Origin of the sequence: Chitinophaga sp. CC14, assembly GCF_048957795.1 — a bacterium.
Lineage (GTDB): Bacteria > Bacteroidota > Bacteroidia > Chitinophagales > Chitinophagaceae > Chitinophaga > Chitinophaga ginsengisegetis.
The window spans coordinates 865,071-922,741 of record NZ_JARBFY010000005.1 but is presented as its reverse complement, the minus strand read 5'-3'; the positions used below and the strand labels follow the sequence as shown (position 1 = coordinate 922,741).

42 protein-coding genes (2 of these 42 cut by a window edge) are annotated in these 57,671 nt (G+C 45.3%); 33 read left to right on the top strand and 9 right to left on the bottom strand.

Annotation, left to right across the window (positions count from 1 at the left end):
• From PV783_RS23220 to PV783_RS23205, 4 genes are all read left to right on the top strand, one after another.
• On the top strand, window positions 1-153 hold the final stretch of the coding sequence (locus tag PV783_RS23220; RefSeq protein WP_420989770.1) for a dihydrofolate reductase family protein. 369 nt of this gene lie to the left of the window's left edge; 153 of the gene's 522 nt are visible here — the last part of the coding sequence; the start codon falls outside the window, past its left edge; the stop codon is at window positions 151-153.
• Window positions 154-1,237: 1,084 nt separating this feature from the next.
• Window positions 1,238-2,086, top strand: a complete 849-nt coding sequence (locus tag PV783_RS23215) for a CsgG/HfaB family protein (protein WP_420989769.1) — start codon at window positions 1,238-1,240, stop codon at window positions 2,084-2,086.
• A gap of 243 nt (window positions 2,087-2,329) precedes the next feature.
• Window positions 2,330-3,412 carry a serine hydrolase domain-containing protein gene (locus tag PV783_RS23210; protein ID WP_420989768.1) on the top strand — a complete coding sequence of 361 codons (1,083 nt, stop codon included), beginning with the start codon at window positions 2,330-2,332 and terminating at the stop codon, window positions 3,410-3,412.
• A gap of 388 nt (window positions 3,413-3,800) precedes the next feature.
• Window positions 3,801-4,934: a DUF4932 domain-containing protein gene (locus tag PV783_RS23205; RefSeq protein ID WP_420989767.1), complete on the top strand. Its 1,134-nt coding sequence runs from the start codon at window positions 3,801-3,803 to the stop codon at window positions 4,932-4,934.
• An 89-nt stretch (window positions 4,935-5,023) separates the two neighbouring features.
• Here PV783_RS23205 and PV783_RS23200 read toward each other — a convergent pair whose 3' ends face one another.
• Complete coding sequence (locus tag PV783_RS23200; protein WP_079473662.1) at window positions 5,024-5,380, bottom strand: winged helix-turn-helix transcriptional regulator; 357 nt, start codon at window positions 5,378-5,380, stop codon at window positions 5,024-5,026.
• Between the two features lie 151 nt (window positions 5,381-5,531).
• Here PV783_RS23200 and PV783_RS23195 point away from each other — a divergent pair, with 151 nt between their 5' ends.
• Window positions 5,532-6,527 carry an SDR family NAD(P)-dependent oxidoreductase gene (locus PV783_RS23195; protein ID WP_420989766.1) on the top strand — a complete coding sequence of 332 codons (996 nt, stop codon included), beginning with the start codon at window positions 5,532-5,534 and terminating at the stop codon, window positions 6,525-6,527.
• Here the strand turns inward: PV783_RS23195 and PV783_RS23190 are convergent.
• From PV783_RS23190 to PV783_RS23170, 5 genes are all read right to left on the bottom strand, one after another.
• Window positions 6,514-6,876, bottom strand: coding sequence for a hypothetical protein (locus PV783_RS23190; protein ID WP_420989765.1), 363 nt, complete (start codon window positions 6,874-6,876; stop codon window positions 6,514-6,516). The genes PV783_RS23195 and PV783_RS23190 overlap by 14 nt on opposite strands.
• Before the next feature lie 108 nt (window positions 6,877-6,984).
• On the bottom strand, window positions 6,985-9,633 hold the full coding sequence (locus PV783_RS23185) for an ABC transporter permease (protein WP_420989764.1): 2,649 nt from the start codon (window positions 9,631-9,633) through the stop codon (window positions 6,985-6,987).
• A 1-nt stretch (window position 9,634) separates the two neighbouring features.
• On the bottom strand, window positions 9,635-9,967 hold the full coding sequence (locus PV783_RS23180) for a PadR family transcriptional regulator (RefSeq protein WP_420989763.1): 333 nt from the start codon (window positions 9,965-9,967) through the stop codon (window positions 9,635-9,637).
• A gap of 200 nt (window positions 9,968-10,167) precedes the next feature.
• Complete coding sequence (gene bla / locus PV783_RS23175) at window positions 10,168-10,926, bottom strand: subclass B1 metallo-beta-lactamase (protein WP_420989762.1); 759 nt, start codon at window positions 10,924-10,926, stop codon at window positions 10,168-10,170.
• 111 nt (window positions 10,927-11,037) lie between these two features.
• On the bottom strand, window positions 11,038-11,490 hold the full coding sequence (locus tag PV783_RS23170) for a DUF1569 domain-containing protein (protein WP_420989761.1): 453 nt from the start codon (window positions 11,488-11,490) through the stop codon (window positions 11,038-11,040).
• A 124-nt stretch (window positions 11,491-11,614) separates the two neighbouring features.
• Here PV783_RS23170 and PV783_RS23165 point away from each other — a divergent pair, with 124 nt between their 5' ends.
• From PV783_RS23165 to PV783_RS23075, 19 genes are all read left to right on the top strand, one after another.
• Window positions 11,615-12,601, top strand: a complete 987-nt coding sequence (locus PV783_RS23165) for a GlxA family transcriptional regulator (protein ID WP_420989760.1) — start codon at window positions 11,615-11,617, stop codon at window positions 12,599-12,601.
• Between the two features lie 415 nt (window positions 12,602-13,016).
• The gene (locus PV783_RS23160; RefSeq protein ID WP_420989759.1) at window positions 13,017-14,456 is read left to right on the top strand and encodes a hypothetical protein; all 1,440 of its coding nucleotides are present in this window, start codon (window positions 13,017-13,019) and stop codon (window positions 14,454-14,456) included.
• An 88-nt stretch (window positions 14,457-14,544) separates the two neighbouring features.
• The gene (locus PV783_RS23155) at window positions 14,545-19,005 is read left to right on the top strand and encodes a DUF6443 domain-containing protein (protein WP_420989758.1); all 4,461 of its coding nucleotides are present in this window, start codon (window positions 14,545-14,547) and stop codon (window positions 19,003-19,005) included.
• A 3-nt stretch (window positions 19,006-19,008) separates the two neighbouring features.
• Window positions 19,009-19,692, top strand: a complete 684-nt coding sequence (locus tag PV783_RS23150) for a hypothetical protein (RefSeq protein WP_420989757.1) — start codon at window positions 19,009-19,011, stop codon at window positions 19,690-19,692.
• A 146-nt stretch (window positions 19,693-19,838) separates the two neighbouring features.
• Complete coding sequence (locus PV783_RS23145; RefSeq protein ID WP_420989756.1) at window positions 19,839-23,810, top strand: DUF5977 domain-containing protein; 3,972 nt, start codon at window positions 19,839-19,841, stop codon at window positions 23,808-23,810.
• Window positions 23,811-23,927: 117 nt separating this feature from the next.
• Window positions 23,928-24,899, top strand: coding sequence for a peptidoglycan DD-metalloendopeptidase family protein (locus PV783_RS23140; RefSeq protein WP_420989755.1), 972 nt, complete (start codon window positions 23,928-23,930; stop codon window positions 24,897-24,899).
• A 21-nt stretch (window positions 24,900-24,920) separates the two neighbouring features.
• Window positions 24,921-25,418, top strand: coding sequence for a DinB family protein (locus PV783_RS23135; RefSeq protein ID WP_420989754.1), 498 nt, complete (start codon window positions 24,921-24,923; stop codon window positions 25,416-25,418).
• A gap of 130 nt (window positions 25,419-25,548) precedes the next feature.
• On the top strand, window positions 25,549-26,040 hold the full coding sequence (locus PV783_RS23130; RefSeq protein WP_079473650.1) for a hypothetical protein: 492 nt from the start codon (window positions 25,549-25,551) through the stop codon (window positions 26,038-26,040).
• Window positions 26,041-26,516: 476 nt separating this feature from the next.
• The gene (locus PV783_RS23125) at window positions 26,517-27,035 is read left to right on the top strand and encodes a hypothetical protein (protein WP_420989753.1); all 519 of its coding nucleotides are present in this window, start codon (window positions 26,517-26,519) and stop codon (window positions 27,033-27,035) included.
• A 149-nt stretch (window positions 27,036-27,184) separates the two neighbouring features.
• Entirely contained in the window at window positions 27,185-27,958 is a 774-nt protein-coding gene (locus PV783_RS23120) for a hypothetical protein (protein ID WP_143313709.1), read from the top strand.
• Window positions 27,959-28,215: 257 nt separating this feature from the next.
• Entirely contained in the window at window positions 28,216-28,767 is a 552-nt protein-coding gene (locus PV783_RS23115) for an RNA polymerase sigma-70 factor (RefSeq protein ID WP_159454436.1), read from the top strand.
• 48 nt (window positions 28,768-28,815) lie between these two features.
• Window positions 28,816-29,925, top strand: a complete 1,110-nt coding sequence (locus PV783_RS23110) for a FecR family protein (RefSeq protein ID WP_420989752.1) — start codon at window positions 28,816-28,818, stop codon at window positions 29,923-29,925.
• A gap of 75 nt (window positions 29,926-30,000) precedes the next feature.
• Entirely contained in the window at window positions 30,001-33,645 is a 3,645-nt protein-coding gene (locus tag PV783_RS23105) for a SusC/RagA family TonB-linked outer membrane protein (protein WP_420989751.1), read from the top strand.
• A 24-nt stretch (window positions 33,646-33,669) separates the two neighbouring features.
• Window positions 33,670-35,160, top strand: a complete 1,491-nt coding sequence (locus PV783_RS23100) for a RagB/SusD family nutrient uptake outer membrane protein (RefSeq protein ID WP_363438558.1) — start codon at window positions 33,670-33,672, stop codon at window positions 35,158-35,160.
• Window positions 35,161-35,186: 26 nt separating this feature from the next.
• Window positions 35,187-36,002: a hypothetical protein gene (locus PV783_RS23095; RefSeq protein ID WP_363438555.1), complete on the top strand. Its 816-nt coding sequence runs from the start codon at window positions 35,187-35,189 to the stop codon at window positions 36,000-36,002.
• Between the two features lie 27 nt (window positions 36,003-36,029).
• Window positions 36,030-38,144: a carboxy terminal-processing peptidase gene (locus PV783_RS23090; RefSeq protein WP_420989750.1), complete on the top strand. Its 2,115-nt coding sequence runs from the start codon at window positions 36,030-36,032 to the stop codon at window positions 38,142-38,144.
• 70 nt (window positions 38,145-38,214) lie between these two features.
• Window positions 38,215-39,372 carry a redoxin domain-containing protein gene (locus tag PV783_RS23085; RefSeq protein ID WP_420989749.1) on the top strand — a complete coding sequence of 386 codons (1,158 nt, stop codon included), beginning with the start codon at window positions 38,215-38,217 and terminating at the stop codon, window positions 39,370-39,372.
• 88 nt (window positions 39,373-39,460) lie between these two features.
• A complete protein-coding gene (locus PV783_RS23080; protein WP_420989748.1) occupies window positions 39,461-40,441 on the top strand; it encodes a thioredoxin-like domain-containing protein in 981 nt (326 codons plus the stop codon).
• 13 nt (window positions 40,442-40,454) lie between these two features.
• Complete coding sequence (locus tag PV783_RS23075) at window positions 40,455-40,922, top strand: LEA type 2 family protein (RefSeq protein ID WP_420989747.1); 468 nt, start codon at window positions 40,455-40,457, stop codon at window positions 40,920-40,922.
• Between the two features lie 29 nt (window positions 40,923-40,951).
• Here PV783_RS23075 and PV783_RS23070 read toward each other — a convergent pair whose 3' ends face one another.
• Window positions 40,952-41,866: a terpene synthase family protein gene (locus PV783_RS23070; protein ID WP_420989746.1), complete on the bottom strand. Its 915-nt coding sequence runs from the start codon at window positions 41,864-41,866 to the stop codon at window positions 40,952-40,954.
• A gap of 147 nt (window positions 41,867-42,013) precedes the next feature.
• Window positions 42,014-43,198, bottom strand: a complete 1,185-nt coding sequence (locus PV783_RS23065) for a vWA domain-containing protein (protein ID WP_420989745.1) — start codon at window positions 43,196-43,198, stop codon at window positions 42,014-42,016.
• A 50-nt stretch (window positions 43,199-43,248) separates the two neighbouring features.
• On the opposite strand from PV783_RS23065, the gene PV783_RS23060 reads away from it, so the two are divergent.
• From PV783_RS23060 to PV783_RS23045, 4 genes are all read left to right on the top strand, one after another.
• Window positions 43,249-45,144 carry a tetratricopeptide repeat-containing sensor histidine kinase gene (locus PV783_RS23060; RefSeq protein WP_420989744.1) on the top strand — a complete coding sequence of 632 codons (1,896 nt, stop codon included), beginning with the start codon at window positions 43,249-43,251 and terminating at the stop codon, window positions 45,142-45,144.
• The gene (locus PV783_RS23055; RefSeq protein ID WP_420989743.1) at window positions 45,141-45,896 is read left to right on the top strand and encodes a LytR/AlgR family response regulator transcription factor; all 756 of its coding nucleotides are present in this window, start codon (window positions 45,141-45,143) and stop codon (window positions 45,894-45,896) included. Before PV783_RS23060 ends, PV783_RS23055 begins: the two co-directional genes overlap by 4 nt.
• Before the next feature lie 57 nt (window positions 45,897-45,953).
• Window positions 45,954-46,844, top strand: coding sequence for a helix-turn-helix domain-containing protein (locus PV783_RS23050; RefSeq protein WP_336388149.1), 891 nt, complete (start codon window positions 45,954-45,956; stop codon window positions 46,842-46,844).
• A 69-nt stretch (window positions 46,845-46,913) separates the two neighbouring features.
• On the top strand, window positions 46,914-47,663 hold the full coding sequence (locus PV783_RS23045; protein WP_420989742.1) for an SDR family oxidoreductase: 750 nt from the start codon (window positions 46,914-46,916) through the stop codon (window positions 47,661-47,663).
• A gap of 69 nt (window positions 47,664-47,732) precedes the next feature.
• Here the strand turns inward: PV783_RS23045 and PV783_RS23040 are convergent, their stop codons facing one another.
• Window positions 47,733-48,746 (bottom strand): LacI family DNA-binding transcriptional regulator, encoded by a 1,014-nt coding sequence (locus PV783_RS23040; RefSeq protein WP_079472518.1) that lies wholly within the window; start codon window positions 48,744-48,746, stop codon window positions 47,733-47,735.
• Between the two features lie 338 nt (window positions 48,747-49,084).
• Here PV783_RS23040 and PV783_RS23035 point away from each other — a divergent pair, with 338 nt between their 5' ends.
• The 5 genes in view from PV783_RS23035 to PV783_RS23015 are tightly spaced (at most 31 nt apart) and all read left to right on the top strand, a layout consistent with a single transcriptional unit that may run on beyond the window.
• Window positions 49,085-52,252 (top strand): SusC/RagA family TonB-linked outer membrane protein, encoded by a 3,168-nt coding sequence (locus PV783_RS23035; RefSeq protein WP_420989741.1) that lies wholly within the window; start codon window positions 49,085-49,087, stop codon window positions 52,250-52,252.
• 20 nt (window positions 52,253-52,272) lie between these two features.
• Entirely contained in the window at window positions 52,273-53,880 is a 1,608-nt protein-coding gene (locus PV783_RS23030; RefSeq protein WP_420989740.1) for a RagB/SusD family nutrient uptake outer membrane protein, read from the top strand.
• A 23-nt stretch (window positions 53,881-53,903) separates the two neighbouring features.
• Window positions 53,904-54,794, top strand: a complete 891-nt coding sequence (locus PV783_RS23025; protein ID WP_420989739.1) for a DUF5017 domain-containing protein — start codon at window positions 53,904-53,906, stop codon at window positions 54,792-54,794.
• A gap of 31 nt (window positions 54,795-54,825) precedes the next feature.
• Entirely contained in the window at window positions 54,826-56,544 is a 1,719-nt protein-coding gene (locus PV783_RS23020) for a sodium:solute symporter family protein (RefSeq protein WP_420989738.1), read from the top strand.
• Between the two features lie 12 nt (window positions 56,545-56,556).
• Window positions 56,557-57,671: the beginning of a glycerophosphoryl diester phosphodiesterase gene (locus PV783_RS23015; RefSeq protein WP_420989737.1), read on the top strand. It continues 1,465 nt past the right edge of the window; 1,115 of the gene's 2,580 nt are visible here — the first part of the coding sequence; it begins with the start codon at window positions 56,557-56,559; its stop codon lies off the right edge, out of view.

The window sequence follows — 57,671 nt, the reverse complement described above, 5'->3', positions numbered from 1 at the left end:
GATTTAATCGATGAGTATTATGTGCTTGCAAACCCTGCTGCATTAGGTAACGGACAACAAATCTTCAATCCTTTAAAAAACGAATTAGAGTTAAAACTTCTAGAGTGTAAAGCGTTTGCCTGCGGTGCAGTTTTAGTATATTACTCAAGATAGCAATAACATTAAAACAAGTATGCCAGCCGCTAACAGTGCCTTGGCAATATGGCGACGTCCCTACATACGACTGAGTTCAATTTCGCAAAAAATGAGGTCATTTTATTTCTTTTATATGCATTATGACCCGTTGTTACGCCCCTTTAGCCGGTTTTCCAGATAACCAGGATTTCCCAAGTACAAATCCTGGACAGGCAGTATTTTCCAGTAAATATTAGTCATAAAATATTTTTATAATGTATTTATTTCTTTTAATCAGCCAATTTCTTTAACTCTTGGATAAATTGGTTCGAGATTCGTACCATAGGGATCACTGGAAATTTTCAAAGCCTGCGCTAGTCGCAGGCTTTGTTGTTTTGGTCTATTTGTTAGTCTATCAAAGTGCGGATTCGCTGTTTCGCTTACTTAATTTTATTGGGGTTGACTTGCAAATACTAAGTTGAGAATTTAAGCAGCAGTAGATATATTGTTGTTTGACTTGCTGAAAAATACCTCTACCTGCCAGCGGCTCTTTTAGCAAGCATGAAAATACACGACACGGGTGTATTCTTTCTTTGGAATAGCATGCAGCAATTATTGTACTCCGAACCAAACAGCAAAGATTAAACGCTCTGCTTTGCTACCCGTTTGCGAAGACTGGCTTTAAAAATACATGCTCTTATTCCAATGGGTCTGAAGGCTGGTATTTTTCCCTGTTTAACTAAAGTTTTGTTTAAAGCTCCTTATAAATCAAAATATTTTATTTGAAACTTTTTTTGATTTAAATTTAAATTAGGCGTAATCTATTTTTCTGTATGCAAAAAAAAGAATTTTTCTCTACGGTAATCATGTCCTGTGGTTCCGGTGAAAATAAAAAGACCGATGATTCAGCAGATATTTCTGTAAGTGGCACCCGATTCAACAGTTGAACTTATCAGAAAGTTACTTGTTAATGACCTTATAAAAAAGATTTAATGCTCTTTACTGAAAAACTATAGAAGAACCTATCCATCCAACCCTTCTGTTCAACCAAAGATTGCAACAACTGAAAAAGTATTGGCCGGTAATGAAAATTGTTGATTTATATAACTTCAAAAAAAAGATAATGAAAAAAATAGTTAACTACGCCGTCATCTGTCTATTCCTTGTAATTACCTGCGCGGTTTTACCTTCCTTCTCGCAAGCCAAAGAAGATGTGATTACCATGAAAAATGGTGAAAAGAAAACAGGAAAGATTGCATCTGTTACAAAAACAACGGTTAAATTTTCCTACAGTCATGAAACAGCGGAGTATGAAATAGATAAGTCTGATATCAGTAAAATAGATTTCGCCAGTGGACGGACGGAAACATTTGATCAGGCATCCCCGGCTACCGCCAGTGCGGAGAGTAATGTGCCCGCTCCAGCCGTTTCCGCCGAACAGCGAAAGAACAAAGTTGCCGTATTGCCTTTTGAAATTGAAACCAATGATCAATCGCTGGCAACGCCAACAATGAGTAAGCAGGTACAGGAGTCATGTATCAACGCATTGAGGTCGCAATCCCCTTTTCAAACTATACAGGACCCGATGGTGACTAATAATATATTGACTAAAAAGAATCTCACTGCCGCTGATCTGTCTATGTACACACCAAAAGAATGGGCTGAAATATTAGGAGTTGAGTATGTGGTGATAGGAGCCTATTCTATCCAGAACAAAGGAACATCAACGTTCGGCAGCGGTTCGGCAAGTTACAACAGCAAAACCAACAACGATAAAACAAAGGGTACAGCATACAGCGCTTCTAATTCTTACACTACCGTTAATTACGATACACATGTGAATGTTGCCATTTACAATGATCATGGCGAACAGATTTTTTCCGACTCCAAAGCGCCTGCTTTTGGTGGCGTAGATACCTATAAAGGTGCCTTGAAAACTTTAATGAAAAGGTCTCCATTTGGTAGAAAATAAAAGGACTCCAATTGAAGTCGTTTCCATGCTCCGACTTCTGAAAGAATGAAAGTCTCCCGTCGTGTTCCCTCTATGGCGTCCGTGTACACGACTTTCATGGATTTATCTTGATATCTTGGAAACAGAAAGCCGCTTACCCTCCGGGATTTGAGCGGCTTTTTGTTTCTGGGATATTCTTGTATCTTCATAAAAGAGCGTTGTTTACAGAAGTATGGCTTACTGGTTTGAAAAGAACTTTCTTACATGAAAAAAATCGGCATCGTCATCGTCCTTTTTGCGGTATACGCCAACTGTTCAGCCCAGGTGTTGAATGACAATCCCTTGAAAACCCAGCTGGATTCTGCTGTGGATCGTTCGGCAAAATTATATTTAAATAAAACAGGGCGGGTGGGCATTTCCATCGGGGTAATATATAATCAGCATTATTATCGCTATAACTATGGGCAAACGGCTCCGGAATCGGGTGAGCTAACACGGTCCAACTCAATATATGAGATAGGATCGATTACTAAAACATTCACAGGTCTGCTGGTTGCGCAGGCAATAGGCGAAGGCAAAATGAAACTGGATGCGGACATCCGGAAGTATCTGCCGGGAAATTTTCCCGCACTTCATTATCCCTCCGGGGAACCGGTACGCGTAGGGTATTTGCTTAGTCATACCGCCATGTTCCCAAATAGTTTTGCAAGCGGTGATATATCCGCTCCAATGACTGAAGCCTATTTTCTGGATCACCTGCAGCAAATCAAACTGGATAGTTTGAAGACGTTGAAATATGCATATTCCAACGTTGGGTACCAGTTATTGGGATATGCACTGGAGCATATTTATCAATCGGACTATGAAACTTTGATCAAACGCCATATAACCGGCCCTCTGCATATGACAAATACATTTGTAAATCGCATTCCTGTAAAAAGCGCACAGGTACTTAATGGTTATACTGCCAGCGGCGAAAAAGCACAGCCGGTACCAACCTCTTTTCCAGCTGCCGGAGGGCTTCATTCCTGTATAGACGATATGCTGAAATATGCTGATTACCAACTTGCTGAAAAAGATGCGGCGGTAAAACTGACCCACCGGATTATTTATGGTAACGTGGAGCAAGACGCCGTTGGCTTCCAATGGGCAATTGGCAGGACAAGGAATTGGGATTATTATATCAGGATAGATGGAGGTACTAACGGATTCCGGAGTTTTTGTTCGCTATATCCAAATGAGCAGGCAGCTATTATCCTGCTTACTAATGAAAAGGACGATCAGGCAGGTGTTGATCTTTATCAATTGACAACTGCAATACTGAAAACGCTGAAGTCTTTTAAATAATTATTGAGCATTATATACTACAAGGGCGCCAAAATATATATCTCTCTGTTTATCCTGTTACACAACCTGGGCGTCGTGTCAGGTAACCCAAATGACAATGATTAGGTCACTTGATATGTTTACACCCGATTTTATAACTATCATGCTATTTTCTTTCCAGGATTGTGCGCCAGGGCTGATAATGCCGGCTTTGAGTTTGATGAAATTTCCGGATTTGTTTGTATTTTGTTGCCGGCTGCCGGACCGTGTTTTGTTGACCCGGTGTTGTAGTTTAAATCCGGTAATTTGCCGGTATCCCGTTTACCTGTAAGGCATGCTGCATGGCTTCTCATAGCCACCCAGGATGCCTGCCACCTATGTAGTAGAAAATCGAACAGACACAACTCATATGAAAAGAACAATTTTAGCTGCCCTGCTGGCGGTTATCCCTGCTTGTTTATTTGCACAAGACGGAGACGTGAATTTTTCCGCCGCTTTTAAAAAGGAAAATGATAGGAAATCCAGGATTGAAATCAACGAGGTAAAGGAACTGATTCACATCATGATAGCCATTACCCCAACAGGCCTGGGGAATGATGACATGATACAGTTAAAGGGGCCCTATTACCAGGATGTATTGAAACAATTTGCACCGTATGGAAAGGAACCGGTTATTGCCACTTTTGATTCCCTGCTTCAGAAAAGCCCTTTGCATTATGTTTTTTTAACCGGGAATGCCATTGCATATGATTTTGAGAAGGATCAGCTGCTGCCCAATAATGTTTTTTTGTTGCCCGCCGATGAAGTAGCCGGTACCAAAATCACGGTAAATCCCATCACAACGTATAAAACAAGCATTGAAGATTTTGCGAAAAAATCAGGGTTCCGTGAATTCTACGCTGCGCATGCGGCTTATTACCAGGGCATCGTGTCCGATTATGAGAAAAACGCCAACCTCGATAAACAATGGAAATGGCTGGAAGCTAATTTTAATACCCACATCAATAGTTACCAGATCCTTTGCTCGCCCCTGATAAATGGGCTTAACTACACACTGTCGTTTAAGAAAAACGACTTTGAGATGATACAGATGGTGTTGCCACCTATCGATCACAATGATGCATGGTCTGCAAAATATACCGAGGCATTTAACACCAGGGGCATGTTCACAGAAATAGACCACAATTATGTGCGGAAGCCAGGTGATCAATCCGAAAAAAAGATCAATGAAGCGCTGAAAAACAGGAGTAAGTGGGTGGATACTACTATGGAAGGCACTGCGTATTATCCAACTCCGGTAAAAGTATTCAATGAGTATATGACTTTCGGAGTTTTTATCTTGTATTGTGAAGAAGTGTATAAGAATGATCCTGCCATCTTGAAAGAAGTTTATACAGACGTGAATGAGGTGATGAGCAAACAGCGGGGATTTGTAAAAATGAAGGAATTTACAGACTGCCTGATAAGGTTACGTAAAGCACAACCCCGTAAAAAAATAGATGAATTGTATCCCGCATTATTGAATTGGTGCATGAAACAATAAAAGAAGAACCTCATAAAGGGATTACCCGAAAAAGCCTCCAAAGTCATTGAACTTTGGAGGCTTTTTTATTTAATTAATAAACGGACATCTTATTTTTTTGCAATAATTTTCTTCCGGTGTTCTTTTCCCCAGTCTGTCAGGTTGTTAATGATGGTCTGTAACGTTTTGCCGTGTTTAGTAAGTTCATACTGAACAGTTACAGGATGTGTGTCTAAAACGGTACGCTCAACCAATTGATTTATTTCCAGTTCCTTTAATTCTTTGCTCAACATTTTATTCGATATACCAACTACATCATTCAGGATGTCAGAAAACCTTCTTTTGTTGTAATGGCAAATAGAAGAGATGATATAGATCTTCCATTTACCGCTCAGCACGTCCATTGCATCATGAATGGCCATCATTTCTTTTTTGCGATCTATTTGAGATTCGGGTTTGCACTCCATAAGTTACTTTGTTACTTCAAGGTTACAGTTACTTTATGATACAAAGTTACTAAAATATATTCTATTGATATAACTTTACAGCCAGGATTCAATCAATAAAGAAAATGAGTAGATATACTCAGCCTTTACCCTAATCAAATAATAATCAAAAATGGCACAGAATAACTTTGGAGGAGCGTTGCAGAAGCCGATTGGTTCAACGTTTAACGCAACATCAACTACCAGTGATGTAATTAAAGGAATCGACCTTAAGGGAAAAATCGCTATCGTTACAGGGGGTAGCACAGGAATTGGTTTGGAAACCGTCAAAACCATTTCTGAAGCAGGGGCAACAGTTATTGTACCTGCAAGAGATGTTGAAAAAGCAAAGAAAAACCTGCAAGGGATTGCCAATGTTGAAATTGAGAAAATGGATCTGATAGATAACAATTCTATTGACAGTTTTGCCGGAAAGTTTTTGGCTTCGGGTAGGCCATTACATTTGCTCATTAACAATGCAGGAATTATGTTCGTGCCATTGCGCCGTGATGCAAACGGGAATGAATCGCAATTCGCAACCAATTATCTTGCGGTATTTCAGCTTACTGTAAGGTTATGGGAAGCGCTAAAGAAAGCGAAAGGCGCAAGAGTGATCAATGTTTCTTCTTTGGGGCACCATTTTGCACCTTTCAATTTTGATGATCCGAATTTTGAACATCGTGACTATGAAACATTGCAAGCCTATGGACAATCAAAAACCGCCGTCAATCTCTTTTCACTTGAATTGGACAACCGTGCCAAACCATATGGCGTAAGAGCATATTCATTGCATCCCGGTAATATCTGGGGAACTGAACTAACCAGGGAAGCGCCATTGGAAATATTGCAGCAATTTGGTTTTTACAACGATAAGGGAAATCCTGTACCAGAGGTTATTGCGTCACTAAAAACCATTCCGCAAGGCGCGGCTACAACCATATGGGCCGCTACAAGCCCGTTACTAAACGAAATAGGCGGTGTGTACCTCGAGGATGGTGACATAGCTGAATTAGCCATAAATTCGTCAACACCAAATGGGGTAAAACCGTATTCTTTAGATGAAGCCAGTGCAAAACAATTGTGGAAATTGACTGAAGAGTTAACAGGCGTTACATTTAACGTTGATTAAATTTCTCGCTTTTATTTACCTGATAGCCGCGTCTAACCTTCCCAATAAAATAATGAATTACCAGGGCCAGTATCGTCCAGTAAATAGCAAACCCGATAACCAAAAATGGCGGCGGAGGATCCGGCAAATTGAGAAGGGGAAGCATAGGGCCTGCCAAAACAATTTTGACAGGATATAGAATCGTGGCTACAATGCTCTTCCATCCTGTTAGTGATTCCGTGCTGAGGAAAGATGCCCCGCTTGCGGGAAGGAGACCCACGTCGGAGAGAAAAATTACGTTATAAAGAAAAAGAAAAACAAACCCGGCAAGAAGGAAGAGGAGAACAAATTTTTTTCTTGAAGTTTTCATGACCTTGTTTTTAGGATGAAGAAAAACTTTGAAATGTAAAGTAAATGAAAGTACTTTGTATTTCAAAGTGAATTAAGAAAAATTACCCGGAGTTGACGAAGAGTGATCCTATTCACTCTTCAAAACCGCCACCGGGTTGCTTCTCGCTGCCTTCAAAGTCTGCGACCCGATCATAATGAACGCGATCAGCAACACCGTCAGTAAGCCAACGAACAGTTCGGGGACTTGCACGGGGGTATGATAGGGGAAATTGCGGAGTACAACGATTTTAAAGAAGAAGTAAGTTACCGGTAAGGCAATGAGCGCCGATACCGACAGCAGCAATAGAAAACCGCGGCTCAGTAAGTATATAAGATTGCCGTCGCTGGCGCCCATTACCTTCCGGATGCCGATCTCCTTTAGTCTTGTTTCGGTGGTGAATACCACCATTCCAAATAATCCCATTGAAGCGATGGAAATAGCCAGAAAAGAGAGGAAGCCAATGATCTTGATCATAGTGGAAAATTCGCTGTATGCATCTTCTATGGCTTTGTCATAGAATTCAGCCATAAACGGATGAACACGATCGATCTTCTTCCATATAGACTCGATGCGGGCTACCGTGGCCGGCATGTCGGAACTTTGTATTTTGGCGCTGATGATGGCCCTGTCTTCAGGTGTCCAGAACGTGAATGCCACCGGCCCGATGAGGTTCTCCACCTTGCCATAGTGAAAGTCCTGCATCACGCCAACAATGGTCATTTTGCGCCCATTCAATGTAATCTGTTCACCGATTGCTTTCTCCGGGTTGTTGCCGCCTATGTTGAAGCGCTTTAAAACCTGTTGGTTAACGATCACTTCGCCCACAGCCTGGGCAGTGACGGGCCGGGCTACAAAATTTCCGCCGGCAAGGAGCTTATAGTCATGCAGCGGCAAATAGTTTTCGTCAATGTGATTGGTCATGACCAGGACAGAATCCCGCGAATCTTTATACTTCATATTGCCGCCCCAGGCGTTTCCCACGCCGGTGGTGATCAGGGACCGCGACAATGCAGTTACTTCCGGCATCTCACTGAGTTCCTTCATCAAAACGTCGGGTTTATTATCCTGCATGTTAATGTTCAGAATGTTTGCTGTCTTGAATCCCAGGTCGAATGCAAGTATGTTCTTATACTGCACATAGCCGACGGCGGTTGTTGTAATAAAGATCAGCGTAACCGTGTATTGAATCACCACCAGGGAGCGCCTGAGGGTCAGGTGTTTGAACATTTTTACCGATGAAACATTGCCGAACGCACTCATGGGGCTCACTTTTGAAAAGAATATAGCAGGCAGGAAACCGGCAATAATACCTACGGCGACGGAAAAAACGATAAATGCTGCAACCATCGATGGCGTAAGATTAAGCTTCACCGTGCGCTGCATCTCCGGCGCCATGTTGATCAGCACTGGCCGTAATACGAGGAACAGGAGAAAGGAGAGAAGAAGGGCTGCCAGGGAAATCATAACCGCCTCGGCCAGGAACTGTAGCCGTACCTGGCTTTTTCCTGCGCCGATAGCTTTGCGGAGGCCTATTTCCTTAATACGCCGCATAGCGCGTGCTATCGAAAGATTGGTATAATTGAAACAGGCGGACAATATCACAACAAATGCCAGTCCGCCGAGTATCCAAAGCACCACAGGGGGCATGTGAGGGCCAGTGAAACCAGGGCCACCCTCGGATTGACGCAGGCTCTCTCCAACCACAATGTTATATAAAGGAAGCAGCTCGAGTTGGATCTTCGTATTTTCTTCAGCGAGGTTTTCCTCTCTTGCCAAGGCATTGAGCTGCGAACGGATTGCAGCCATGTCGGCATTTTCCGAGGGGAGGATGTATACGGAGTTGGACCACATGTTTGTCCATGCGGCAAAATGGTTATCGCCTTTATTAATTTGTTCAGCCGTGGACAACGACACCAGCGCTTCGAAACTGATGTGCGAAAAGAAGGGAACGTCCTTCATGATACCGGTTACCTGGTAAGCGAGGGTATCTATTTTGACTGTCTTGCCAACCGCAGCCTGGTTGCCGAACAGCTTCCTTGCTGCTGTTTCCGTGAGCACAACAGAATAAGGATCTTTCAGCGCGGTTGCTGCATTGCCTTCCACCATCGGAAATGTAAAGATCCTGAAAAACGATGGCTCGGCCCAGAAGCCCTTGATAGGGAGAATATTGTCGCCCACCTTTGCATCACCCGAAAAGTCGTTGCGCATAATCGCCACTTCTTCAATGCCGGTTACCTTCTCTCGGATGAGCCTGCCCGTTTTTATGGATGTGGATGCAAACTTGCCGCCATCTTCGCTTTTGGAGGTCAATACATTGGTGATGCGATAAATTCTTTCGCCATTTTTGTGGAACCTGTCATACGAACGCAGGTCGAGTACAAACGCAATCAACAGTAATCCAACAGACATACTGATGGCAAGACCAAGGATATTAATGAATGAGAACAGCTTGTTGCGCATGATGTTGCGCCCTGATGTTTTAACGTAGCTTCCGATCATGATCCGGTTCGTAAAAAGGTTGACAAATAATGAGCTTCGTACCGTATAACTTCTGAAGAACTTGAAGGCATCAATGATGTAGATCAGCTTTGCACGGCGTGGCCCCATGGATTGTACATTCCGCTCAAAGCATTCGTGGAGATCCCCCGTAAGGTCCTCTACAAGCCCGGGCTTACAATACCATTCTACAAATCGCTGCGCCCAGGAGGGCGGATGGTGTTCCCGTTGTTCTTTCATGCTACATTTTTTTCCAGACAAGCGCCGGGATCCTTGCCCACAGTTCATCACGCATCGATTTGGCATTGACCAATGCTGCCTTTCCCTGCATAGTAAGCTGATAGAACCTTTTGCGTTTGCCGCCACGGGCCTTCGTTGCTTCACCCAGCTCACTTTTCACAAGCCCCTTTTCTTCAAGACGGTTGAGTACCGCATGCACTACGCCAAGTTTCACCGAACGGCCGGTATGACCCGAGAGCTCATCACATATTGCTACGCTATATGCCTCGTTTATTAACGCTGCAACGGTGAGTAGCACCAGTTCTTCGAATTCTCCGAGGTTTGTACCTTTCATTTCCGATATTAATTACGTAAATGTATGTAAAAACATTTGTATTATACATACAAAAGGTGAATAATTAATTGGAGCGATTTATAAGTCTCATTAATTGACGGGAGAGAGAAGATCTGGCATCATGGTCGCCCTGGTGAGAATTGTGCAACTCGGTTACCTGAAGAAGTTATGAGGATATTGCATGACCCGCACTCATGCTATTATTTAGTCTTAAACAGGTTAATGGTATAATCAAGTAATTTTTTGTTTCCATATTCTCCATGACCGGGAATAACAATTTTTACATTGGGATATTCCTGTTTAACTTTTTCAACGGTATTTGACCAGGCTGCAACATTGGCATCTCCCAAATATCCTTTATTGGCATCGGGTTCTTTTATTAAGCACCCCCCAAACATTATATTTTCGCTGGGGAAATAACCTACAACATTATCTTTTGTATGACCTTCCCCGAAAAATTTTGCAATGATATTTTTATTGCCCACCTTAAGAATCAGGGAATCTCTGAAACTGTTTTTGGGGACAGCAAAATTATTTTCTTTGGCGAGTTCTATTGTTTTGAAATACGCATAGGAAGGAATATTATTGTTATCAAATGCTTTTAGTCCACCTAAACAGTCGTTGTGAAAATGAGTAGGAATAATCGCATTTATTTTGCAATGAAGGGTCTCTTTTATCCACTTGATCAGCTCTTCTGAACTTTTGTCGTTGGTTGGCGTGTCAAAAACAATTGCCTCATTACTATTACTCACAATCAGACCGTTACAAGGCACGTTCCCAAAATCGTCCGTTTGTAAAAATGAAGTGTGTTCGAACGAGTTTTTTGAAATTTGCGTTACAATCAAATCATCAGATTTATAAACAACTTTGGGCTTAAACGGATTATTTTTTTGAGCGTAGCAATGCAGGATTGTTACGGAAAATACAATTATTAATAGTGTTTTTATGGCGACTTTCATTTGCTTTTACAGTTTTTATATATAGTTTCTGCTAACGCAGAATAAAAAGTGAATTTACAAAGTATTGTCCGGTTTGAGCCACAAAGCGGGGTGGATTTTGAAGTCCTGCCCCTACACATTAAACTGCCGCAAATGATGGTCAAAGTGTTTATAAGCAAGAATGCCAATTTCATCTACCTTCATTTTGCCAAAGAAGTCGTGAATAAAGCCTGGATTTGAGAAGTGCCCATATTCCGTCACCTGTTCTATCCAGATCTTTTTTTGAAGTTCTACATCTCCGTTCTTTTCTTTTATAAGAAAAGCCGATCCGGCGGGCATATTCCTTTTCATTGGTTTTTCATTTCCTACCAGGCCCTTCAGCGCCATTTTGCCAAATATCCACCCTAGTAACCCCTGTGTATAAACGGATTGATTTTTTCCTAACACCCAATTGTTCCATATCGTGCAATGCTTCGTCATTTGGTAAACGCTCATTTTACCCCACTGGGCAGTATGATTTTTAGTAAGTAAATTAATCCTGCTGATCAATTCTTCCCTGGTTGCGTTGTCGAATATTGTTTTCATAACTTCTGGTTTTGATGTAAAAGTAGGACGGAGCCGGAAGACGGTCACTGTGCAAACGTGACAATGAAAGGTGCATTTTGTGCCATTTTTTTGTATAGATTTGATGATGTAATGCCCCCTGGTTATGAAACATATTTCCATTATAATATATGACGATGTATTGCCAACGGCGGTAGCCAACACCACAGCCCTGTTGAGCAGCGCCAATGAAGCTGCTGTAAAGAAAGGTGAGCCCATTCCTTTTCAGATAGAACTGATCGGAACCCGTTTGAAGAGTGCAGCGTTAAATATGCCCCTACAGTTTTATTGCAGTAAAACCATATCAGACGAATTTGATACCGATATCGTGATCATCCCGCCAATGGGTACGGATCTGACGGACATAAATTCTTTGCTCTCCAAAAACAAGAAACTGCTTGGCTGGATAAAGGAAAAATATAATAGTAAAGCGGAGATCATCAGTCTTTGCACCGGCGCTTATTTCCTGGCAGAATGCGGCTTGCTGGATGGCATGCCGGCTACCTCCCATTGGGGCGCCATAGAAGATTTGCAGCAAAGGTACCCGTTAATAAAGTTTAAAGCCGATCATGTTGTTACCCATTCAAAAGCAATTATTACCGGCGGTGGCGGATTTTCGTCATTAAATGCCTTGTTATATTTTATAGAGAAGAACTGCGGCAAAGAGATTTCGGTAGAGTTAAGTAAATTCTATGCCCTGGATTACGGACGAACCTCGCAAAGTATCTTCACTGTTTTTTCAGGACGCCGCCAGCACAACGATGATGAAATTCATCAGGCGCAAAGTTATATCGAGAAGAAGTTTGAATCTGATATTTCAGTGGAGCAAATCGCCAGGCAGGTAAATATGAGCAAACGGAATTTTATCCGCCGGTTTAAAAGCGCTACATCATTGAGCCCGATAGAGTTTATCCAGAGAATAAAAGTAGAAGCGGCGAAAAAGGCGTTTGAAGCCGGTGAAACGAATATTGCAGCTATTACATATAGAGTAGGGTATAACGACTTAAAAACCTTCAGAACAGTATTTAAGAGAATTACCGGGTCTACGCCGGTAGAGTACAGGAATCAATATAAAACCCAAACGGTAGTTTAGTGTAATCCCGGCCTCCTATAAGTGTTTTCCCCCTGATCTGCGGTATCTTGATAAATATCGCAGGAAATCCTTGGGCAAGCTATTGTAAATATGAAAAATTAATGTTTCATTTGTTGTGTTATGAGGGAGTTTGTACGTAGCAAGTGTTATCCCTGATGTGCCCTGATCATAACACCAATGTCCTGAACCTTTGTCTGAAACCTTCTACAGTTTTTATTCGTCTCTTATTTGAAACTTGAAATTTAGAATGGAAAAGCTATCGGAATTTTTTTAATCGTCAGTTAAACACTTATAATGGTTATATTATTTACTGATACCTGATTTTATACCCTGTGTAGGTATCGATTACCCTGTACAAAGTGTTTAATTGTTGTAAGATGATTAAGCGAGATTTTACCCTTTACCAACTCCCGTTATGATGATGCGGATAAAATGGTTATTGATTTTATTGTGGGTATTCCCTGCTTACGGGCAAAGAATGGACACCACAGTCGTTCTCCCGGAGAAAACTCACCATCGCATAGCCAAGGCGATAGAAGAGCAGCAGTCCCTTTCCGCCGCGCTAAGGCGTAAACAGCTGAAGCTGATCGCAAAGCTACAGTTAGTGGAAGCCAAAGCTGGCCGGCAGTTGCAGGAAGTGGACAGTACCGCTGCCATGAACTACCTGCAGCGCACAAAAGATGCCTATGCAACCCTGCTGGAGAAATTCAACCCTGAAAAAAGAGAAGGACAGGCCCCATATATTCCACGGCTGGATTCTCTTCAGTGCCTGGTTAGTTTTTTAAGCGCCTCACCCGGCGGGAAAGATAATTTAAGTAAGACCCTGAAAAGTATAGAGGGACTAAAGGGCGACTGGCTCAAGGGGGAAAGTGTAAACAGCTTCCTGGCAGAGAGGGCAACGATGCTGAATAGTTTGAGAGAGCAGTTTCCGCAGTTACGGGGCATCAAAGGCGCCGCGGCAAAATACTCAAAGGAGCTTTTTTATTATAAGAACCGCCTCCAACAATGGAAGGAAGAACTGAATAAGCCCGCAGCCCTGGAAACCGCAGCGTTAAAGGCCCTCAATAAAGTGCCGGTATTTCAGCAGTTCCTGCGGGAAAACAGCCAGTTGTCGTCTTTGTTTGGAATGCAGACTAATGGTGCGCCGGATATGGCGGCGATAGCAGTAAACGGTATGCAAACCCGCGCCACTTTACAAACATTGCTGCAACAGCGGCTTGGACCCGCAGCCGAAAACCTGGAACAGCAATTGGCCACCCAGGCAGTAGCGCCAGGTACTGGTTTCACGGACATCAGGAATAAAATAACCTCATTAAGGTCAGCAGGAATGCCTGATGATGAAGCTGCCTTTAAAGAGAATAGTCAGCGTACCAAACCTTTTCTAAAAAGACTGGAATATGGATTTGATCTGCAAACCGGTAAGCGGAGGGCGTATCAGTTTCCCGCCAGTAATGACCTCGCGGTTTCACTCGGATACCGGCTGAACGACCGCCTGGTCACAGGCATTGGAGTGGCCTATAAATTTAGTATGGGTGAAGCGTGGAACAAAATAAACTTCACCCATGATGGGATCGGCCTGCGCAGCTACCTGGATTGGAAGCTTGCGGCGCCCGGCAAAGGGAAGAGCGCATTCCTGGGAAATATATGGATCAGCGGCGGCCTTGAACAAAACTATTGGTCCCGTTTTGAAAGCATCGCGGAACTGAGAAACCTCGCCTGGCAAACATCAGGTTTGATCGGCGTATCCAAAAAGATCCAATACCAGAAGAAAACGGCCAAACTGCAGCTGCTATGGGATTTCCTTCAGCCGGCAGGAAACCGCGCGGTTGTATTCCGTTGGGGATACAACTTCTGACGGAATCCTAAAAAAATCAAAGGAGCGGGAACCTATTCCATTCTCCTATATCGCCTATACCGATTTGAAATTAATAAAAGTTGTATTGATGAACTTATTCAAAACATACCTCGGCTTTCTGACCGGATTATTAATGATGATCCCCGCAAAAGAAATGCTGGCACAAGCACCCGCCCCCTATACCGTACAGGATGGGAATACTATTTATACTGTTACGGCAACCTCTCCCCAAACGAATCCCACCATTCTGAATACACTTCCGCTGAGAGATGCCAAAGTCACAACGCAGTATATTGATGGTCTTGGCCGGCCATTTGAACTGGTGCAGAAGAAAGCCTCTCTCATTACTGATCCCGCAAGCCCATTATCTTCCACAGCAGCAGTGGACCTGGTAACTGCCAGAACATATGACGTATACGGAAGAGAAGTATATTCTTTTTTGCCTTTTGCTGCCAATAATACAAATGGCAATACTTCCATTTCGGATGGGAACTTCAAAAAAAATCCATTTGAACAACAAGCCACCTTCTCCCAGGGAGAGTATCCGGGGGAAACTTTTTTTTATGGTAAAACGAATTTTGAACTGTCTCCCCTGAGCCGCGCCACGGAAGTATATGCCCCCGGCAATAGTTGGGTAGGCACAGAATCTACCACAAAGAAAAACATTACAACCAGGTACCTGGTGAATACCGCAACCGATGCCGTGAGGTACTGGACCGTAACCATAGCAGCGGTGGGGGGACTTAGCACTTATGCTACCACAACAACTTATCCTCCGGGAACTTTGTCCAAAACGATCCAGATAAATGAGCATGGTAAACAGGTTATTGAATTCAAAGACAAAGAAGGTAAAGTAGTACTGAAAAAAGTGCAGCTTACGGCGTCTGATGCAGGAACGGGAAGTGCTCATACCGGCTGGCTGAACACCTATTACATTTATGATGATTTTAAAATGCTGCGCTGCGTGATACAACCCAAAGGCGTTGAACTGATCTCTGCAAATTGGGTGCTTACGGATGCCACCATATTGGCCGAGCAGTGTTTCCGGTACGAATACGATGCAAAGAGACGACAGATCGTAAAAAAGATCCCCGGCGCCGGCGCACAATACCTTGTATACGACAGCCGCGACAGGTTGGTACTCAGGCAGGATGCTATACTGGGAAGCGGGAAATGGGAATATCTCCAGTATGATAGCCGTAACCGGCCCGTTGCCACCGGTATATGGACCACCGCTACCACTTTTGCAGCTCATATTACCGCCGCAGCGCTCATTCCAAATGGAACTGCCGGTAATTATCCCGCAGCAGGTACCTCCGGACTCGAAGAACTGAGCAGCACTTTTTATGATAACTATGATTTTCTGACAGCAACAGCTTACTCCGGGCACGGATTGAATGCAGGTTTCTTTACAGGAGATAACAGTTATTTTTCCGCCGCCAGCAATACCGCCTGGCCCTACCCGCAGGCTGTTACTTCAACAACCGCTACACAGGGAATGGTTACAGGTGGAAGGGTAAAAGTACTTGGAACCACTACCTGGCTGTATACCGCTACCTACTATGATAAACAGGGAAGAACCATACAGGTGCAAAGTAAAAACCTGACCGGCGGCCTCGATGTTACCACCACCCAATATACTTTTAACAATCAGCCCCTGATCACTGTACAACGGCAGGTAATCGCCGGGGCTGGTGCGCAAACCACCATTCTGTTAACTAAACTGACTTACGATGACCTGAACCGGCTTGTGAAAACGGAGAAGGCCATCAGCAACACTACCGTGAACAGTGGGGCAATGACGTCTTACAAAACTATTTTGGAAGTGGTCTATGATGCCCTGGGGCAAATAAAAAGTAAAAAGATAGGAACAAAGCCGGCTGGCTCCACTCCACTTGAAACGCAAAATTCAACGTATAATATCAGGGGATGGCTGTTAGGTGTGAACAGGGATTTTACCAATCCGTCCGCCCCATCAACACCTGGATCAGGTAACTGGTTTGGCTTTGACCTGGGATACGATAAACTTGCCAACGCATCCACCAGGAATTACCTGGGACAACAATTAAACGGTAACATCAGCGGAATCGTTTGGCGGTCGGTGGGAGATGGCGTTCCCCGGAAATATGATTTCAGTTATGATCCGCTCAGCCGCCTGCTGACAGCTGGATTTGAGCAGCGAAACAGTGACGGCGCCTGGAACAACAGCCTGGTTAATTATACCGTTAAAATGGGAAGCACCGGTGCTGATCCGGCCACCGCTTACGACGCCAACGGAAATATTCTCCGGATGCAGCAATGGGGCCTGAAGTTAAATGCCAGCAGCCAGCTCGACGACCTGTCTTATACCTATATTCCCAACACAAACCGCATACAGGCCGTTACAGACGCATTTAACGACAATACGAGCACCCTGGGCGATTTTAAGTACAATGCATCTACCAAAACTACCACCGACTATACCTACGACGGTAATGGTAACCTCACCATCGATAAGAATAAAGGGATTACCAGTGCCATCTCTTACAATCATCTGAATCTGCCGGCTGCAATACCGGTATCAGGAAAAGGAATGATCGCTTACACTTATGACGCCTCCGGAAATAAATGGAAAAAGAGTGTAACGGAAGGCAGCACCATCACCAATACTTATTACATAGGCGGGGCGGTATATGAACAGAAAGGAACAGGCCCGCTGGTCCTGCAATTCATGGGGCATGAAGAAGGCCGCATCCGTAATACCATTCCAACAGGAGGAACCACCCTGGTGTATGATTATTTTCTGAAAGATCACCTGGGAAATGTACGGATGATACTTACGGAAGAAGTGAAACGGATCAATTACCCGATAGCAAGTATGGAAAATGTTACCGATAAAAATAACCTGGCGGATCCGAATAACTATATACCCTACTATTCCAATGCGGATTATACCGTAACGCCTTCTGTACGCGAATTGAAATCAAATACGTCGAACCCTCCTGCCAATGGCACCACAAGTCCCAATAACTATTGGACAAAGCTAAGCAGTGTGGCCGGCGACCGGAAAGTGGGGCCCGGAATATTGCTGAAGGTAATGGCCGGCGATAAAATTGAGCTCCGTTGTGATATGTGGTGGCGGGGATCTGCCACCGGCGCTACGCAGCAAAGTCCGCTTGCCGACATTTTATCTATCCTGGCCACCACTATTACAAGCGGACCGGGAGCTGGCAAAATAACTTTGCCGCAAACAGGTACCAACGGCAGCTTTTTCAACCCGGCTGTAACCGGGTTTATGAGTAACAACAATCCGGCGCAAACCACAAAGCCCAAAGCATACCTGAACTGGATTTTTCTCAATGAACAGTTTGCCTACAGCAGTACCAACGGCAGCGGAGCAGAACCGCTGGGCGCCGCCGACACCTATAAAACCTATACAAGGCTCGATGCGAATGGAAATGCCATTCCTGTGTTGCAGAGCGGATATGTTTATATTTATACCAGCAACGAAAGCAATATTGCCGCGTTTTTTGATAACCTGGCAGTGAACCACATTCAGGGGGCACTAATAGAGGAAACACATTATTATCCGTTTGGGCTGACGATGGCGGGGATATCTTCGGCTGCGCTCAAAGGATCAAATTATCCGCAAAACCGGATGAAGTACAATGGGAAGGAGCTGCAGCATAAAGAATTTGCAGATGGATCAGGGTTGGAGTGGTATGATTATGGCGCGAGAATGTATGATGCGCAGATAGGGCGTTGGCATGTATTGGATCCTGTAGCAGATAAAATGGCGGATTATTCCCCTTATAACTACACGCTTAATAATCCGATACGACTTATTGATCCTGATGGCAGAAGCCCTGAAGATATTGTGTTTTTTGATAAAACAGGGAAAGAGATTCATAGGATACAATCAAATACCCAGTATAGAACATTCGTACAAACAGGAGATTTGACATTCGGGAATTTTGTGTCAGGTAAAACGTTTACTGAAGCACCAATGCCTAATGTAATACAATCGAGGGAAGGAAGCAGTACAACAGCTCCCAAATATCAAAAGTATGATTATACAATAGCGGCGGAGACATTTCTTTTTAATAAGAATAAGGAAAATGGAGTAGTTCCGGCATATACAAACGGGACTACTCTTGGTGACCCATCTTCTGTGCCGGATCTGGATCCAACACTGGTAAAAGCCGTGGTTATGCAGGAAACTGTAATGGGAACTTATGATGGAAACAAGAAGGACAAAAATGATGCGACAACAGACATTATGCAATCAAATGTATACTATAGTGCAACATCTAATGACTGGAGTGACTCCAAGACTCAATTTGGTTTAGAGAAAGGAAAGGGCGTTTCTGATGCAACACAAAGTGTTAAAGCTGGTATAGGTATTTTATATCAGAAAGGCCTCAAAGGATCTGATGGTAAAAAATGGACAGGTGGAGTAGATTGGGGAGAAGCAGTAAGACGGTACAATGGTGGTGGGGTAGATGAGTATAAGGAAAAAGTTTTTAAGATGAAAATGGATTCAAAAGTACCTAATCCTCCAAATTATTAAACTATGAGATACAATATATGCATTTATATATTTTCGATAGTGTATTTGTTGGCAGGATGTAATAATAATAGGATCAATAGCCCAGGTGAGGGCGCAGCAGTTAGTATAAAGGAGGTTGATAGTTTTAAAATAGATGCTGTTGAATTTGTTGAACAGGATAAAGTGGTTGACACTATTGAATTAAAAAGCGTAGCTAAGAGAATAACCTGTTCCGGCGATTATACTGCATTAAAAGAAGAGGAAATTGTAGACGAATTCAGTTTTTTCAAAAGTCAGGTTCTTTATTTTAATTATAAGGGAGATATAAGCAGGTTACTTAGTGATTCTTCTTTTGTAACAGCATTTTACAAAAAAGTAGTTAATGAGAGCGCCGATTATTATCAGATTGAACAGTTACGATTTTTAAAAATTGATTCCGTGCAGGTCGCCGGTTATGGGGACTGTATAATAGCTTCATTTAAATATTTTAATCCGACCTCTGCTAATCAGGATAAACCTGTTATAATGTTTAGCCTGGAAAGGAATGAGGTAGTTGTTTGGAGCTTTAGTGGTTGGGATGTAAAAAAAGGTATGATTGAACTGGATTTTAAGGTCAGGGGAGGAAAGCACACTTTATATAAAGTTGGATATGATGCCAAGATCCGGGAATTTATCCCCAATTGCTATAAGATAATAGCAACGAAATAATATATTACAACAAATCCTGAATATCTATAAAAAGAATTTTCCTTATGCCTGGCTCTCTTAACCTAATCAGATCCTACTACATACTTATTATATGCGGTATCCTGTATCCGCGCCTCGTGTTATCTCAGAATACCGCCTTTGATCAAATGCGGAAAATTCCGATTACTTCCCCGGATGTGGCATCACTGACCCGCGCGGCCGAATTCCCGGTTACCTATTTTAACGGCAGGCCGGAAGTATCTATTCCCATTTATACCATCCGTACCGGCGATCTGGAGTTTCCTATCAGTTTGAGCTACAGCGGAGGAGGAATCAGGGTGTCTGAAGAAGCCAGCTGGGTAGGCCTCGGGTGGTCATTAAATGTTGGAGGAGTTATTTCCCGGCAGATAAAAGGAGCGGATGATGATCTCGTGTCTAACAAAACGTTTAAACAATACTATCCGGACGCATTGGGGAATACATACCAGGCCGGCGCCCAGGCGCGGAATTTTATGTTGCTGCATAACCTGTTGTATAAAGCCAACGGGCAAGCTTATACGAGGGAGGAGCTTTGTCCTTTCCTGTGCTCCGGGGAAATTGACGGAGAACCGGACTTGTATGTGTACAATTTCGGGAAATATACAGGCAAATTCACCGGGTTTTCTACTGCTGAAGTGGTGGATATCAGTGGCAATAATATCCGGTTTGAAAAATCAGGCAATGGAATTATTGCCACCGATCCGGAGGGTTTCCGGTACGAATTTATGGCGGTTGAAATGTCGATGACGGCCGCAGGACCTACTAAAACGGCTTATTATCTCACAAAAATCACCAGTCCGGCTAATCGTATCCTTACGCTGAAATATAAAACGTTCCGGGAGTACGTTTATCCTGTAACCGGCACCGGTCATAGCGCAGATTATATCGGTATTTCCAGTGCATTTACCAACGTGGATTATGTAACACAAATGCCCGACCTTACGGAGGAGTATATCCAATACCAGGCTATTGCCATGCAGGGGCCAACCGGGATGCCCACCAATGGGGGGCTGAACAGCACTTTCAGCACGTCTACTATCAGAACGCTCTTTCTGGATAGTATCTTTTTTGAAAATGGCGCCGTGCAGTTTATACCAGATAGCAGGAAAGATTTGTTTGGCGTAAAGCTGAATGGCATCACCGTTTTTAATAAGGCAGGTACCGCTGTGATGACAGCCGGATTCGATTATGACTATTTCACTGCCCGGCCTGGGAACGAATCGTATACTACCACGAGCACAAGGCCAGGAGTAAAACTACCCTATGATGAGTCTTACCGGCGGAAAAGATTGAAGCTGAAAGGTGTAACGGTAAAAGGAGAGGTGTATAAATGTTATTATTACGAAGGCGCAGACGGATTTACACTGCCTTATAAAAGTTCCTTTGAACAGGATTATTGGGGGTACTATAATGGAGCGACTTCAAACACCTCACTGGTACCGGATTTTAAGCGATATAATTTCCTGGCAGCCATTCCGCCCGTGTTACGAAGCTGGGTAGGCGCCAACCGGGACCCGAAATTTCCACAGGCACAGGAGGGGATGCTGAAAAAAATCATGTATCCAACCAAAGGACTGGCTGAGTTTGAATACGGCCTTCATGAATATAATAATGCCCCGGCAGATATAATTGTTAACTATAACAATGTGGGTGCATTAAATACCACAACAGGCGTTACTACCACCACGGTGGATATAGCGGCGAACTGTTATGTGGATATAACAGTGAACCTGTTCTGTAATCAACCTGCGGATGCAAATCCAACAGGAACAGGCTGGGACTGTTCCTGCATCTTCCCGCCCTGCAGCCCCGTTAATATGCAAAATGCCATGTGGGTCACCATAGAAAGGGTAAATCCGGCCACAGGCGCTGTTAGTCCTACGGAATGGGAATACGATTTTTCCAAAGACATTGTGAGGAATCAAAGCGGTAATTTCGTATTAACCAATCAATACTTTACCGCCGGCAGATATAAGTTAACGGCCAACTACCCCGATAATAAAGTGGGAGTGCAGGGTCAGAAAATGGCTTATATCTCCCTTAAAATTCCTGTTACTACAAACGTTGCTCCATTGGGCACAGGAGGTGGGCTGCGTTTAACCTCCAGCAGCAGATTTGATCCGGTAAGTAAAATCACGTCAAAGAAGCTATATACCTACGAACAGGGCATGATGATGCATTTCCCCACTTATTACAGTGGCCTTACAAACAGACAGATCGATGTGCTGCCAGGATCAGAAGTTACGGTAATAGATGAGTATGTCACACACACACTTTATGCGAACCCACGTCAGCCTTACACATTTTCCGCCAATGGAAGTCATGTTGGTTATGGGAAAATTAAAGAGAATTTTACCGGAGAAGCATTGGGCCGAACAGAATATTTGTACAACGTAATCCCGGATAAATATCCGCAATTGTCGAACCTTGATCTTATTCCCGGTACACCCCCTATCCCCAGCCTGGAAAACGGGTTCCTGAAAACGGTGAACTTCTATGATAATACCAGCAGGTTGGTGAAATCGGTATCCAACACGCCTGTGGTAAAAAAGACCCAAACCTATTGGGCATTCAAACAACGTAAACAAATGCAGTCACAAACAATTAATGTGTTAAACTTTGATTTGTTCCTGCATTTATCATTTTATCCTATACAGACAGGCAAGCTGCTCACAGCCACCAGTACGGAAACAGTATATGATAATGTGAACACCCCCGGCATTTCTACCAGTAAAACATTTGAGTATAACGACCGCGCTTTTCTTCAATCGGAGCAACTGACACGCAGCGATGGCACACCGGTGGTTAAGCACTACCGGTATCCCGGCGATTTTACGGCCACTACCGGATGGATAGGAGAGTTGAAAACCCGGAACATGATCAGCACACCCATTGAAGCAGTTACACAGGTGAACGGTAAACTGGTGGAAGGAACCTATAAAACATTTGCGCTGCACGATAATATTGTAACCCCAAATGAGGTATATGCGGCAGAAACATTAACCCCGGCAACGGTAGCCTTTATTGCGCCTTCCGGAACATTGCCGGCCGAGTATAAACCCGCCGGGCAGCTGGACTACGACGCAAAAGGAAACCTCAATTATTCCAAAGCGAATAATAATATCAGCATAGGATATAAATGGGGCTACAATAAAATGTACCCGGTAGCCGAATGTAAAAATGCGGTTCCTTCGCAGTTTTATTATGAAGATTTTGAAGGGAACGGTTCCCTGGTGTCCAATACCACCACCGCACATACAGGCAAAGGCGGGTACAACGGGTCTATTGCGCTTGCCGGCCAGTTTTCAGCCACCACAGCGGGCAGAACTTACCGTCTCTCTTATTTTAAACAGAATGGAACTGTTTGGGAACATATTGATCAACCATACACCGGGCAGTCTTTGTCAGGTATAGTGGATGATATCCGGATTTATCCGCAGGACGGTGAAATCACAACTTACACTTATTTGCCACTGGTGGGAATCAGTAGCGTTATTACCCCCTCCGGCAATACTTCTTTTTATAGTTACGACGCATATAACAGGCTATCCATGATCCGTGATCAGGATGGCTATGTGATGAAAACCTTTAACTACGCCTATTCCGCTACTTTAGGCCAGGAGAATTCCACCACCTATTCCAACGTAGCCATTACACAGAATTTTTATAAACAGTGTACCTCCGGTGAAGGGTCGCTGGTGCCCTATACCGTTCCTGCAGGAAAATATACAGCCGGATCGCCGGAGGAAGCAAATGCACTGGCACAGACGGAAATCGATTTGCAGGGACAGTCGAATGCCAATACCAATGGAACCTGCGATGTAGGATTGGCTATCACCAGCATTGTAAACGGCCCGGGAACTTCGTTTACAGTCAACTTTACCTGTCCTCCTGGTATGAACTTCTTTATCAATCTTTTTGCTAAAGATCCAGTTACCGGAAGGCCCTACAACGACAGACCCTATTCCGTTCCACTGGGATCCACCAGCTTTACAGGCGACATCGCAAAAGGTAAAACATGGATATTCTCCATCACCGCAGGAGGAACCAATTTCCCTTCCGGGATCAGCTCCGCAAATGTGAGCTTCACTTTCCCATAACGACATAGTAAATAATAAAAAGAAGGCTGCTGCGGTATCCGCGGCAGCTCTCTTTTTATTGTTCAATGTGTAATATTTTGAATACTTTCAGCAACCAATAAGTCTAAACGCTGAAAAATGAACCTGAAATCCATTCTAACAATTCTATTGTTTTTAACCTTTACTACTGCCTTTTCTCAGACAGAAAGCGCTGAGAATAGCTATACATCAGCAAAATTTGAAAAATACTACAATGACGGCCAGTTTGATAGTATTTACGCAATCTTTTCCCCACAGGCCCAAATTGCTTTGCCATTGGATAAAACAGTCGCATTTCTTACTAAATTGAAAAGCAATTATGGAAATATTACGAAGCGGGCGTTCCTGGAATACAAGTCTGCCTTTGCTGTATATAAAACAACGTTTGAAAAAGGTGTGTTATCGCTTAGCATATCAGCAAATAAGGACAGCGCTATCACCGGGTTGTACGCGAAACCATATGAACCGGATACTTTACCGGTGATGCAACGGAATATCACCGCCATGCGCCTGCCTTTTAAAGGGGAATGGACCGTGTTTTGGGGAGGTGATACAAAAGAATTAAATTATCATGTAGTAGTTAAATTCCAGAAGAATGCGTTTGATATTGTAATTAACAACCCGGAAGGACGAAGTTTCCGTACCAGCGGAAAAACAAATGAAGACTATTACGCATTTGGACAACCAATAATAGCGCCTTGCGACGGGGAAGTGGTTTGGGCAGTAGATGGGGTTAAGGACAATGTACCGGGAGAGTTAAATCCTATGTATGTTCCGGGAAATGCGGTTCTTCTGAAAACCCAAAACAAAGAATATGTTTTCTTTGCACATTTTAAGCAAAATTCAATCAAGGTAAAACAGGGCGATCAAATTAAGCAGGGACAACTGATAGGACTGTGCGGTAATTCAGGCAATTCCTCTGAACCTCATTTGCATTTTCACCTGCAGAATGTGGAGAACCTGAATCAGGCAACCGGTGTAAAATGCTATTTTGAGAAACTGGAAGTAAATGGCCTTTTAAAAACAGATTATTCGCCCATTAAAGGGGATAAGATAAGAGAAGTCAGATAATAATCTTTAAAGAGAACTTTTATGGATTCATCTTTGAAAACAGTATTATGGCAACAGTTCGGGGCTGCAATAGATATGCTCGAAAATGCCTTAACGTTTTGCCCGGATGGGCTATGGGATACAGACACTCATTTTTGGTATACCGGGTATCACACTTTATTTTTCCTGGATTACTATTTGTCTGATGAAACGCCAATGGAAAAGGATTTTTTGCCACCGGCGCCATTTACGTTATCTGAATTTGGCACCGGCATGCCGGAACGCGTATACGATAAAACGGAGTTGCTGACGTATCTCCGGTTTGGGCGTGAGAAGTTACGGGATCTGCTGACAAGGCTAACGGCTGAAGACCTTCTGACGAAGCGTTTTGTGAGTGAGTATAAAGATTACAGTATACTTGAAATACTAATTTATAATATGCGTCATGTGCAGCATCACGCTGCGCAACTGAATTTATTGTTGCGGCAGGGCGCGAAAGATGCGCCGGATTGGGTATCCAGGACAAAGATGGATTTATAGTTTTAGAACAGGCGTCTCTTAAAATACACCCCATTATCAGTAGGGAAAAATACTTGTTTCCAGGTATTGTCCCCGGCATCCGGCCGGTATAAATTTGCTCTATTAATTAACCCAATACACGCAAATAGAGATGAAAAGGAAATCAAGCATTTTTTTTAGTGGGGGCCTGTTACTGATGGCAGGTTTAGTTTTTACAGGATGTGGTGGTAAAGACGATCCTGCGCCTGAGAATAAAAAAATGACGATGAAAGTTACTGTTACGGTAGCAGGCGCTGATAGTCAGGATCAGGTTGACTTTAGCGTAGAAGCAGGGAATCACGACGCCAGCCAGTATGGCTCCCCTGTTTGGAAAATAAACGGCGTTACGCAGGGAAATGAAGACCATATATTGTTTGATATAGATAACTTCGTAGGAGGTACAAAAACATACGTATTTGAAACCATTAAGACGTTTAATTTTGGGCATTTAAATGTGAGCGTTGTGAATAATACCGAGGTGCCAACTCCGGTAATTATAAGTTATAAGACCGAAATAGATGGTAACGTGGAAACAAATGTGGCGAATGTTGCAACTGCCTCCGGTCAATCTTACAATAAAAATTATACTTACCAGCCAAAATAGTTTTTTTCATTGCTGTTGACGTCAATAAATCCGGGAACGCCTATATGGCGTTCTTTTTTTTGAGACTACCTGTAGGTTACTTCCCGCATACTTCTCCGATACTTCTCCGATACTTCTCGGATACTTAGGACTCGTGTATGTGTTGTACTCCCTATACATTCCCCATACGGTCCCTATACATTCCCTATACACTTCCCATACACTTCCCATACACTCGTAATACACTCATGATACACTCATGATACACTCCCTATACACTATGGCTTCCTGGAACCGGGAAGTCCATTGCCCCGAAACAGACGTTTTCCGGCATAATCCGGCAAAAGCGGCATATTTGTTTTCCCGTATGCTCACAGGTGAATAATTTCGTATTGTACTTCCGGTAGTAGCTTGTCCGTTGGAGTTTTCCGGTGTTAGATAACTTTTTTATATTTATGAGAGGCAACCGGTTTAATCAAAGTTAAAAGAAATCAAAAATGAAGCGGAATATTTTTATTGTTATCTTTTTGATGGTAGGCCTCCTCTCTTGTAAATCAAAGAAGGCAACAGCGTTTAGGGAAGCAATTGTTCAAAAAGACAGCAGTGCGTTCCATATCCTGGTGGGTAAAGAAGGCCTGGAGGAAGAGAAGTTAACCTGCCTGATAAAGAGAGATTTCAAAGGAGCCCTTCGCGCTATAGATAAACAGGAGCAGGCATTCGACAGCATCATTAAGGAAATAACCATATTACCCGCAGATGGGATCCGCGAAGGAACAGCGCTGAAAACAGCCGCCGTAAATTATTATACCTCCGTCAGGGATTTGCAGCTGTTTGACCGGCAGGAAATTGCAGCACAGGAAGCTATGTTCCATACAAATGCTGATACAGTGGCGAAAGCGCAGGACAACGTATTGTTGTTAACAAAGGAGAAGCTAAAGATGTCTGGTGTAACAAACGAAAAAAGGATTGCCCTTGATGAGGCACTCAAAAAATTTAACCAGGCCAATAATTTGTAAGTGTCTGTAGCATGGCTGGGTGTATGGTAGCACCCTTGTTTTTAAATTTGCATTGGAACACCTGCAATAGCTTGTCTTAAATCCTTATATTACAAGCTGAAAAATTATTACATACCCCAAAAATGGGTGTTTACGGGAACCTGGAATCTATGTTGATCATCTTATTGCGTATAACAGGCTACGGCTGGACAGCCATTGCATTTGTAGTATTATCTGTACTGGTAGCAGTTAAAATATTAAAAAGGAGTAACCCTGGCAGGAAGCCCGGTTGCATAGGCATCGGCTATGTTTCACTGATAGTGTTTTGCCTGCTTAGTTTCTCATCCATGCTCGCAGGGGCACTGGGTGGCTTTGTGGTGAATGCTTTTACGCTGCCGCGGTACAAAGCGAAGGTAGTCAGCGTTTCCTCTTACGTATCGAAAGACAGCAAAAATAGAAATACGATCATGTATCGCTCCACCGTTGCGTTCACAACGGAAGACGGCACGCCGGTGGAAATGGAAACAGATATATCCTCCTCCGGCAGGCCGGAGATCGGGGAGACCGTTACCGTGGGCTACAAACCAGGTATGTCGGCGGCCGGGGAATTTTCCGGCACTAAGTACCTGTTAATGAGTGGGGCAGCGGTGATGTTACTGGTGATAGGGTATTTTTCGATAGCTGGTATCATATATGCAATGGGCTGGCAAATGGCCACCTACTTCAATTTCGGGATGATCATACTGCTGTATTTCATTTTACCTTTAGCCATGCTGTTTATGTTAGGAGGCATGGGATACGCAGTAGTGCAGTATTTCATGGGACTCCGGCCGGATATGCCGGTATGGGCGGTAGTAGTGTGCACGTTTTTCTGCCTGGTGTTATCTGCCGGAATGATGGGGTATGTTCGCCTGCTTGCTGCAAGACGCGGACGCACCCGTTAAGTTAAACTTCTTCAGGCTGCCCTGGTCAGTATGCACCAGGGCAGCCGGGATTGCATCTCCATAAAAAAAATTTTCTCCCTCCTTCACCCTTTTCCGCTTTTCAGTTGCCTATGATAACAGGGGTGATTAAATAAGGCAGCCGGCCTTTGGTTATCTGCAAAAAACAGCAACAGCATAACGCAGGACAACAGATGATGGAAATAAATCCGGATTTTATTATACTTTGTGCGGATAACAATGAAGTTACAAAGTGGTTTATGTACCAACCAAAATCAGGTGAAGTAGTTTCTTTTGAAGAACAGTTTAAACTTCATTACACCTTCCTGTGCACCGCCGCGTACTATGTGGTTGAAGATGAGGATGCGGCCAGGGATATCGTACAGGATTTCTTTCTTTATTGCTGGAGTAAGCGGCATATTATCCGCATTACCCACGATTTTAAAAGTTATGCCGTTCGTGCCATCCGCAACGCTTCGCTGAATTATTTAAAGAAATCGGGCAAAACATCGCTGGAGGAAGTAGCCGTTATTGAAAATATGACGCAGCACTTTCCGCTGGAAGATAATGAAGCGGAAGCAGACCGCAATGCAGCGCTATGGGCCGCTGTAGCCCGGCTGCCGGAACAACGCCGCCGGATCTTCCTGCTGAGTAACCGGGATGGACTGAAGTATAAGGATATCGCAGCAACGCTTGGGATCTCTGTTAATACGGTGAAAACACAGATAAAACTGGCCCTGCAGTTTTTACGGAAAGAATGCCGGTGGATGAATATAATCATCGCCTTCCTGTTTTTCTTAAAAAATAATTGACGGGCATTCACCCTTTTTTCATACTTGTTTGCCTTTATTATCGAAGTTATGAATGAAAATGATAAAGAAATAGACTGGGAGAAGCTGCTGAACCGGATGGATGGGAACAGCGCCGGGGAAGCCCTGAATGAGGAGGAACTGGCAATGCTGGCTGCAGCAAAAGAGATGCAGTCGCGGATAGGAGCGGCGAAATTCCCGGAAGAAGAAGGCTGGCAAAATTTTGTACAGGCCAGGAACCGCAGGCAGGCGCGCCGTTTCACGCTGGTGAAACTGGCAGCTGCAGCAGTACTGGTATTGGCCATCGGGGCGGGATTGTGGACATTCCTCAACAGGCAGCACCCTCCGCAGCTGGCCAATGAAACGCCCGCAGGGAAAGTACGCCTGAAGTTATCGGACGGCCACGAGGTAACGCTCGGTGGCAGCACACAGGTTATTCAAAACAACGGTATAGCCTCTATCAAAGCAGATCAGTCGTCACTTGTTTATGGCGCGGGCGCTAACCGTACCCTGGTAACGGCCATGGATACACTGGAAGTACCCCGTGGATTACAATTCACACTACAGCTGGCAGATGGCACAAAAGTATGGCTCAACGCGGGTTCCAGGCTGATTTATCCCGCCGCGTTTAATGGCGCATCAAGGGAAGTGTATGTGCAGGGAGAAGCCTATTTCGACGTGGCTGCCGATATAGAACGGCCATTCACGGTATATTCAGGCAAAGTAGCCATGAAAGTATTGGGTACAGCCTTCAACGTAAATACCTACGGACCGGAAATACAAACCACCTTAAGCAGTGGAAAGCTGCTGGTAACCGCCGGCCAGGAAAGTACCGTGCTGGCACCCGATGAGCAGGCCGTTTATAATGATAAGAACGGATCGCTGAACAAAAGAACTGTGGAAGCCAGGGTATTCACCGCCTGGAAAGAAGGCGACCTGTTTTTTGAAGATGCCACGCTGCTGGATATTACCAGCTACCTGGCCCGTAATTATGATTATGTTTTTGTTTTTGAAGATCCAACGCTTGAGAAAATAAGTTTTACTTTAGATATGCGCCGCCCGGCCGTTTTACAGGATGTATTAAACCAGATCAGCCATAGCATGAATAATTTAAGGTTCCGGGTGGAAGGCAAAACAGTGCACATCATGAAACGTCAATAGTGAATAATATCAACCGGAGTCAATCAGATTGCAGGCAGCCACGGGTTGCTGCTTAAACCATAATACCAAACCAGAATGAGAAATTTATTGGGCTTGTCCTTCCGCTGGAAGGAAGCGCGGCGCTATGTCATGCGGTTACCGTACCAGTTACTGCTTTTACTGGTCCTTACCGGCACCGGGGCACTGGCGCAGGAGAATACGGATCAGGGAATATTATCGAGAAAGATTTCTTACGAAGCCAATAAATCCTCTCTGAGTAAAGTACTGAAAGATCTGCGTACGCAGATGCATATCCGCTTTACCTATAACAGTGAGCTGATAAAACGACAGCCACCGGTTACGGTTAAAGTAAATGGGGTTACCCTGGAATCCCTGCTCAAACAGGTGTTGCTGAATACGGGTTTGGAGTTTATGGTGGAAATGGGAGGGATCATTATCTACGAACAAACAGTGTCTGCAGATAAGGGTAATAGTATGGCAGTGATCATCAGGGGAAGGGTAACAGATCCGCAGGGATCGCCCCTGGCAGGGGTAAGCGTTAAAGGACTTACCTCCAAAGAAATGACCATTACCCAGCCCGACGGGATGTTTATGCTGGTAGCCCGGGAGCAGGAACAGGTAAGTCTTTCCCTGGTAGGCATGAAAACGCTGCTGTACAAAGTGAAACCGTCGGATGAACAAATGATTTCTTTTAGAATGGATACCATTGCCCGGGAAATCCAGGAGGTAGTGGTGAACGGGTATCAGAAAATTGATCCCCGCCTGGCTACGGGTTCAGTATTAAAACTAAATGCAGCCGATATATTGCAGCCCGGTCAGCCTTCGGTGGACAGGATGCTGCAGGGAAAAGTGCCGGGGCTCATGGTGATCAACACCTCCGGTGGCGTGAATGCAAAACCCACTATGCGCATCAGGGGTACTTCCACCTTAATCGGTAACGCCGCCCCGCTTTGGGTGATCGATGGTATGATACGCCCTGACCCGGTTAATATCTCCTCAGCGCTGTTGAATAATGTGCTCACCGGCCCTTCCCAATCCAACTATGAACTGATGGGAAACGCCATCAGTGGTTTGAACCCCTATGATATTGAAAGCATCACTTTTTTGAGAGATGCCGCGGCGACTTCTATTTATGGTACCCGCGCGGCCAACGGCGTGATCGTGGTAACTACTAAAAGAGGAAAGGCTGGCCCGGTGGAAGTAACCTACAATTCAAATATATCTTTTCAGGCGCGTCCTTCCTACAACCAGTTAAACCTGATGAATTCCAAAGAACGGGTAGCTTTCTCAAAATCATTGATAGAAGATGGCGTAGTTTTTAATGGAAATGCAAGTGGGTTCGAAGAACGGTTTTCATATGAAGGATTATTAAGGCAGTTGTACGCCAGGCAAATCACTGAAGCGGAATTCCAGGAACAGGTAGGCGCTATTCAAACGCGGAACACCGATTGGTTTAAGGAGTTGTTCAGGAACCAGATGAGCATGCAGCATGCCCTCAGCATGAGTGGCGGCGCCGGCAAAACCACCTATTACGCTTCCCTGAGCTACGGCGGCTTTAACGGCGCTGCAAAACAGGATGGCAAAAAAACATATTCAGCGAATGTCAGCGTACGCACGCAAATCGGCAAACGGTTGAACCTCGACCTGTCCATGCAAAGCAATTATATAAAATCCACGGGGTATTACCAGTCGGTGAATCCGCTGACCTATGCGCTGCAAACAAGTCGCATCTACAGTCCGGACGATTTTTACCCGGTGAAGTCCCCCAGTAACATGATAGCCGGGCAGCCAGTGCAGTTAAAGTGGCCGCCGTATGTTTATAATATTCAGAATGAAATCAGTCACTCTGAAAACAACAGCAGCACCCATTCTTCCAGTTTAAATTTATCGTTGGATTATAAGATCAGGAAAGGATTATTCTTTCGCCATTCTTCCAATGTGATTATTGGCGGCGCCGACGGGTTAACCGCGGCTGATGAGCAAACATATGAAATTGCTGCGTTACGCGGTTGGAGTTCGGAAGTGATGCCAACGCAGGAAATGATGTTGACGGGTTTGCCCACAGGTGGCATGGCCTATATGATGAATCAGAAGAGCATGTCGCTCGGCATGAGGAACAGTTTAGATTACAATGCCGGTGTGAGAAAGGACCGCGACCAGTTTAATTTTACGTTGGGTAATGAAGTGAGAAGTGAAACCGCCAATGGCCTTACATCCAGGGAACCGGGATACTTTCCGGACCGGGGAAAGACATTCTTTCCAACGGTAATGGGCAGAAAATTATTTAGTTCAGAAACGATCAACGAAGCCATCGACAATTCCGTTTCTTATTACAGTACGGCAGCTTATAGCATGATGAACCGCTATGTTTTGAGCGGTACCATCCGGACAGATGGCTCCAACAGGTTTGGGCAGTATTCCAACTCCAGGTTCTTACCCAATTACAGTATTGCTGCCCGCTGGAATGCTTCTTCAGAAAGCTGGTTTCCCGTAAGCTCCCTGATCAGCGACTGGCAGGTGAGAGGTTCGTATGGCACACAGGGAAATGTGGTGAGTGCAGTGGGGCCTAACCTGGTGGCCACTTACTCCCCGGTTGTGGGAGAGACAAATCCCATTACCGGCAAACCCTATCTGCACATAAAAACCATGCCTTACCCGGAGTTGCGCTGGGAAAAAACATACCAGTGGAATTTTGGTACCCAGGTGGCCATGTTCAATAGCCGCCTGCGGGTGAATGTTGATTATTACTCGAAGAAAACAACAGACGTACTGGACATGATAGAGATCCCTTTCGAATACGGTATGGATATGATGTACAGGAACGGAAGCGAGTTATATAACAAAGGATGGGAAGCCATGATCAATGTAGATGCCATCAGATCGCGGAACACATCGCTCTCCTTTACGTTTACTACCAGCAGGAACAGTAACCGGGTATCTGATGAAATTATACCCAACGACTACAATTCCTTTTTTAATGGCACTGGACACTTACGCGGAAAACCCGTGAGTGGTTTTTACTCTTATATCTACAATGGGCTGAATCACAATAACGGATTGCCAACGTTCAGGAATTTAGATCTCAAGGAAAAAACGTCCAATCCGGATGATTTCCTGGTGTATTCCGGGCAACTTCAACCTTCTTTCACCGGAAGTATTCAACCGGTGTTCCGGTACAAATCCTTTTCAGCGGTGATGTTGTTTTACGTTAGTATTGGCAGCAGCAAACGGCTCAATAATCCTTTCCCGCGTACAAACGGACTGAATGGGGTGCCTGCGCCATTCACCAATCTCAGTAAAGATTATTTGAACCGCTGGCGTAAACCGGGTGACGAATTACATACAGATATTCCTGTAATGATGGATCTTTTAGCCAACCAGGACCGGCTTGTGATACCGTATAAAGTGATCAGTAACAGTGCTGCTGCAAACTCCGGAGAGATATCCCTGGATCCGTTTCAAGCTTATAATATGTCTGATTTGAGAACAGTCAGTAACAACTACCTGCGATGCAGCAACCTGAATCTTACCTACACCATTCCTGCTGCTAAGCTGAGGGGAAGCGGGATTAAGAATTTAAGCGTTGGCGCGGCCATAAATAATGTTTTTACGGTTGCCAACAGGAAACTAAAAGGGCAGGACCCTGAAATTGACGGAATTGGCACCAGTGCATTGCCGCTTACCCGGCAATATGCTTTCAGCCTGAATGCTACTTTTTAATGTAACTCATTTCAATAATACAGCATGAAGAAATCGTTGCTTGTAATCATAGGCGCCTTGTGTTTAGTGTCCTGTAAAAAGTTCCTGCAGGAATATTCTCCAACAGATGTAATACCTAAATCTACCCATGATTTCGGAGAAATATTATATTATGAAGGATACCCTACCAATTCCACACTGCTGCAACCCTGGATGGTATTCCTGGATGATGATACCCAGTGCTATACAGGACCGCTCCTGGCCAACTCAAATGTGGTATTCCAGGCCGCTCCCATCTTTCAGTGGCAACCAGATATGGAGCCCGCCACTGCCGCTACCGGCAATGCCATCAATTTCAATACCTGGAGCACTTACTATAAGTTGCTGCTGGGCGTAAATGTGGCGCTTCAGTATATGGATAATTCAACGGGCCTGCAGGCCGACAAAGACCAGTTTAAAGGAGAAGCCTACACATTACGGGCACTCTATCACTTTATGCTGGTGAATATCTATGCAAAACCCTATAATGATTCTCTCACCACACCTGACAAAAGCCCGGGCGTGCCTATCAGGAAAACTGCCGACCTGTCGGATGCTTTTCTCCGCAGGAACACCGTGAAAGAGGTGTACAACCAGATTGTGAGTGATCTCGATAGCGGCATTTATTTGTTGGATAAATACAAAGCTACCCGCGAATATTACCGGATTTCGCATGTAGCTGCCCATTTGCTGGCCAGCAGGGTATTCCTTTATATGGAAGACTGGGATAAAGCGATCAGTCATGCTGATGAAGTACTGAAGTATCACCCGCAGTTAATGGACCTGAACACCTGGGGAGGGATGCCTGATATAGAGCATAAAATGCTGATAGGACCATCTAATATTGAAAGTATCTGGAACTATGGACAGGCGGAGGAACAGCTGCCATACGCTTATTCAGAGGCATATGAAATTTCACACGACCTGGTGGATTGTTTTGAAGAGAATGACCTGCGCAAGCAAACAGGATTTTATATAAACCCTGAATTTATGAAAGAATTCCTGACGCCCGATTTTTCACAGATGAAGAATGTTCCATCCGTTTCCGGGCATAATAACGAATTATCCAATTCGTGGAGAAGCTCTGAAGCTTACCTGAACCGTGCAGAAGCCTGCATCCAGAAATACAGGAAAACAGGCGACGGTAATGCAGCTGCCCAGGCATTGGTAAGCCTGAATACACTTCGCGCCAACCGGATTGACCGGGCCTCTTTCACACCGTGGACAGTAAAGCCGGGAGACGTGTTGCTGCAAATGTGCAGAACAGAACGCCGCCGGGAACTATACCGCGAAGAAGCGCACCGCTGGTTTGATCTGAGACGCTACGGCATGCCATCGATCAAACACATTTTTACACCCAACCAGGTAACCGTACAGGTATTCCGGTTGCCGGCGCGGGATCCGCAATATGTAATGCCAATACCCACCGATGTATTATCACGGAACCCGGCATTAACACAAAATCCATTATTCGCGGGTAAGCGTTTACCCGAATAACTTCTTTCAACTGTAAATAATCACATATGAGATTATACTACCTGGTACTGGTGCTGTTAGCAGGGATAGCCTGTAATAAAGAGGCCGCATTAACGCCGGAGCCTATCCCGCCTGTATATACGCTGCCCCAGGGTAATCATGATTACGATGATACAATAGTGGCCTGGTATAAAAAATACAACACTTTTATCCTGTATAAATTTACACAGCTGGATTATGCGTATAACTATTACGACAAGAAGCCGGATAGTGCTTTTAATGCTAATCCCGCCTATGTGGCATCAACTCTCCGGTTTATCAGGGAAGAATTACTGGAAGTATACCCGGAAGCGTTTTTAAAAACCACGCTTCCTTACAAGATTTTACTCGCCTCTTATATTGGCAGCGGCACTACCCGTTCTGCTACCGGGTTTTCCGCCAGCAGCAGCATGCTCGCTATTGGCTGGGCCGATAGTACCCTGGCGCAGAAAACGCCGGCTCAACGAAAGCAGCTGCGTGGCTGGTTGCACAGAGCCTACATGGAACGCACCTTCCGTACCGACAACACTATTATCCCGGATGCATTCAAAGCGCTGGCGCCGCCTGCCTATGGCCAGGTGCTGCCTGCAAAACTCCTGGAGGAAGGCATCGTGGAGCCGTATACCAATGCGCTGAATGTGGCAACTGATTTCCTGGCATATATTGAAGTGATTACCAGTCATACCAAAGAAGAACTCGAAGCCGGGGTGCTGAGCAGCCGGGTAGATGTAAAGGGATTGATAAGAAAGAAATACGACGTTGTTATCGCCACGTTTCTCAACAAGTACCAGATAGATCTTCAGGCGATAGGCAACAGACCTTAATTATATTATCCGCATTAATATTTTTATATGAAAACATTAAAAGGAGCGCAACTCCTGTTATCGGGCGTGTTTGTCATTGCCGGCTTTACAGTGAATGCCCAGGTGCCCGCCGGTACCGAATACCGCAGCGCCGTTATCACTGCTGCTATCAATAAGGTTACAAAAAAGCACTACCATCCCAAACCCATTGACGACGCCTATTCCGCGGCGGTGTGGAACCGGTTCCTGCATACCCTGGACCCCAACAGCAACCTGTTTCTCCAGGAAGATGTAACTGCCCTCGCGGTGTATAAGAACCAGGTCGACGATCAGCTGAACTCAGGCGCCACTACTTTTTTTGATGCAGCCTATGCGATCTATGAACAACGGGCAGGGGAGGCCAGCCGGCTTTGCCAGAAAATCCTGGCTACGCCTTTCGATCTGAAAAAGAAAGAAACCGTAATGGCCTGGAGAAAAGATCTTCCCTTTTGCGCAGGCAAACAGGAACAGGAAGAACTGTGGCGTAAGCTGCTGAAATATTACACCCTGCGTCACTACATGGAAATGAGTGCAGCCAAAGGCGATACTGCCAAACACCTCGCGGCCGTTGACCCGGTGCTGGAAGCCAAAGCCCGTGAAAAGGTACGTAAATGGTACAGCGATTATTTCCGTCAGACGACCGGGCAACGTGGCGCCGACGATAAATTTGCGCAGTATGTAAGCGCCGCCATGTTTGAAATAGATCCGCATACTACCTATGCTGCGCCACAGGACCGGCTTATGAACGAACAGCTCAACAAACGTTACTACGGACTGGGCATAGAACTGGGTACCAAAGAATCAGATTATTATATAAAAAGATTGCTGCCGGGTGGTACCGCTTACCGCAGCGGACAGGTAAAGGAGAATGATAATATCATCGCCGTTGCCGACAGCAAAGGGGAGATGCTGCCTGTTAACGGGCTTCCGGCCAATGAAGTAACCGGCTTGATCCGCGGTGAAAAAGGAACGGCCGTTACCATGAAGCTGCAGCAGCCCGGTGAAAAAGAAAGAACGGTAACGATAAAAAGAGATGAAGTGATTGACCAGGAAAACAGGGCGAAAAGCGCCGTGATTGAAAAGAACGGAAAGCGCTTTGGCTATATCTTCCTTCCCCTCTTTTACATGGATCCTACCGGTACCAAAATAAACGGATCCGCCAATGATGTAGCCCGCGAAGTAGAGAAGCTCAAGGAGCAGGAAGTGGATGGCATTGTGGTGGATCTGCGTGGCAATGCCGGCGGCTCGCTCGATGAAGTAGTAACAATGGGTTATTGCTTTGTACCCGCCGGCCCTATCACCTGGCTCAGGGGGAAAGACAGTATCCGGATGTATTCCTCTCCGGCTGTTGAGCCTTTGTACGACGGACCATTAACCGTGCTGGTAGATGAAAGCAGCGCTTCTGCTTCTGAAATATTTGCTGCAGCCATGCAGGACCGCGGCCGCGGCATCATTGTGGGCACTTCTTCTTCCTTTGGAAAAGGTACCGCCCAGATGAATATCAATATCGGTAAAATGGGAAATCCGGAGAAAGGCACTGCTGATGTAAACTATGGCAGCATGCGGCTTACCACGGAGAAATTTTACCGCATTAACGGATCATCCACACAGCTGAAAGGCGTGATCCCCGATATTGTGCTGCAGGATAGAATGGAGCTGCAATCCATTATGGAAAAAGATTTTTCTTCTGCGCTGGCATGCGATACCGTGGGCCTGCCTCCGTATCAGCGGCTTACTTTCGGTTTCAATTACCAGGAAGTAGTGCAACACGCACGCATACGGGTGCAGCAAAATCCTGCCTTTGCCACTATCGCCGCAAATACCCGCCAGTTAAAAACGTTGCAGGAGCAACCCACGCCGCTGGATTTATTGTCGTTCGGCGCTGCCTATCAACAGATATCGGGATGTCAGAAAAATATACAACAGGCCAAAGAGCTGAAAGGCAAAGAGGTGCTGACCGTACAGCCATCTATGTTAAGAAACATAAATCCCGCCCGGCAAAAGAATGACGCTGTTAATACTGCTTCTTACAAAGAGTGGCTGGAGAAACTGGGTAAAGATATTTACCTCGCTGAAACCCTGTCGGTGCTGGAAGATATGCTGGCTAACCCGGTAGCGCCATAATTATAATTAATTAACAACAGGCTTCACCCGTTTTGCGGTAATGATTGCCTAATACTTAAACGCACTAATCATGATGAGAAAACTGTTTGCACTCACTTTTTGCATGGGAAGCTTTGCTGCGTATGCGCAGGAGGAAGTGGCTATCATTACGGCCAGGCTGGATAAATCCCCGAATGATACCGTGGTGAACCTGTACGAACCTTATTCCGGTGATACCGCCAGCACCGTCATTAAAAACCACCAGTTCAGGTTAACGATGCCAATGTCTAAAGGAGGAAGCGTATATATTATGCAGATAGGCAGCAACCCGGAACTGGGCGGCGCATTGGTATACCTGGAAAAAGGAAAGATGAACATCACCGGGAAAGGCGGTTATTTTAAAGACGCCACTTTTTCAGGCGACTCCTGGGTAAAGGAATGGGAAGAAGTAATGGACCTCACTTCCCCGGACAAAGGCGATGGTAAGTTGTTTGCAGAGCTGGAACAGAAATACCATAAAGCAATGGAAATAGGTGATGAGGATGCTGCAGAAGCCTACAGCAAACAGGGTAGCGAGGTGGAAAAGAGGCAGAAAGATATACTCCGTAAATGGGTGTTGGCTCATCCGAATTCCGGTGTTACCGGTTATATCATCACGGTATATTTCAGTAAGGATAATAAAGAGATGGAAGCGCTTTACGATGGCCTCGGTGAACACGCAAAAGCCGGCAGGATCCTGCAACGTTGGAAAAACCCGGGTAAAGTAGACCCGTCACTCCTTTCATTAAAGATGAATGAAGAAGGGGAAACACCGGGAAAACCAGGCCAGATAAAGATCGGCGATGCTGCGCCGGCTTTCACCATCCCTGATGTAAATGGTAAAATGGTATCGCTGGGAGATTTCAAAGGCAAGTATGTACTGGTAGATTTCTGGGCCAGCTGGTGCGGTCCCTGCAAACCACAGATCCCTTACCTGAAAGCAGCCAATGAAAAGTTCAAAAATAAAAACTTCGTGATGGTAGGCATCTCGCTGGATTCCAAAAAAGAAGCCTGGGTAAAAGCTATGGAAAAGCACGAGCTGAACTGGCTCAATCTCTCCAGCCTGAAAGGTTGGGGTGACACAGCCGCTGCAGCTTACGGCGCCAGCTACATTCCTTCCAACATATTGATCGGACCAGACGGAAAAATAGTTGCCAGGGATCTTTATGGCGATGCGCTGGATAAAAAATTAATGGAAACAATTAAATAAACTGTTTGAGGTAACACTTCCGCCAGGGGCAACGGCACTATCGCTGTGCTGTTGCCCTTTTTTTGTTTACTAAAAAGATACCATTCATATGCGTTCTATCATTAAAATAATCATCTTCCTGCTGCTGCCCTTGTACAGCCTGGCAGAAGAAGGGTTTGTGATCAAAGGGAAAGTAACGGGCGTCATCAGCGGATACGTAGCTATCCTTGAACATGTTGATGCTGAAGGGAAGCCGGTAATGCTGCCGCCAAGAGTACGGATCGTCAACGGCGAGTTTACCTTTTCCGGGAAACTGGAACACCCGGAGCTGGTACAGTTAAAAGTGAGTACAAAAACAGTACTGGTATTCCTGGAAAATACCAGTTATACTATTGAGTCCAGCCTGGATTCACTGAAAGGAACTTCTTTCAAAGGCGGCCCGTTGAATGATCAGTTTTATACCTATCAGCAGCACAGTAATAAGCCGCCTATGGAATACGTAAAGGACAACCCGTCGCTGGAATTATCGGCCTGGCTGGCCCTGAGGAATGCCTCCACAGCGGAGAAGGCACAGGCAGGTTACGATCTCCTGGACCCTGCAGGGAAAAGTACCTGGCATGGAAAGGCGTTGCTGGCAAAGATTGAATCATTTAAGCGCACCGGCGCAGGCGCTGCATTACCGGAACTGAAACTGACCGATCCCAACGGCCACGCATTTTCCATCGGGGATATGACCGGGAAAATTGTAGTGCTGGATTTCTGGGCGTCCTGGTGCGCTCCCTGCCGCGCTTACATTCCACAGATGCGGAACCATTACAACAAGTTTAAAGAGAAGGGAGTGGTATTTGTAGCTGTATCTGTTGATGACGATAAAGCCAAATGGCAAACTGCTGTGAACGAAACTAAAATGGAGTGGCTGCAGGGACTTACAGAAGGCGGCTTCAAAGCAGGTGCGGGTGTGCAGAAGAACTTTAATATCACCAGCATCCCGTATGTGGTGATAGTAGGGAAAGATGGAAAGATTGCCGCATCACTGGACTTCTATAAAAAAGATCAGCTGGAAAAAGAATTGGATAAACTGGTACAATAAGATAACAAACGATATGACTGTTACACAAAAACTACAACTGTTACTTACCATTATCATTGGCATATTTCTCTCCGGCTGCACGGTGTTTCAAACGCCCGAGCCACGGCTGCCAAAAAAGCTGGCCGTCAGGATTTTTAATATCACGCCACAGCGCGCGGCGCTGAAAATAGAAGGCATCTATTATAATCCTAATAATTTCGGTTTTACGTTTAAAAGCGGCGACCTGGAGCTGATGCTGGATACTTTCCTGTTGGGAAAAGTTCACATTGATACCGTGATAAATGTGCCGGCGCATGCGCTATTCACAGTGCCGGTAACAGTGGCGCCGGATTTCAATAAACTGGGTCAAACAGGCATTAACCTGGAGGACTCTGTACACATTTCTTTCAAGGGTACCATGAAAGGCAGTGTGGGATGGTTCTCCAAAACAATCCATATTGCCTATGATGGCCGGCATTACCTGGACCTGCAAATGAACTGATTTCCCCCGTTGCTGTAAGGTGGCTGGTATCAGTACCTCGCGGAGTACTGATACCAGGAGAGATGTCCCTGGATAATATGCGACAGGTTTTCTATATACCGGCGCACGGTTTTATCCTGCTGCCCAAAATGGGGCAGGTGGTTGCAGGTAAGCACAAATTCTGCTGTAAATTCATTGTGTAGCCGCACTGTTTCCGCATAGGCGCTATCCAGGGTACACTGTTGTTCATGTTGAATGATCAATACCGCATTCATGGCTTCCTTTTCTTCCTCATCCTTTCTGACAGAGAAAATATCGTTGGAAAGCGCTACTATCAGGCTTGTTAGTTTCCTGAGTTGCTTTATTACGGGGTTCTCCAGCACTTCGTTGGTGAGCAGCGTAGTTCCTGTTATTTCTGCGAGATCGGCGGTTGGATACACGCCAATGAGATCTTCCCGGATAACCAGGTAGTCGCTCAGCAGCGGGTAGTGAACAGGGGTTTTGTAACTATATGCGGTAGCGGTTATCATGGTATGGAAGAAGCCTTGCATATCCCTGATAAACCGGTCCATCCATGCTGCTGTTACAAATGAAAGCAGTTCTTTTCTTATCAACGCCGGCTGCAGGAAGAACGCGCTGTCTGTTGCTGCCGGGGGCATGCCTTTGAATATTTCAATGACATGGTTACATGCCTCTCTGAGTTCTTCTACCGGATATGGTCCGTAGTAATCATCAAAGAGAAAGATCCAGAGATTCCATCTGCCCATGGGGATGAGGCGATCGAACGGCGCATCCGGGTGGAAATAGGCCGCCAGCTTGCCAAAGCGGGCGGCCTTAAATTTTTCACGCATGCTTTCGGGGAAGAGGGTATACTCGTTTATCCATGCTGTTGTTTTAGCTTCTATTTCGTCTGCCATTGGATTGATAACATCTGGAAACGGGTAACATAACTGAGTAGGAGACATGATCATAAGAACGGGTTTTACAGCCAGTGGTTTTTATAGGATTTAAAAAGAGATGCCGGGGGATGGCACACTTAAAGATACTTAATAAGGCTGATATTTATTTGCAGTAAAGCCGCCTCATTTAATGATGAGGCGGTCTTTTTTTAATCATTTTTCTGCGGTGTATCCTTTGGCGTTAGCCACCTGGATAATAGACTGGTTGATGGCAGCGCCCAGGTCGTCGATTTTATCAGTTTTCTTTAATGCCTCATCAATATATTTCTGCCGTTGTTTGCCCAGCACGGCGATTTCTTTTTGAATACTTTCCCTTTCCTTGCTTTTCTCTGCCACCAGGGTTGTCAGCTCTGCCTGGCTTTTTTCTTTCAGTTCTTTGGGCAGCTCACTTTTGCTGATGCTTTTTAATACGTTGGGATCTTGTTTCACGCGGTCTACCAGATCCCAGTTGTCGTTTTTATAAACAGCTTTTGATTTGCTTACAAACCGTTCTACAGAGTTGGCGGAAGAGAGAGATTGGGCATTTTTATCCTGCGTTACCTGGTTGCTTTTTCTTAGCTCACCGGAAGCGCCATATGCGATATAGGTTTTGTTGATCCGTTCGTTGCAGGCTTCAATGTTTTTATCATAGGGAGTTTCAATAAAAACCACCTTTCTGTCGGAATCGATATTGAAATACTGGCCATCGCCTTTGTCGGCGCCGTCTTTCCAATGGGTGGCTATTCCTTCCCGTTTATCGCCGCAGTAAATAGTATTTATGAAGATGCTTTTGCTGATGGCCTGCCCTGCGGCGGTTTTATAGCTCACCGGTCCCTGGTTGAAAGGCTCGTTGCCTGCAATATAGATAAGCTTCATATCAGCTTCATCTTTCCCCCACTCGAGTGATTTTACGGCAGATGTGATCACCGCGCCGCAGTATTCTGATCCGCCATTAGTGTGAAGGGCGAATAGTTTTTCGGAGATAAGATCGAGATCGGTGGTCAGCGGGGTTACCTGCCGGATGTAATCATCCGAGCGGGAGAGGCCGTCGTTGCCGTATTCATAGAGCGCGATTTCTATTACAGGCGTTTTACCTTTGTATTTCAGGGTGGTGAGGGTATTGATAATATTCCAGAGTCTTGATTTGGCCTGGTCTATCAGCCCATCCATGCTGTTAGAGGTATCCAGCAGTAAGGCTACCTGTATACGGGTATTGTCGGCGGCGGAAGGAGGGGTAGCGATAACAGGTGGCGGGGTGGCTGTTATGCTTTTTGTTTCCGGGATCGTCTGACCGGTATTATATTTCCATATCAGGAAGCCCGATACCAGTATGGCGCTGGCGAATAGTGTCGTTTTCATGATGTTTGATTTAAGATTACCCCATGAAAATAAAGGGTCTTCTTTAGCCGGTGGGACACCACTTGGTGAAATGGTATATTGAATGGGTGAAATACCTGCCTGCCCGTTCTGAAAAGTCTTATTTTGCGGTAGAATCAATGATCATGGTACGTTACTGTATTTGCATATTTATCTTGTTGGGGTTGTTGTCTGCAGCAACTGCGCAGGATTCTGCCGGCGGCAAGCGTGGTACCTTTCCTGTGTCCAAGGCGGCAAAAGCCCTGAGGAAATCGCTTTCCAATAATGATGATGAACTGCAAACAGCCGGTAAATACGAGGCATTGGCAAAAGAACTGACGGATAAAAGTGAATATGCCAAAGCGGAAGAATATCTTAAAAAAGCGCTGGACATCTACACAAGATTAAATCATAAAGATGCGGCAGCTGCAGGTCGCGCACTGGCAAAAGTGCAGGAAATGCAGAACAAGATTATACCGGCTATACAAAACTACCAGTCCGCCGGCGATGTGGCGATAGATAAAAGCCTGGTGAACATCAACCTCAATGATGCCAACCGCTTGCGGAACAACAGCAACCCCCGGGCGCAAACGAACTACGCCCAATCCAATGTAGACATCATTGAAAAGACCGGCAAGAAAGAAGAAGCCGCGGATGCCTACAAGCAACTGGGAAACAGCCTGCTGCTGGAAAACAATACCTCGGATGCCATCGCCAGTTATAAAAAAGCAATCGAGAAAACCGACAATACCCGGGAGATTGCAGACATCAGCAAGAAAATTTCTAAGGTGTATGTGGAAGGAAATAATATTGATGCCGCCATCCGCATGAATGAAGCGATCCTGGAAAAAGCAAAGCAGGAAGATAATATTGAATTGCAGATAGACCAGGTGCGGGAACTGGCACAACTGTACACCACGAAAAACCTACCGGGAAAAACGGGGAGCCTGTTAGAGGAAGCATACGCGCTGGCATTTAAAAGCGGAAATACCTCAAAAACGAAAGACTGCCTGCTGGCGCTGACCCGCTACTACCGGGAGCAGCAAAAGGAAGCCGTTGCCATGACGCGGTATGACGATTTTCTCCATCGCCTGGATACGCTTATCCGGACCGATAGCTCCCTCGTAGACGCCAGCCTGTTCGACATTACAGAAGGAAAGATCAAAGACCTGGAAAGGGAAAAGGAATTACAACTGGCGCTGATCAGCAATAAAAATAAACTTAACTATTTCCTGATCGCCTCTATACTTGCGATGGTGGTACTGCTGTTCTTTATTGTCCGCTCCCTGTACGCCATCAAAATCAAGAATAAGAAAATTGCGTTGCAGTCGTTGCGGCGGGAAATGAATCCTCACTTTATCTTCAACAGTCTGAATAGCGTAAACCAATACATTGCCGAGAACAAGGAAGTGGAAGCAAACAAATATCTCACTTCCTATTCCGGCCTGATGCGGAATGTGATGGAACATTCCAATAAGGATTTCGTTCCTTTATCTACTGAGATTGAACAGCTGAAAAGCTACCTGGATCTGGAGCAGCTGCGCTTCAGCGATAAATTCATCTACATACTGGATATTGATGAAGCACTGGATACCGATGCCGTCATGATTCCGAATATGCTGATCCAGCCGCACCTGGAAAATGCGGTATGGCATGGGCTCCGGTATAAAGCTACGAAGGGGTTGCTCCGGGTAACATTTCAAAAACAGGCGCAGTTTATTCAGGTGGTGATAGAAGATGATGGGATCGGGCTCACGGAAAGCCGTAAGTTGAAAACCATTCACCAGAAAGCGTATCAATCGAGGGGCATTACCAACACTACGGAACGGATCAGTTTATTGAATGATATTTACCATCTTCATATCCGGTTGCAGATGGAAGAAATAACATTGGAAGGCGCCACCGGTACGCGGGTTGTGCTGCAACTTCCTTTAATGGATAAAAAATGATGTTAACAGAAAAAATCACTTCCGTGATTGTGGAAGACGAAGCAGCTGCCATGGCCGCCTTGCAAAACTACCTCGGGAAATTTTGTCCGCAGGTGGAAGTGGCAGGCACGGCCCAGAACAGCCGGGAAGCCATCGCGTTATTGCATGAGCTGCGGCCGCAACTGGTATTCCTCGATGTGGAAATGCCTTTTGGCAACGCCTTTGACGTACTCGATGGCTGCCAGGATCTTCAGTTTGAAACTATTTTTGTAACGGCCTTTTCTGAATATTCCCTGAAAGCGCTCAACCAGAGCGCTGCCTACTATTTACTGAAGCCGGTGAGCATAGAAGAATTGATCCTGGCAGTTAATAAAGTGCAGCAACAACTTCAACAGAAACACTGGCTGAACAGGAACCGCATCATACTGGAAAACGTCCGGGAAAATAATCCCGGTATGCAACAGGTAATATTACCCACCCTGGATGGATTTGATGTAGTGAAGATGAATGAAATTGTACGTCTGAAAGGGAATGGTAATTTTACAGATGTTTATTTAACCAACGGAAGTAAAAAGATGGTATGCCGTTTTCTGAAACATTTTTCAGAGATGTTACCCCATCCGTTTGTGCGGGTGCATAAATCGCATATCATCAATATCCATTATGTGCAGTCTTATCATAAAGGTGCGGGTGGTTATGTAAGTTTGAATGATGGTACCGCGGTGGAGGTATCGGCGGCTTATAAGGATAATTTGCTAAAGGCGTTTCAGTAGGTATTGCGAGCTATGGACTTTTGATAAACCTTTTGAATAATAGAATACGAACCAGCTATGAAGAGAATTCAGGAGTTTAATGAAATATCAGATTATATTAAAAAAACAGATCTGCCTGCCAGTCCCAGGGTTTCTGACTTTTTCATTTACAGTTGGAGTGGGATAGAGGGAGATGCCTGCGTAAATGAAGTGCCTTATCGCAATCATTATTTCGAAATTATACTTGAAGTGGATCCGGGCTGCGACCTGAGCGTGGATGATTTTGTGTTTCCCGCTGGTCAGAGCCGGCTTTTTTTTGTGAGTCCTTACCGCCTGCTGTCATGCAAAGAAACGAAAATAGGCAGCCCCGGTAATGGGTTTTCTGTTCTCTTCAAGCCTGAATTTATTCATGCTACTTTATCCGGACCGGGGTTTCTGCGGGACTTTCCTTATTTCAGCCATTTAAATTCTCCGGGCGTTACCTTAACCAGCGGGGAGAAAGATGATATTTTAGAGCTTTTGGGTAAGATACAGCAGGAGTATGATGATAGTATTTATGGCAGGGAAATCATCAAAAATTATCTCCATATTCTTTTGCTGAAAGGAAGGAAGTTTTATGAACAACAGGCGTCAACTACCACCAGCTTTAGCCGGGAGCAAAAAATATATAACGCCTTCATGTTGCTGGTACAGGAACATTTCATGAAATCCGATGCAGTGGCCGACTATGCCAAACGCTTATACATCAGCGCCAAGCATCTTTCACAGACCGTAAAAAATGTAAGTGGCAAAAGCGCGCTTCAGATTATTCATCATACAAGGCTGCATCATGCCAAATCACTGATGCGGCAAACCGACCTGACTATTGCACAAATTGCCAGCGAACTCAACTTCGAGAACCCGGATTACTTTTCTGTGTTCTTTAAACGCCTTACCGGCGAAAGCCCTACTCAATTCCGTAGTTCTTAAAGCTTCTCCCGACATTCTCAAAGGAGCCGGTGTAAATGCCCGGTTACCTTTGCATCAAAAGAACTAATAATGAACAGATTTAAAGGTAAAAAGGCGGTGGTAACCGGCGGCACACATGGCATGGGATTAGCCATCGTGGAAAGGCTCCTGGCTGAAGGGGCTGAAGTTATATTTACTGGCCGGAATGAAAAAAAGACAGGAGAAGTTCAACAGGCACTCAATGCAGCAGCAGCATACGGAGTGCGCTCCGATGCTTCCAGTATGGCCGACATACAGGCATTAGGACAGCTTGTTGAGGAACGCTTTGGCCGCGTTGACTATTTATTTATCAATCATGGCACAGCAGAATTCCAGGAGTTGGCGGAGGTAACGGAAGCCTCGTGGGACCAGCACTTTAATGTGAACACAAAAGGAGCTTTCTTCACAGTAAAGCGTCTGGAGCCGCTTATTAATGATGATGGCGCCATCATTTTTACTACTGTCGCCAATGATCGTATTTTTCCCGGTCTGAGCGCTTACTCCGGTTCAAAAGAAGCTGTAAAGGCATTTGCGAAAGTACTTGCGGCAGAGTTACTCCCCAGGAAGATCCGTGTTAACTCAGTTGCTCCGGGCTTCATTATGACTCCAACGATGGGAGTGGCCAACCTGACGGAAGAAGACAGGGAAACATTTATCGCGCAAGGGAATGAAATAACACCCTTGAAACGCCACGGCACCGTTGAAGAGGTAGCTGCTGCAGCGCTGTACCTGGCCGCTGAGGCCACCTTTACCACCGCAATTGAACTGCCGGTGGATGGTGGATTTGCTCAGGGTATCTGAGAATAACACAGAAATGGTAACACAATTGTAAGTTGGAAAACTAACCTGTGAAGGTTAGTTTTTCCATTTTTAACTGGAGTTCCGCACAATCAGTTCTGTTTTCAACACCCGGATAATACTTTTCCATTCTGATACATCGCGGCTGATCTGGTCTATGAGCAGCTGTGCGGCCGTGCCGCCGATTTCTTTTACCGGCTGTGATACCGTGGTTAAAGAAGGATGAATAAGTCCTGATGCAAAGTCGTTGCTGAAGCCCACCACCGCAATATCTTCCGGTACCTGCAAGCCTCTTTTCTTCACCACCTGTATAATTTCAATGGCGGTAGGGTCGTTGATGGCGAAGATGGCATCCGGTGGATGGGGGAGGTTTAAAAGATGGTTTACATAGATATGCACCTTATCGAGGTTCAGATCATATGGGATTACCAGGTCTTCATCCAGTTCAATATTGTTCTTTCTTAAAGCGGCCTTATAGCCGTTCAGTCTTTTCTCACTTATTTTGAGCGAAGGCGGACCGGATAAATGCGCGATCCTTTTCCTGCCTCTTTCAATCAAATGATTTACTGCGCGGAATGCGCCATCATAATCGTCAACAATTACTTTGGGTACATCCATTTCATCACATACCCGGTTAAAAAATACGATGGGAATACCCTTTCGCTGGAATATCTTTAAATGATCGAAGTTCTTTGTTTCTTTGGTAATAGATACCAATACACCATCTACCTGGTTTGCCAGCATCACTTTAGTGTTGGCTACTTCCGTTTCATATGTTTCATTGGATTGGCAGATGACCGTGTTATAGCCGGCTTTGCTGGCTACTTCCTGCGCGCCGATGGTGATATTTGGGAAATAGGAACTGGTAAATTCCGGGACGATGATGCCTATGGTATTTGTTTTCCTGGTAACCAGGCTGATCGCCAGCATATTGCGCTGGTAGTCGAGTTTTTCCGCCAGATCTAATACGGCCTGCCTTGTTACTGCGTTCACACTGGGGTGACCGGTTAAAGCCCGTGATACGGTTGACTTAGAAAGATTAAGCTCTTTCGCAATGTCAACGATGGTGATCTGGTGTCGCTTCATGGGTTATTTTTATGTAAAGAAACACAATTATATCAAAAATGGGAACATTCCCAATTTATGGGAATGTTCCCATTGTCAAAATCATCATTTTTTTTACCATCGGGTAACAGTTAGTTATAATCTTTGGACACATAAATTCTCACGATATGAAAGAACTGTTGCTCTCAACCTCTTTTGCGCCAGCCATGCCTGTACCTGTCACTTTACGCCAATCATCCACGTTTCACATATCGCACCATTACATGGAGTAGGCACCTCCACCGGCGATTTGCCCGGAATAGAATAAAAATATGTGAATGAATCATACAGACTAAAATTCTAAAAACACGTTTGGGGGTATGCACAAAAATGTTTTCTTATCAGCAGGGTATTTGTTGCTCCTGCTCTTTATCATCTTCCCTGCTACGGATGTAGCAGCACAGCAGCCAGCCACGGGGCCTGCCAACAAAATATCAATTACCGGCAAAGTAACGGAAGCCGCAGGCACCGCCCTGGTAGGGGTAACGGTCCGCGTGAAAAACGACAAAACATCCGCCATCACTAATGAAGATGGTATCTATCACATCACCACCAGTAACGCACCCGGCACAACGCTGGTATTCAGCTATATTGGATTTCTGAACAGGGAAGTAAAACTTACTGCCGGAAGAAGTGTGTACAACATTGTACTGGAGCCATCCATAAAAGGACTGAACGATGTGGTGGTAATCGGTTATGGAACTGTAAAAAGAAAAGATGTTACCGGATCAGTAGGCGAATTTAAAATTGCCGACCTGGCAAAAGCGCCGGTACCTTCCTTTGAAGAAGCCCTGGGAGGCCGCGTTGCGGGCGTACAGGTATCTGCCAGCGATGGCCAGCCCGGATCCGCATTGAACATCGTGATCCGCGGTAATAACTCCGTAACACAGGAAAACTCCCCGCTGTATGTGGTAGACGGATTCCCGATGGAAAACCCGTCCAACAACATCTTCAACCCGGAAGAAATAGCCTCCATCGAAGTACTGAAAGACGCCTCGGCCACTGCTATTTACGGTGCCAGGGGCGCCAACGGCGTTATCCTTATCACTACCAAAAAAGGTAAAACCGGCGCGCCAACAGTTACCTATCAAACCTGGATGGGCTTCCAGGAAAATATCAAAAAGCAGAAGATGATGAGCCCTTACGAGTTCGTGAAATACCAGCTGGAACAGAACTCGGCTTTTTATACGCCCATCTACCTCGGTGAAGATAAAACACTCGACGACTATAAGAATGTAAAGGGAATCGACTGGCAGGATCAAATCTTCCGAAAAGCATTTATGCAAAACCACAGCCTCTCCCTGAGAGGTGGTAATGATAAAACAACCTATTCCCTTTCCGGCTCACTGCTGGACCAGAATGGTATCATCATTAACAGCGGCTTTAAACGCTACCAGGGAAGGGCTGTGGTGGATCAGCGGCTGAATGATAAAGTGAAAGCCGGTATCAACGTAAACTATACAGCTACCAAAACTTATGGCGCCGTAGCGTCGCCAACACCCAACGGCCCAACCTCCAGCCTGATGTACAGCGTTTGGGGCTACCGCCCGGTAACCGGCGACTCTTCCAGCGATGCCTCCCTCGTTAATGAACCATTTGATCCGGATGTGGACCCGCTGAATGAATACCGCATGAACCCGATCATCTCTACAAAAAATGAATATAACCCGTTGTTCAATAATACCCTTATTGCCAACGCATATGTGGAATACAACCCGGCAAAATACTTTACGTTAAGAGTAGCAGGCGGTATTACCAAAGAAGCGCAACGGAAAGAAATATTCAATAATTCCAATACCCGCCTCGGAAATCCAAAGAGCAGTATACTCGGTATCAATGGCTCCGTAAGCAACCTGGAAAGAACCAACTGGCTCAATGAAAATACCCTCACTTACGCCAGGGTGATCAACAAAGATCATAACCTGAATGTATTGGGTGGTTTCACAATGCAGAAGTCGGCTTACTATAGCTATGGCTTCTCCGCCAGCCAGCTGCCCAATGAATCGCTGGGGATGAGTGGCCTGGATGAAGGGATCATCAATACCGCACCTACGGCAAAATCATCCAATGCGCTGATGTCTTTTCTTGGTCGCGTTAACTACGGCTATAAATCACGCTACCTGCTTACGCTGTCGTTCCGTGCCGATGGTTCTTCCAAATTCCCCGACAACAACCGTTGGGCTTATTTCCCTTCCGGTGCGGTGGCCTGGAGGATCATCGAAGAATCTTTCATGAAAAATTTATCTTTCCTGTCAGATGCTAAAATACGCGCAGGATATGGTACCACCGGGAACAACCGGGTAGGGGATTTTGCTTATCTCACTTCGCTGCAGCTGTTCCCTTACTCCGGCTATAGCTTTGGCAACTCGCCCGTGCAGGGCATTATTCCCAGCAACCTGGGATTCCCCAAGCTGAAATGGGAAACCACCGCGCAAACAGATATCGGGATAGACCTGGGTTTCCTGAAGAACAGGATCATGTTTACCGCTGATTATTATAAGAAGAATACAAAAGACCTGTTGCTAAACGCAACACTGGCGCCGTCTTCAGGTTACCTGAGCGGTATCCGGAATATCGGTAAAGTGTCTAACGAAGGACTGGAGTTTTCTGTGAACACTATGAACGTTCAGCATAAAAAGTTCACCTGGTCTACCAGTTTCAACATCTCCTTCAACCGCAACAAAGTAATACAGCTGAACGAAGGCGAACCCAGTTACGCCTCCCGCATCACCTGGGGTAACTTTAATAACGCTTATCCATATATCGCTATACCGGGTCATCCGATTGCCTCGTTTTATGGATTTATATTCGACGGCGTTTACCAGTACAGCGACTTTGACCAGTCGAACGGAACGTATGTGCTGAAAGATAAAGTGCCCAACAACGGTAATCCAAGAAGCAGCATCCAGCCGGGATACATTAAGTTTAAAGATATTAACGGCGACGGACAGGTGGATAACAGCGATCTTACCATCATCGGTAATCCTAACCCGATACACACCGGCGGGATCTCCAATAATTTCACGTACAAAAACTTCGACCTGAACGTATTCTTCCAGTGGAGCTATGGCAACGATATCCTGAATGCCAACCGCATAGAATTTGAAAACGGTGATGTAACCAGGTCTTTCCTGAATATGTTTGCCAGCTACGCGGATCGCTGGACACCCGAAAATCAAACCAATAAATTATATAAAGTAGGCGGACAGGGACCATTGGTATATTCTTCCCGCACTATTGAAGATGGCTCTTACCTGCGTCTTAAAACCGTGGCACTAGGCTATAATTTGCCTGCAGCGTTGCTGAAACAGGCTAAAATAAAAGGACTGCGGGTGTATACTTCCGCACAAAATCTCATTACCTGGACCAATTACTCAGGACTCGATCCTGAAGTTTCTGTAAGGCAATCGGCTTTAACACCGGGCTTCGACTGGTCCGCGTATCCGAAGGCAAGAACCATCACCTTCGGACTGGATGTGACCTTTTAACGAACTAAAAAGCTGCGATTATGAAACCAAACAACATAAAATTATCTCCCGTTAGAAAAATAACAACACTCTTTCTGCTATGCATTTTTGCCGGCAGTACATTCACTGCCTGCAACAAATTCCTGGACACCAAGCCGGAAGATTTTGTAACACCGGAAAATTATTATAATACAGAAGCCGATCTGGACAGAGCCCTGAATGGCGTGTACAACAGGCTGATAGATAATTTCGGAAGAATGTATTCCCGGGGACTGTACAGCTTCCTGTCCATGAGCGATGAATTCTTCTACAAGAATATTACCGTGAATAATTTAAAGGTGATGGATTTCGACGCCGGTCAGCTGGACGTAGGCAAACTCTGGGAAGTGGCCTACCAGGGCATCGACCGCGCCAACCTGTTACTCGAAAATGTGGACAAGCCAAAGATGGATGAAAAAAAGAGAGGCGCTATTAAAGGCCAGGCGCTTTTTTTAAGGGCATACTATTATTTTATCCTGGTAGATAACTACGGTGGCGTGCCATTGAAATTGTCTTCCACCAAATCGCCTGTAGAACCCGCGCTGCCCCGCTCTTCTGTGGCAGAGGTGTATGCTTCCATCCTCAATGATATGAAAGCAGCCGAACCGCTGGTAAACGATATCAGTACCTATACCAATAATGAAAGGGTGACCACCACCGCCGTGCAGGCCATCCTGGCAAAGGTATATCTCACCATGGCCGGCGAGCCACTGAAAGATGTATCAAAATATGCGGATGCATTAACCTATGTCAACAAAGTAATCGCCTCCGGTAAGCATTCCCTGAACCCGGATTACAGCGCTATCTTCATCAATCACTCTAAAGATATTAATGAGTCGAAAGAATGCCTGTGGGAAATAGGCATGTATGGCAATCAGCAGGGATCTACACAGCTCGCAGGCGGAGTCGGCATTGAAAATGGTGTGGAATCGCCGGACGATAACGTAGGTTATTCAAATGGCCCGGTACATCCTTCTGCAAGGTTATTCAACCTGTTTGCGGCAGAAGATAAGCGAAGGGATTGGAACATCGCGCCGTACAAGTATTCCATTGTGAATGGCGTTGTTACCAAAGTGGCGTATACCCCCGCGCAGATCTATGAACGTACTGCCGGCAAATGGCGTCGTGAGTATGAAACGCAGGTGCCCAAAAACAGGTCCTATAATTCTACCAACTTCCCCGTGATCCGGTATGCAGATGTACTGCTGATGAAAGCTGAAGCAGAAAATGCGGTGAACGGACCGGTAGCAGAGGCTTACGAGGCTATTAACATGGTAAGAAGAAGGGGCTATGGCAAACCACCGGCCACACCGGATGCCACCGTTGACCTGCCCGCAGGTTTGGGAAAAGATGAATTCCTCGAAGCCGTGCAGGACGAACGGGCCAGGGAGCTTAGCTTTGAAGGGGCACGTAAGCACGACCTGATCCGCTGGGGATTGTACCTGTCGAAGATGCAGTCGCTGGCCGCTGAAGTAGCCGCATCAGCGCCATCTGCATGGAAATATTCAGGTAATGCCGCAAAGAATACAACAGCCAGGAACGTACTGTTTCCTATTCCTACTACAGAAACAACCATTAATCACCTGGCAGAACAGAACAAGGGTTGGTAACGCCGCGCTAAAAAGTAATTAATATGCGAAATTCATTATACCTGTTGATCATTGTTATTATATTTATCTCCTGCGCAAAGGAGAAAGTAACAACACCGTCGCTGGAAGTAACTACCTCCTCACTTACGTATAAAGCAGGAGATACCGTTACCTTTAACTTTACCGGCAACCCGGACAATATCACCTTTTATTCCGGTGAACCCGGCCACAACTACGAATTCAGGGACCGCACCACTGCAGAAAATGATCTGCAGATAAATTTCAAATCACTGGTGCAGTTTGGACTGGTCTACAAAAATCTGCAACTGCTGGTGTCTAACAACTATTCCGGTGCAGCAGATACCACCAGTGTAAGGGCCGCCACCTGGACGGATATTTCGGACCGCGCTGTATTTTCCACCGGGCAGGACAATACACCGTCAGGTACCATTAGCCTGAAAGAATTTGCGGACCCGAAAAATACTGCCGCCCGCATTTACGTTGCTTTTAAATATACAGACTATAAAAAAACACAGGGACAAAACCGCTGGGTGATCCGGACTTTTGAAGCCAATAATATTTCAGCAGATGGTGTAGTATCGCCGTTAGCCGTATTGTCAAGCGGGGGCTGGAAAGCATTCGACTTTAAAAACCCTGCATCCGTGTGGTCGGTTACTACCGCGCAGCTGTTGATGTTTGGCGGTAATAAAGATGCAGATGATAATGAAGACTGGGTGATCACCAAAGGGTTTGATCCCTTCTATATTAAGCCGGATGCAGGGGTGGCGCTGAAAAATATCAGCACTGTGCTGCCTTCGTATAAATACGTTTACGCCAAACCGGGTACTTATAAAGTAATATTTGATGTATCTGCGGTACGTTACAATGGTGAAAAGAGAACAACAAAAGAACTTACATTAACTATCACCCCATAGCTGAAAAGCGGGGGTTAAACGGAAGCATTTGATGAACACTGTAATCGATACGTCAGTCATTATTGTATTTTCCTTATTTATTATGCTGGTGGGTTTCTCCTTTTCAAGGACAGGGAGAAACCTCAAGTCATTCTTTGCCGCAGGCGAATCAGTACCCTGGTTTATCGGGGGGCTCTCACTTTTCATGAGCTTCTTTTCCGCAGGCACTTTCGTGGCATGGGGTTCCATCGCCTATAAATACGGATGGGTAGCCATCACCATACAATGGACCATGTGTATCGGCGGACTCGTAACAGGACTGTACCTCGCTCCCCGGTGGAAAGCCACCGGCAACCTCACCGCAGCGGAATTTATCAGGGAGCGTTTGGGTGTAGATGTGCAGAAGATCTATATCTACATTTTCATGGTGGTGTCGTTACTGATCAAAGGTTCTGTGCTGTATTCTGTGGCCAGGCTGGTAAGCGCTTCGCTCGGACTGCCACTGATGCCGTCTACCGTGGTGCTGGGCCTGTTTATGATTGCCTATACCGCCGTTGGTGGGCTCTGGGCGGTAATGGTAACAGATATATTGCAGTTCGTGATCCTCACGGCGGCCATACTTATTATTATCCCCCTGGCCTTTGATGCCGCAGGCGGCGTGCAGCATTTCCTGCATTTCTCACCCGAAGGGTTTTTCAGCGTGGTGAATGGTGAATATACCTGGGGCTTTATCCTGGCTTTTGCATTGTACCACGTGTTTTATATCGGCGGCAACTGGACGTTTGTACAGCGTTATACCAGCGTGGATGTACCCCGGTCCGCATCAAAAGTGGCTTATCTTTTTGCAGGGTTGTATATTATCAGTCCCGTGCTCTGGATGCTGCCGCCCATGTTGTATAAAAGTATCAATCCGGGTTTGCAGGGACTTGAAACAGAAAACGCTTACCTGATGATGTGCCAGCACGTGTTGCCGGCCGGCCTCATGGGACTCATTCTTACGGGGATGTATTTCTCTACGTCTGCATCAGCGAACACCGCGTTGAATGTGGTGTCGGCTGTTTTTACAAATGATATCTACAAAGGTTCTATCAACCCAAAAGCATCTGACAAAAAACTGATGAGCATCGCCCGGATCTCCTCCTGGTTCTTTGGATTGGGAATGATAGGCATCGCCTTAATTGTGCCTTATATAGGTGGTATCGTTGAATTTACGCTGAGCATAGGTGCTGTTACCGGTGGGCCGTTGCTGGCGCCGCCCATATGGGCGCTGTTTTCAAAACGGCTAACGGGGAAGGCTACACTATACATTACCGGTATCAGCCTGGCTACTAATCTTGTATTTAAAATTATCCTTCCGTTGGTATATGGCACCGGTTTAAGTCGTGCTAACGAAATGCTGCTGGGTGTAGGCTTACCTTTTATAATGCTGGCGCTGTACGAAGTATACGCTTATTATAAAGGACTCACCAGTGATGAATATACACAGCTCAAAGCGTTGAGAATACAGCGTAAGGAAACTGTACGGGAAATAGATGAAAAAGAAGAACTGGAGATAAGAAAGCAAAACAAATTCGGCCTGAAAGTAATTGCTTTTTCCCTTTCGTTTATTGCTTTGCTGTTATTCGGACTGTGTTTCTTTTCCGGGAAAAGTGCCACACTGGTAGCTGGTATTGCCACGGTGATCCTATTAACAGCTGCTATTCCGCTCCGGGCATCCCGGAAGGTGAAAGTGGGCCCGGTAATAGCACCGGCAGCGCATTTAGTAAATTAAAAAGATGATCCTTTGAGAAGAATATTATTTTATGCAGCCTGCGCGTGCTGTATGTCTGCGCAGGCGCAGCAACAAACTGCACTTGCCAATAATGCACTGCATCTTTCCTGGATAAACAAAAACGGGCAATGGCATATAAAAAACGTTGCTGTACACGGGCAGCAGCTGCCTCACACCAGTGGTGAATACACCCTGCTGTATGCGAAGGACAAGCCCGGTAGCACACCCGTAGCATCATATGATAAAAAGAGCGGCTTCCTGGAGCCGCAGTACAGATACATCGTTCCTTTGTGGGAAGCGGCGTTGCAACCTGTTCCGATGAACACTGCGGGAGAGGCTATGTATTTTTATCCATCTTCTGTTAAAAAAAATAACAACGGGCTAACCTTTATTGCTGAAAATAATAAAGCCACTATTACTTCCTCCTGGCGCCTGGATGAAAAGTTCCGGACAGATATCCTGGTGGAAATATCCCTGCAGGCAAAGGAAGACGGCTACTATTCCCTGGCAACACCCACGCTGGCTACTGTTCCGGAAAATGAACTGGCCTGGGCAGGCATACCGGGATACTTTCAAAGCAATGCCGTTGAAAAAGATTTTATAAAAGCATACGCTTACATGCAGGGCATCCCCGATAAACCGGTGATTGTCCGTGAAAGAACCGCGGCTACTTTGTCGTCTTTCATCCAAACCAAAAACAACCTCACGCTGGCGATAGTACCTGCGCCCGGCACGGGAAGAGATCCCTGGGAGAATGATACGAAAACGCAGGGCGACTGGCTGTTGGGGCTTTCCCTGATGAACAGGAAAGCATCGCTCACGCCTACACTTTATCACCCGGTGTTGGGTGAAAAAGGTTCTCTTCTGAAGAAAGGGGATAAAGTAACTTTTTCTTTCAGGTACACGCTTCAACAGGCCGGCTGGTACACGGTGTTCAAACATGCCGTGAATGATATCTACCATTTTAATGATTTCCTCGCCCTGAAAAAAACGCGGCAGTCACTCACCAGCCGCATATTGTCCATGCATAAATATGTGGTGGATAATAAAACATCACTGTGGAATATCGAAAATTATAAAGGCATCGATATCGGCGCACAAGCCTACCTGGGCGGTGTGTATGGCTC

Coding starts and splice junctions, on each gene's coding strand:
- PV783_RS23090 (WP_420989750.1), top strand. CDS start 36,030: ATGAAAACATTAAAAGGAGCGCAACTCCTGTTATCGGGCGTGTTTGTC.
- PV783_RS23170 (WP_420989761.1), bottom strand. CDS start 11,490: ATGAAAACAATATTCGACAACGCAACCAGGGAAGAATTGATCAGCAGG.
- PV783_RS23080 (WP_420989748.1), top strand. CDS start 39,461: ATGCGTTCTATCATTAAAATAATCATCTTCCTGCTGCTGCCCTTGTAC.
- PV783_RS23180 (WP_420989763.1), bottom strand. CDS start 9,967: ATGAAAGGTACAAACCTCGGAGAATTCGAAGAACTGGTGCTACTCACC.
- PV783_RS23085 (WP_420989749.1), top strand. CDS start 38,215: ATGATGAGAAAACTGTTTGCACTCACTTTTTGCATGGGAAGCTTTGCT.
- PV783_RS23140 (WP_420989755.1), top strand. CDS start 23,928: ATGAACCTGAAATCCATTCTAACAATTCTATTGTTTTTAACCTTTACT.
- PV783_RS23020 (WP_420989738.1), top strand. CDS start 54,826: ATGAACACTGTAATCGATACGTCAGTCATTATTGTATTTTCCTTATTT.
- PV783_RS23095 (WP_363438555.1), top strand. CDS start 35,187: ATGAGATTATACTACCTGGTACTGGTGCTGTTAGCAGGGATAGCCTGT.
- PV783_RS23075 (WP_420989747.1), top strand. CDS start 40,455: ATGACTGTTACACAAAAACTACAACTGTTACTTACCATTATCATTGGC.
- PV783_RS23185 (WP_420989764.1), bottom strand. CDS start 9,633: ATGAAAGAACAACGGGAACACCATCCGCCCTCCTGGGCGCAGCGATTT.
- PV783_RS23070 (WP_420989746.1), bottom strand. CDS start 41,866: ATGTCTCCTACTCAGTTATGTTACCCGTTTCCAGATGTTATCAATCCA.
- PV783_RS23105 (WP_420989751.1), top strand. CDS start 30,001: ATGAGAAATTTATTGGGCTTGTCCTTCCGCTGGAAGGAAGCGCGGCGC.
- PV783_RS23200 (WP_079473662.1), bottom strand. CDS start 5,380: ATGGAGTGCAAACCCGAATCTCAAATAGATCGCAAAAAAGAAATGATG.
- PV783_RS23110 (WP_420989752.1), top strand. CDS start 28,816: ATGAATGAAAATGATAAAGAAATAGACTGGGAGAAGCTGCTGAACCGG.
- PV783_RS23120 (WP_143313709.1), top strand. CDS start 27,185: ATGTTGATCATCTTATTGCGTATAACAGGCTACGGCTGGACAGCCATT.
- PV783_RS23190 (WP_420989765.1), bottom strand. CDS start 6,876: ATGAAAACTTCAAGAAAAAAATTTGTTCTCCTCTTCCTTCTTGCCGGG.
- PV783_RS23210 (WP_420989768.1), top strand. CDS start 2,330: ATGAAAAAAATCGGCATCGTCATCGTCCTTTTTGCGGTATACGCCAAC.
- PV783_RS23025 (WP_420989739.1), top strand. CDS start 53,904: ATGCGAAATTCATTATACCTGTTGATCATTGTTATTATATTTATCTCC.
- PV783_RS23155 (WP_420989758.1), top strand. CDS start 14,545: ATGAACTTATTCAAAACATACCTCGGCTTTCTGACCGGATTATTAATG.
- PV783_RS23160 (WP_420989759.1), top strand. CDS start 13,017: ATGATGATGCGGATAAAATGGTTATTGATTTTATTGTGGGTATTCCCT.
- PV783_RS23065 (WP_420989745.1), bottom strand. CDS start 43,198: ATGAAAACGACACTATTCGCCAGCGCCATACTGGTATCGGGCTTCCTG.
- PV783_RS23165 (WP_420989760.1), top strand. CDS start 11,615: ATGAAACATATTTCCATTATAATATATGACGATGTATTGCCAACGGCG.
- PV783_RS23035 (WP_420989741.1), top strand. CDS start 49,085: ATGCACAAAAATGTTTTCTTATCAGCAGGGTATTTGTTGCTCCTGCTC.
- PV783_RS23030 (WP_420989740.1), top strand. CDS start 52,273: ATGAAACCAAACAACATAAAATTATCTCCCGTTAGAAAAATAACAACA.
- PV783_RS23125 (WP_420989753.1), top strand. CDS start 26,517: ATGAAGCGGAATATTTTTATTGTTATCTTTTTGATGGTAGGCCTCCTC.
- PV783_RS23100 (WP_363438558.1), top strand. CDS start 33,670: ATGAAGAAATCGTTGCTTGTAATCATAGGCGCCTTGTGTTTAGTGTCC.
- bla (WP_420989762.1), bottom strand. CDS start 10,926: ATGAAAGTCGCCATAAAAACACTATTAATAATTGTATTTTCCGTAACA.
- PV783_RS23055 (WP_420989743.1), top strand. CDS start 45,141: ATGATGTTAACAGAAAAAATCACTTCCGTGATTGTGGAAGACGAAGCA.
- PV783_RS23115 (WP_159454436.1), top strand. CDS start 28,216: ATGTACCAACCAAAATCAGGTGAAGTAGTTTCTTTTGAAGAACAGTTT.
- PV783_RS23130 (WP_079473650.1), top strand. CDS start 25,549: ATGAAAAGGAAATCAAGCATTTTTTTTAGTGGGGGCCTGTTACTGATG.
- PV783_RS23040 (WP_079472518.1), bottom strand. CDS start 48,746: ATGAAGCGACACCAGATCACCATCGTTGACATTGCGAAAGAGCTTAAT.
- PV783_RS23145 (WP_420989756.1), top strand. CDS start 19,839: ATGCGGAAAATTCCGATTACTTCCCCGGATGTGGCATCACTGACCCGC.
- PV783_RS23150 (WP_420989757.1), top strand. CDS start 19,009: ATGAGATACAATATATGCATTTATATATTTTCGATAGTGTATTTGTTG.
- PV783_RS23195 (WP_420989766.1), top strand. CDS start 5,532: ATGGCACAGAATAACTTTGGAGGAGCGTTGCAGAAGCCGATTGGTTCA.
- PV783_RS23215 (WP_420989769.1), top strand. CDS start 1,238: ATGAAAAAAATAGTTAACTACGCCGTCATCTGTCTATTCCTTGTAATT.
- PV783_RS23205 (WP_420989767.1), top strand. CDS start 3,801: ATGAAAAGAACAATTTTAGCTGCCCTGCTGGCGGTTATCCCTGCTTGT.
- PV783_RS23135 (WP_420989754.1), top strand. CDS start 24,921: ATGGATTCATCTTTGAAAACAGTATTATGGCAACAGTTCGGGGCTGCA.
- PV783_RS23045 (WP_420989742.1), top strand. CDS start 46,914: ATGAACAGATTTAAAGGTAAAAAGGCGGTGGTAACCGGCGGCACACAT.
- PV783_RS23050 (WP_336388149.1), top strand. CDS start 45,954: ATGAAGAGAATTCAGGAGTTTAATGAAATATCAGATTATATTAAAAAA.